This is a genomic window from Paracraurococcus lichenis, assembly GCF_030657435.1.
Taxonomy (GTDB): Bacteria; Pseudomonadota; Alphaproteobacteria; order Acetobacterales; family Acetobacteraceae; genus Paracraurococcus; species Paracraurococcus lichenis.
Window position 1 is genome coordinate 1 of the sequence record NZ_JAUTWS010000039.1, and the last position, 55,859, is coordinate 55,859.

The 55,859-nt window shown below is 71.7% G+C and carries 50 protein-coding genes (1 of these 50 running past the window's edge); 31 read left to right on the plus strand and 19 right to left on the minus strand.

The annotated features are described in order from the left end of the window. Window positions 1-106: 106 nt before the first annotated feature. On the minus strand, window positions 107-592 hold the full coding sequence (locus Q7A36_RS27070) for a VOC family protein (protein WP_305106890.1): 486 nt from the start codon (window positions 590-592) through the stop codon (window positions 107-109). Between the two features lie 181 nt (window positions 593-773). Between Q7A36_RS27070 and Q7A36_RS27075 the strand changes: the two genes are divergently transcribed. Next, window positions 774-1,715, plus strand: a complete 942-nt coding sequence (locus Q7A36_RS27075) for a Bug family tripartite tricarboxylate transporter substrate binding protein (protein WP_305106891.1) — start codon at window positions 774-776, stop codon at window positions 1,713-1,715. Between the two features lie 28 nt (window positions 1,716-1,743). Here Q7A36_RS27075 and Q7A36_RS27080 read toward each other — a convergent pair whose 3' ends face one another. The 7 genes from Q7A36_RS27080 to Q7A36_RS27110 form a co-directional block, all read right to left on the minus strand. Further along, entirely contained in the window at window positions 1,744-2,811 is a 1,068-nt protein-coding gene (locus Q7A36_RS27080; RefSeq protein WP_305106892.1) for a hypothetical protein, read from the minus strand. Window positions 2,812-2,888: 77 nt separating this feature from the next. Then, complete coding sequence (pepN, locus tag Q7A36_RS27085) at window positions 2,889-5,522, minus strand: aminopeptidase N (RefSeq protein WP_305106893.1); 2,634 nt, start codon at window positions 5,520-5,522, stop codon at window positions 2,889-2,891. A 102-nt stretch (window positions 5,523-5,624) separates the two neighbouring features. Continuing rightward, window positions 5,625-6,725: an alpha-hydroxy acid oxidase gene (locus Q7A36_RS27090; protein ID WP_305106894.1), complete on the minus strand. Its 1,101-nt coding sequence runs from the start codon at window positions 6,723-6,725 to the stop codon at window positions 5,625-5,627. A 22-nt stretch (window positions 6,726-6,747) separates the two neighbouring features. Then, window positions 6,748-7,620 carry an isocitrate lyase/PEP mutase family protein gene (locus Q7A36_RS27095; protein ID WP_305106895.1) on the minus strand — a complete coding sequence of 291 codons (873 nt, stop codon included), beginning with the start codon at window positions 7,618-7,620 and terminating at the stop codon, window positions 6,748-6,750. A gap of 67 nt (window positions 7,621-7,687) precedes the next feature. Beyond that, window positions 7,688-8,920: an amidohydrolase family protein gene (locus Q7A36_RS27100; RefSeq protein WP_305106896.1), complete on the minus strand. Its 1,233-nt coding sequence runs from the start codon at window positions 8,918-8,920 to the stop codon at window positions 7,688-7,690. Continuing rightward, window positions 8,920-10,233 carry a histidinol dehydrogenase gene (gene hisD / locus Q7A36_RS27105; RefSeq protein ID WP_305106897.1) on the minus strand — a complete coding sequence of 438 codons (1,314 nt, stop codon included), beginning with the start codon at window positions 10,231-10,233 and terminating at the stop codon, window positions 8,920-8,922. Before hisD ends, Q7A36_RS27100 begins: the two co-directional genes overlap by 1 nt. A gap of 199 nt (window positions 10,234-10,432) precedes the next feature. Beyond that, complete coding sequence (locus Q7A36_RS27110; RefSeq protein WP_305106898.1) at window positions 10,433-11,215, minus strand: SDR family NAD(P)-dependent oxidoreductase; 783 nt, start codon at window positions 11,213-11,215, stop codon at window positions 10,433-10,435. A 96-nt stretch (window positions 11,216-11,311) separates the two neighbouring features. Here Q7A36_RS27110 and Q7A36_RS27115 point away from each other — a divergent pair, with 96 nt between their 5' ends. From Q7A36_RS27115 to Q7A36_RS27125, 3 genes are all read left to right on the plus strand, one after another. Continuing rightward, window positions 11,312-12,289 carry a TRAP transporter substrate-binding protein gene (locus Q7A36_RS27115; protein WP_305106899.1) on the plus strand — a complete coding sequence of 326 codons (978 nt, stop codon included), beginning with the start codon at window positions 11,312-11,314 and terminating at the stop codon, window positions 12,287-12,289. A gap of 55 nt (window positions 12,290-12,344) precedes the next feature. Beyond that, window positions 12,345-13,088 (plus strand): SDR family NAD(P)-dependent oxidoreductase, encoded by a 744-nt coding sequence (locus Q7A36_RS27120; protein ID WP_305106900.1) that lies wholly within the window; start codon window positions 12,345-12,347, stop codon window positions 13,086-13,088. A gap of 163 nt (window positions 13,089-13,251) precedes the next feature. Then, window positions 13,252-14,436: a glycerophosphodiester phosphodiesterase family protein gene (locus Q7A36_RS27125; RefSeq protein ID WP_305106901.1), complete on the plus strand. Its 1,185-nt coding sequence runs from the start codon at window positions 13,252-13,254 to the stop codon at window positions 14,434-14,436. Window positions 14,437-14,579: 143 nt separating this feature from the next. Here Q7A36_RS27125 and Q7A36_RS27130 read toward each other — a convergent pair whose 3' ends face one another. Next, window positions 14,580-15,323, minus strand: a complete 744-nt coding sequence (locus tag Q7A36_RS27130; protein WP_305106902.1) for a tyrosine-protein phosphatase — start codon at window positions 15,321-15,323, stop codon at window positions 14,580-14,582. A 152-nt stretch (window positions 15,324-15,475) separates the two neighbouring features. On the opposite strand from Q7A36_RS27130, the gene Q7A36_RS27135 reads away from it, so the two are divergent. The 5 genes from Q7A36_RS27135 (at window position 15,476) to Q7A36_RS27155 (ending at window position 22,473) form a co-directional block, all read left to right on the plus strand. Continuing rightward, complete coding sequence (locus Q7A36_RS27135; protein ID WP_305106903.1) at window positions 15,476-16,267, plus strand: SDR family NAD(P)-dependent oxidoreductase; 792 nt, start codon at window positions 15,476-15,478, stop codon at window positions 16,265-16,267. A gap of 773 nt (window positions 16,268-17,040) precedes the next feature. Beyond that, window positions 17,041-18,987, plus strand: a complete 1,947-nt coding sequence (locus tag Q7A36_RS27140; RefSeq protein ID WP_305106904.1) for a PrkA family serine protein kinase — start codon at window positions 17,041-17,043, stop codon at window positions 18,985-18,987. A 27-nt stretch (window positions 18,988-19,014) separates the two neighbouring features. Beyond that, complete coding sequence (locus Q7A36_RS27145) at window positions 19,015-20,322, plus strand: YeaH/YhbH family protein (protein WP_305106905.1); 1,308 nt, start codon at window positions 19,015-19,017, stop codon at window positions 20,320-20,322. A 97-nt stretch (window positions 20,323-20,419) separates the two neighbouring features. Then, window positions 20,420-21,958, plus strand: coding sequence for a SpoVR family protein (locus Q7A36_RS27150; protein WP_305106906.1), 1,539 nt, complete (start codon window positions 20,420-20,422; stop codon window positions 21,956-21,958). A 68-nt stretch (window positions 21,959-22,026) separates the two neighbouring features. Next, window positions 22,027-22,473 carry a DoxX family protein gene (locus tag Q7A36_RS27155; protein ID WP_305106907.1) on the plus strand — a complete coding sequence of 149 codons (447 nt, stop codon included), beginning with the start codon at window positions 22,027-22,029 and terminating at the stop codon, window positions 22,471-22,473. 97 nt (window positions 22,474-22,570) lie between these two features. Here Q7A36_RS27155 and Q7A36_RS27160 read toward each other — a convergent pair whose 3' ends face one another. Continuing rightward, the gene (locus Q7A36_RS27160) at window positions 22,571-23,680 is read right to left on the minus strand and encodes a serine hydrolase domain-containing protein (RefSeq protein WP_305106908.1); all 1,110 of its coding nucleotides are present in this window, start codon (window positions 23,678-23,680) and stop codon (window positions 22,571-22,573) included. Window positions 23,681-23,812: 132 nt separating this feature from the next. Here Q7A36_RS27160 and Q7A36_RS27165 point away from each other — a divergent pair, with 132 nt between their 5' ends. Further along, on the plus strand, window positions 23,813-24,757 hold the full coding sequence (locus tag Q7A36_RS27165) for an FkbM family methyltransferase (protein ID WP_305106909.1): 945 nt from the start codon (window positions 23,813-23,815) through the stop codon (window positions 24,755-24,757). Window positions 24,758-24,952: 195 nt separating this feature from the next. On the opposite strand, the gene minE is transcribed toward Q7A36_RS27165, so the two are convergent. From minE to minC, 3 genes are read right to left on the minus strand one after another with little or no spacing between them, the layout of a single operon-like run. Continuing rightward, window positions 24,953-25,237, minus strand: coding sequence for a cell division topological specificity factor MinE (gene minE, locus Q7A36_RS27170; RefSeq protein ID WP_305106910.1), 285 nt, complete (start codon window positions 25,235-25,237; stop codon window positions 24,953-24,955). Window position 25,238: 1 nt separating this feature from the next. Continuing rightward, entirely contained in the window at window positions 25,239-26,060 is an 822-nt protein-coding gene (gene minD, locus Q7A36_RS27175) for a septum site-determining protein MinD (RefSeq protein ID WP_305106911.1), read from the minus strand. Window positions 26,061-26,102: 42 nt separating this feature from the next. Next, window positions 26,103-26,873 (minus strand): septum site-determining protein MinC, encoded by a 771-nt coding sequence (gene minC, locus Q7A36_RS27180; RefSeq protein WP_305106912.1) that lies wholly within the window; start codon window positions 26,871-26,873, stop codon window positions 26,103-26,105. Between the two features lie 159 nt (window positions 26,874-27,032). On the opposite strand from minC, the gene Q7A36_RS27185 reads away from it, so the two are divergent. From Q7A36_RS27185 to hpxZ, 11 genes are all read left to right on the plus strand, one after another. After that, window positions 27,033-27,956: an ABC transporter substrate-binding protein gene (locus tag Q7A36_RS27185; RefSeq protein ID WP_305106913.1), complete on the plus strand. Its 924-nt coding sequence runs from the start codon at window positions 27,033-27,035 to the stop codon at window positions 27,954-27,956. After that, a complete protein-coding gene (locus Q7A36_RS27190) occupies window positions 27,953-28,402 on the plus strand; it encodes an acyl-CoA thioesterase (RefSeq protein WP_305106914.1) in 450 nt (149 codons plus the stop codon). The genes Q7A36_RS27185 and Q7A36_RS27190 overlap by 4 nt, the downstream gene beginning before the upstream one ends. Further along, a complete protein-coding gene (locus Q7A36_RS27195) occupies window positions 28,402-30,222 on the plus strand; it encodes a heavy metal translocating P-type ATPase (protein WP_305106915.1) in 1,821 nt (606 codons plus the stop codon). Before Q7A36_RS27190 ends, Q7A36_RS27195 begins: the two co-directional genes overlap by 1 nt. Window positions 30,223-30,297: 75 nt before the next feature. Then, window positions 30,298-31,260 (plus strand): D-2-hydroxyacid dehydrogenase family protein, encoded by a 963-nt coding sequence (locus tag Q7A36_RS27200; protein WP_305106917.1) that lies wholly within the window; start codon window positions 30,298-30,300, stop codon window positions 31,258-31,260. 91 nt (window positions 31,261-31,351) lie between these two features. Then, the gene (locus tag Q7A36_RS27205; RefSeq protein ID WP_305106918.1) at window positions 31,352-32,299 is read left to right on the plus strand and encodes an ABC transporter substrate-binding protein; all 948 of its coding nucleotides are present in this window, start codon (window positions 31,352-31,354) and stop codon (window positions 32,297-32,299) included. After that, window positions 32,296-33,081 carry an ABC transporter permease gene (locus Q7A36_RS27210; RefSeq protein ID WP_305106919.1) on the plus strand — a complete coding sequence of 262 codons (786 nt, stop codon included), beginning with the start codon at window positions 32,296-32,298 and terminating at the stop codon, window positions 33,079-33,081. Before Q7A36_RS27205 ends, Q7A36_RS27210 begins: the two co-directional genes overlap by 4 nt. After that, window positions 33,074-33,868, plus strand: coding sequence for an ABC transporter ATP-binding protein (locus tag Q7A36_RS27215; RefSeq protein WP_305106920.1), 795 nt, complete (start codon window positions 33,074-33,076; stop codon window positions 33,866-33,868). Before Q7A36_RS27210 ends, Q7A36_RS27215 begins: the two co-directional genes overlap by 8 nt. A 94-nt stretch (window positions 33,869-33,962) precedes the next feature. Beyond that, on the plus strand, window positions 33,963-34,436 hold the full coding sequence (locus Q7A36_RS27220) for a GNAT family N-acetyltransferase (RefSeq protein WP_305106921.1): 474 nt from the start codon (window positions 33,963-33,965) through the stop codon (window positions 34,434-34,436). Continuing rightward, a complete protein-coding gene (locus Q7A36_RS27225; RefSeq protein ID WP_305106922.1) occupies window positions 34,433-35,272 on the plus strand; it encodes an alpha/beta hydrolase in 840 nt (279 codons plus the stop codon). The genes Q7A36_RS27220 and Q7A36_RS27225 overlap by 4 nt, the downstream gene beginning before the upstream one ends. Beyond that, on the plus strand, window positions 35,269-37,062 hold the full coding sequence (atzF, locus tag Q7A36_RS27230) for an allophanate hydrolase (protein WP_305106923.1): 1,794 nt from the start codon (window positions 35,269-35,271) through the stop codon (window positions 37,060-37,062). The genes Q7A36_RS27225 and atzF overlap by 4 nt, the downstream gene beginning before the upstream one ends. Continuing rightward, on the plus strand, window positions 37,062-37,448 hold the full coding sequence (gene hpxZ / locus Q7A36_RS27235) for an oxalurate catabolism protein HpxZ (RefSeq protein WP_305106924.1): 387 nt from the start codon (window positions 37,062-37,064) through the stop codon (window positions 37,446-37,448). Before atzF ends, hpxZ begins: the two co-directional genes overlap by 1 nt. Window positions 37,449-37,522: 74 nt before the next feature. Here the strand turns inward: hpxZ and Q7A36_RS27240 are convergent, their stop codons facing one another. Continuing rightward, window positions 37,523-38,725, minus strand: a complete 1,203-nt coding sequence (locus Q7A36_RS27240; RefSeq protein ID WP_305106925.1) for a Zn-dependent hydrolase — start codon at window positions 38,723-38,725, stop codon at window positions 37,523-37,525. A gap of 996 nt (window positions 38,726-39,721) precedes the next feature. Here Q7A36_RS27240 and Q7A36_RS27245 point away from each other — a divergent pair. After that, window positions 39,722-40,195: a MarR family winged helix-turn-helix transcriptional regulator gene (locus Q7A36_RS27245; protein ID WP_305106926.1), complete on the plus strand. Its 474-nt coding sequence runs from the start codon at window positions 39,722-39,724 to the stop codon at window positions 40,193-40,195. 69 nt (window positions 40,196-40,264) lie between these two features. On the opposite strand, the gene Q7A36_RS27250 is transcribed toward Q7A36_RS27245, so the two are convergent. Beyond that, complete coding sequence (locus tag Q7A36_RS27250) at window positions 40,265-41,053, minus strand: cyclase family protein (RefSeq protein WP_305106927.1); 789 nt, start codon at window positions 41,051-41,053, stop codon at window positions 40,265-40,267. 131 nt (window positions 41,054-41,184) lie between these two features. Then, complete coding sequence (locus Q7A36_RS27255) at window positions 41,185-41,970, minus strand: SDR family NAD(P)-dependent oxidoreductase (protein WP_305106928.1); 786 nt, start codon at window positions 41,968-41,970, stop codon at window positions 41,185-41,187. A 99-nt stretch (window positions 41,971-42,069) separates the two neighbouring features. Between Q7A36_RS27255 and Q7A36_RS27260 the strand changes: the two genes are divergently transcribed. Further along, entirely contained in the window at window positions 42,070-42,393 is a 324-nt protein-coding gene (locus tag Q7A36_RS27260; RefSeq protein WP_305106929.1) for a 2Fe-2S iron-sulfur cluster-binding protein, read from the plus strand. Next, window positions 42,390-44,234 (plus strand): NAD(P)-binding protein, encoded by a 1,845-nt coding sequence (locus tag Q7A36_RS27265; protein WP_305106930.1) that lies wholly within the window; start codon window positions 42,390-42,392, stop codon window positions 44,232-44,234. The genes Q7A36_RS27260 and Q7A36_RS27265 overlap by 4 nt, the downstream gene beginning before the upstream one ends. Window positions 44,235-44,369: 135 nt before the next feature. Here the strand turns inward: Q7A36_RS27265 and Q7A36_RS27270 are convergent, their stop codons facing one another. The 3 genes from Q7A36_RS27270 to Q7A36_RS27280 form a co-directional block, all read right to left on the minus strand. Next, the gene (locus tag Q7A36_RS27270) at window positions 44,370-45,686 is read right to left on the minus strand and encodes an MFS transporter (RefSeq protein ID WP_305106931.1); all 1,317 of its coding nucleotides are present in this window, start codon (window positions 45,684-45,686) and stop codon (window positions 44,370-44,372) included. A gap of 67 nt (window positions 45,687-45,753) precedes the next feature. Further along, window positions 45,754-47,079: a GDSL-type esterase/lipase family protein gene (locus Q7A36_RS27275; RefSeq protein WP_305106932.1), complete on the minus strand. Its 1,326-nt coding sequence runs from the start codon at window positions 47,077-47,079 to the stop codon at window positions 45,754-45,756. A gap of 29 nt (window positions 47,080-47,108) precedes the next feature. Then, window positions 47,109-47,618, minus strand: coding sequence for a cupin domain-containing protein (locus tag Q7A36_RS27280; RefSeq protein ID WP_305106933.1), 510 nt, complete (start codon window positions 47,616-47,618; stop codon window positions 47,109-47,111). Window positions 47,619-47,751: 133 nt separating this feature from the next. On the opposite strand from Q7A36_RS27280, the gene Q7A36_RS27285 reads away from it, so the two are divergent. The 7 genes from Q7A36_RS27285 to Q7A36_RS27315 all read left to right on the plus strand — a co-directional run. Then, window positions 47,752-48,729, plus strand: coding sequence for a TRAP transporter substrate-binding protein (locus Q7A36_RS27285; protein WP_305106934.1), 978 nt, complete (start codon window positions 47,752-47,754; stop codon window positions 48,727-48,729). A 72-nt stretch (window positions 48,730-48,801) separates the two neighbouring features. Then, entirely contained in the window at window positions 48,802-50,451 is a 1,650-nt protein-coding gene (locus tag Q7A36_RS27290; RefSeq protein ID WP_305106935.1) for an AMP-binding protein, read from the plus strand. Then, a complete protein-coding gene (locus Q7A36_RS27295; protein WP_305106936.1) occupies window positions 50,448-50,699 on the plus strand; it encodes an acyl carrier protein in 252 nt (83 codons plus the stop codon). Before Q7A36_RS27290 ends, Q7A36_RS27295 begins: the two co-directional genes overlap by 4 nt. 44 nt (window positions 50,700-50,743) lie before the next feature. Then, window positions 50,744-53,179 carry a methyl-accepting chemotaxis protein gene (locus tag Q7A36_RS27300; protein ID WP_305106937.1) on the plus strand — a complete coding sequence of 812 codons (2,436 nt, stop codon included), beginning with the start codon at window positions 50,744-50,746 and terminating at the stop codon, window positions 53,177-53,179. A gap of 139 nt (window positions 53,180-53,318) precedes the next feature. Next, window positions 53,319-53,621 carry a type II toxin-antitoxin system Phd/YefM family antitoxin gene (locus tag Q7A36_RS27305; RefSeq protein ID WP_305106938.1) on the plus strand — a complete coding sequence of 101 codons (303 nt, stop codon included), beginning with the start codon at window positions 53,319-53,321 and terminating at the stop codon, window positions 53,619-53,621. Window positions 53,622-53,654: 33 nt separating this feature from the next. After that, window positions 53,655-55,478, plus strand: coding sequence for an ABC-F family ATP-binding cassette domain-containing protein (locus tag Q7A36_RS27310; RefSeq protein ID WP_305106939.1), 1,824 nt, complete (start codon window positions 53,655-53,657; stop codon window positions 55,476-55,478). Window positions 55,479-55,519: 41 nt separating this feature from the next. Then, on the plus strand, window positions 55,520-55,859 hold the 5' portion of the coding sequence (locus Q7A36_RS27315; protein WP_305106940.1) for a Uma2 family endonuclease. Its footprint extends 215 nt past the window's final position; the window shows 340 of its 555 coding nt (coding positions 1-340); its start codon is at window positions 55,520-55,522; the stop codon falls past the right edge of the window.

Genomic DNA, 55,859 nt, shown 5'->3' on the forward strand with positions numbered 1-55,859 from the left:
TGCTCAGACTCAGACAGATGGTGCAGGGCCAGCGGTGTGGCGCCGAGTTGTCAAAGCCTGACGCTCGGTACCTGCGCCGTCGTCGGAGAAGGGCGGAAAGCAGCCCCTAACTGGTTGGATCAGTGGTCGCCGTCACCAGAGGCGGCTGCATGAACTCGATCGTCGCGCCGTCAGGACCAACGGCGTAGATCACCCGCGTTCCGGCCCGCGCGGCGCTCGCGATTGGCTGAGGTGTGCCTTGTGCCTTCCAGCCGTAGGCAGCGATCCGCGTGAGGAGCGCGTCGATATCATCGACCACGAGAGCGAGATGCGCGAAGCCCGGGTCGAACGGTTTGGCCGGCGCGCTCGGCCGATCCAGGCCTTGATATTCCAAGAGTTCGATCGTCTGATCCGCTAACGACACTATCGCCAAGCGCACCCGTGCCCCATGTGCCCCCGTCACTTGGCCGAGGAACTCGCCCCCCATCTCACCCGTCCGCACGAGCCGCGCGCCGAGCCCATCAACCCAGAATCGAAGGCTCTCATCGAGAGACGCAACCGCGAAGCCGACATGGTCGGCGCGTCGCACCTGGATGTTTGCGTGTCCCATCATGCGGGCCGTTCTACCGGCAAACGAGCCGGGTGTCTGCTTCGGCTCGGAAGCGGCGGCTCGCCGTTGGGTACCAAGCGTCAGGCTTTAACCACTAGCTCCGGGCAGCCTCCGATCGTGGCGGCATGTACCTTCTGATTGGTTCTGAGCACTAGGATGCACGCAACGACGTTGGAGGAAACCCATGCCGGGACGCCGCGCCCTGGTGGCCGGGCTGGCCACCGCTCCCCTGGCCGCCCAGGCGCAGGGCTGGACGCCGACGCGGGCGGTGCAGTGCATCATCGGCTTCGCGCCGGGCGGCGGCGCGGACCTGATCGCCCGCGCCGTCATCGAGGCGGCGCAGCCCCTGGTCCCGCAGCCCCTCGTGGTGGTGAACCGGCCGGGCGCCGGCGGCACCATCGCCGCCCAGCAGGTCGCGGGCCTGCCCGGCGACGGCCATGTGCTGCTGATGGGCGGCGGCAGCGAGAGCACCAGCATCCCGGCCTTCCGCGCCCTCCCCTACGACGCGCGCAGCAGCTTCCGCGCGGTGATCCGGCTGATGCGGCAGCAGATGTTCATCCTGGCCAGGGCCGACGGCCCCTGGCGCGACATGCGGGAGGCCATGGCCGCGGCCCGGGCGCGGCCGCAGGCGGTCAGCCACGGCTCCTCTGGCATGGGCTCCATCTACCATGCGGTCTTCGCCGTGCTGGAGAAACGGGCGGGTGTCGAGCTGCTGCACGTGCCCTTCACCGGCGGCGCGCCCGGGCTGCAGGCCGTCGCCGCCGGCCAGGTGGACCTGATGGTGGCAAGCCCGGAGGAGTTCCGCGGCCTCACCGATGCCGGGCTGCTGCGCGTGCTCGCCTGCTGCTCGGCCGAGCGGGCGGCGGCCTATCCGGAGGTGCCGACGCTGCGCGAGCTCGGCTGGGACATGGCGCTCGAGAACATGAAGGGCTGGGTGGTGCCTTCCGGCACGCCCGATGCCGCGGTCATCTATTGGCATGAGCGCTTCCGCGCGGCGATGGCGCGCCCCGCCTGGCAGGCCTTCCTCGAGCGCGCCGGCGAGCAGGACGGCTATCTCGATGGGCCGGGCTTCCAGGCGGCGATGAACGGCGTGCTGGATGCGGTCACCGGCGCGGTGAAGGGGTGAGCGGATCGCCTCCCCGCTCCGGCCCCGGTCAGCCGGCCGGGATGGTCAGCACCGGGGGCGCCGAGCCGCCCTGGCCCTCGGCGACCGATTTCAGCAGCTCGAGGATGGTGAAGGCGAGCTTCGACTCGTAATCCGCGTCATCCACCCAGTACCATGCATCGCCGACGCGCACCGCGGCGTAGCTGAGGGCGGGCTCGGCGGCGGCGGTGCGGACCTGGATCGCCGGGCGCGGATTGCCGGGCTCGCGCAGGGTCGGCGGGGCGCGGCGGGCGGCGATATCGGCCTCGGGCAGCTCGATCTCCGCCGCGATGGCATAGAGCACGTTGAGCAGCGAGCGGGTCAGGACCGGGATCTCCCGCGCGCGCGGCTGCGACTGCGCGACGCCATAGACCACCTCGACCTCCTGCAGCGCCGGATCGACGCTGAGCTGCCGGTAGACCTGCTGCGCCAGGCCGCGGAGCGCCGGCGCGTGGCGCGTGTCGAAGGCGAGGAAGACGCGGGTATGCGCATTCTCCCGCCGCACGCGCACCCGCAGCGCGCCGCCCTCCTGCAGGCGCAGCAGCAGGGCGAGCAGCGGCAGGAACTCCGACGAGCCGCTGCGGTTCGGCCCGCCCAGCGGATGGGTGTTCTGGATGGGGCCGACCGATTGCGCGATCAGGCGGAAGAGCAGGTCCACCGGGATGCCGCCCTGGATCAGCGGCAGGACATCCGCCGGCGCGAAGGGCCGCAGATAGGCCTGCACGAATTGCTCGCCCGTCACAGGGTTCAGGGTGAAGGTCGGCCGGTCCGTGAACTGCGCCGAACCGAGGAAGGAGCCGTAGTCGCTGGCGCGGGCCGTGGGATAGGCATTGAAGCCGGCCTGGAAGCTGCTCTGCAGCGTATAGCCGGAGACCACCTGGCTGACGGCGAGGAAGGCGGGCGGCTCGCCATAGCGCATGCGCACCAGGTTGAAGAGCGTCTGGCGCTTCCCCGACTCCGCCATCACCCGGGCATAGTCGAGCTGGTCCCGATCGAGCCTCCGGGGCCCGATCGAGGTGCAAGCCTGCAGCGGCGCCGCGGCGGCCCCGAGCAGGATCCTTCGTCGTCGCAGCGTCACGCCTCCGCCTCCTCGGGCGGAGACTAATCAGGCCGGCGGCGGTCGCCGCGACACCTTTTCGTTGGGACCCGCGATCGTCACAGCAGTGCCTTCGACGCCTTCTCGAAGGTGCCCTTGGACAGGGCCGGCGTGTCCAGCACGCGCTGCAATTCGCGCCGCATCAGCGCGCCGCGCGCGGCCGATTGCCGCCGCCACTGGCCAAGCGGGCCGACCAGCCGCGCCGCGATCGAGCCGTTGATCGGGTCGAGCGCGATGACGGCATCGGCGAGGAACCGGTAGCCCTCCCCCGAGGCATCGTGGAAGCGCGCCGGATTGCCGCTGGCAAAGGCTCCGATCAGGGAGCGCGCGCGGTTCGGGTTCTTCAGGTCGAAGTCGGGATGCGCGTAGAGCGCGCGCACCTGGTCGATGACGTCGTCCCGCGCCGCCATGGCCTGGATGGAGAACCACTTGTCCAGCACCAGGTCGTCGCCGCGCCAGCGCGCATGGAAGGCGGCGAGCGCCTGCTCGCGTTCCGGCCCGGTGGTGTCCGAGAGCAGCGAGAGGGCGGCGAGGCTGTCCGTCATGTTGGTCGCCGCGTCGAACTGCGCCTTGGCCAGCGCCGTTTCGCCGGCGGCGGCGAGATAGGCGAGGCAGGCATTGCGCAGCGCGCGGCGGCCGATGCTGCGGCCATCGATCCGGTAGGGGCCGGACTCCGCCAGCGCGTCATAGGTGGCGCGCAGCGCGGCGGCACAGCGGCGGCCGATCTCGGCCCGCAGGTGCCGGCGGACGACATGGATGGCGACGGGGTCGGCGATCTCCATCTGGTCGGCGAGGAAGCCCTCGCCCGGCAGCACCAGGGCCTCGGCGGCGAAGGCCGGGTCGGCCTCCGACGCGGCGAGGGTATTGGTCACCGCCTCGGCCAGTGCCGGATCGAAGCCCAGTGCCTCGCCGCGCTGCTGCGCCGCGACCATCTCCAGCATCACCGAGGCGGCGTATTGCTGGCCGCTCTCCCAGCGCACGAAGGGGTCGGTGTCGTGCACCGCGAGGAAGCGCAGGCGGTCGCGCGGCACGCCCTTCAGCCTCACGGGTGCCGAGAAGCCGCGCAGCAGGGAGGGCACGGGTGGCGCCGGCACCTCCTCGAAGGTGAAGGATTTTTCCGCGTTGTCGAGGATCAGGATGCGCGTGTCGGCCTGCGCGGCATTCTCGCCGGCGAGCCGCGTCGGCATCTCGGCCCCGTCGGGACCGAGCAGCCCCATGGCGAGCGGGATCGGCAGCGGCTTCTTCTCCGGCTGGCCCGGCGTCGGCGGCGTCTGCTGCCGCAGGGTCAGCACGTAGCGGCGCGCCTCGGGATCGTAGCGGCCCTCCGCCGTCACCTCCGGCGTGCCGGCCTGGTCATACCAGCCCATGAAGAAGGAGAGGTCCACGCCGGAGGCATCCTGCATGGCCGAGACGAAATCCTCGATGGTCACCGCCTGGTTGTCGTTGCGGGCGATGTAGAGGTCCATGCCGCGGCGGAAGGCGGCCGGGCCGATGCGGGTATGGATCAGCCGCACCACCTCGGCGCCCTTCTGGTAGACCGTGGGCGTGTAGAAATTGTCGATCTCGATGTAGCTGTCCGGCCGCACCGGATGCGCCATCGGCCCCGCATCCTCCGGGAATTGCGCCGCGCGCAGGCCGCGCACGTCGCGGATGCGCTTGACCGCGCGGCTGCCCATGTCCGCCGAGAATTCCTGGTCGCGGAAGACGGTCAGCCCTTCCTTGAGCGAGAGCTGGAACCAGTCCCGGCAGGTCACCCGGTTGCCGGTCCAGTTGTGGAAATACTCGTGCGCGATGACGGTCTCGATGCCCTGCCAGTCGCCGTCGGTCGCGCTCTCCGGGCTCGCCAGCACGTATTTCGTGTTGAAGACGTTGAGGCCCTTGTTCTCCATCGCGCCCATGTTGAAGTCGGAGACGGCGGCGATGTTGAAGACATCGAGGTCGTATTCGAGGCCGAAGACCTCCTCGTCCCAGGCCATGGAGCGCTTCAGGCTGTCCATGGCATGGCCGCAGCGATCCTCGTCGCCGCGGCGCACCCAGATATTGAGCGAGACGAGCCTGCCCGATTTCGTGACGAACTGGTCGTGGACATTGACCAGCTCGCCGGCGACGAGGGCAAATAGGTAGCTCGGCTTCGGATGCGGATCGACCCAGCGCACCCAGTGCGTATTGCCCTCGCCATGGCCCGAGCCGTCCGGATTGCCGTTGGACAGCATGACCGGGCAGAGCCCGCGGTCGGCGTGGATCGTCACGGTATAGCGCGACATCACGTCGGGCCGGTCGGGGAAGAAGGTGATGCGGCGGAAGCCCTCCGCCTCGCACTGCGTGTAGAAATTGCCGCCCGAGGTATAGAGGCCCGAGAGCGCCGTGTTCTTCTCCGGCGCGATGCGCACCGTGGTCTCCAGCAGCCCGGCGGCCGGCGGATCGGCGATGGTGAGCGACCCGTCGGGGCCGAATTGCAGCCGCCCGGCCGCCAGCACCGCACCGTCCAGCCGCGCCTCCAGCAGCGTCAACCCGTCCCCGTCCAGCAGCAGCGGCGCATCCGGCGCCGCGGCCGGGTTGCGCCGCAGCGCCAGCCGCGCCCGCACCTCCGTCGCCGCGGGATCGAGGTGGACATCGAGGTCGACCGTGTCCACCAGGAAGGCCGGCGGCGCATAGTCGCTGCGACGGATGGTGACGGGCATATCGGTGCGCATGCGGTCGGGCCCGGAGAAGGTTGAGAAGAAGCGCCGAAGATAGCCGATATCGGGATCGGGTCGTCCTTGCGTGAGAGCCTGCCGCGGAAGGTGATGCCGCCCTCAGCGGTAGCCCGGATCCGCAAGGTTGGTCAGCGGGAAGGCGCTGTGCACATGCGGCATGACCACGGGCGGCGCCGGGTGCAGGTAGCTGCCGTCGAGCTGGCCGAAGCCGGTGACGCCGAGCAGGCCCAGGACCTCGTGGCATTCGGCCTCGAGCAGCTCGAACATGCGCGTGACCCCTTCCTCGCCCGCCGCGGCCAGGGCGTAGCAATAGAGCCGGCCGAGCCCGACGAGTTCCGCGCCCATCGCCACGGCCTTGACGATGTCGGAGCCGCGGGAGAAGCCGCCATCGATCCAGACCCTGGCGCGGCCGGCCACCGCCCGCACCACCTCCGGCAGCACGTCCAGCGCGCCGCGGCCGTGGTCGAGCTGCCGGCCGCCATGGTTCGAGACATAGACGACCTCGACGCCATGCTCGCAGGCAATCGCCGCATCCTCGGCGGTGGCGATGCCCTTCAGCGCCAGCGGGAAGCGCGGGAAGCGCTCCTTCCAGCGGGCGACGTCGTTCCAGTTCAGCGCGGCCTGGAAATGCTGGCCCGTGGCGCGCTGCCGCCAGGGCTTGACGAAGCGCTTGGCGATGTCGCGCTCCCGCCGGCTGTAGATGGCGGTGTCCACCGTCATGCAGAAGGCATCGTAGCCGGCATCGAGCGCCTGGCTGGTGATGTCGCAGATCCAGTCGAAATCGCCGCGGACATAGAGCTGGAAGACCCGGGTGCCGCCCTGCGTCGCCTCCGCCATCGGCTTCAGGCCGGGCATGGAGACGGAGGAGACCATGATCGGCACGCCATAGGCCGCGGCGGCGCGGCCGGCCGGGGCGCCACCCTCGGGGTCGAAATTCTCGAGCCCGCCGACCGGCGCCAGCATGACCGGCAGCTTCACCGGCCGGCCGAGGAAGCGGCCGGAGAGGTCGATGGCGGAGACGTCCCGCAGCACGCGCGGCCGGAAGGCGACGCTGTCCAGCGCCATCCGGTTGCGCATCATGGTCGTCTCGGTCTCGGTGGCGCCGACCAGGTAGTCCCAGTTGCCCGGGCTCAGCCGGCCCTTCGCCTCCTTGACGAACTCATGCAGCGTCAGGAAGCCGCCCTCGGTCTGGCTTACCATGCTCGTCGTTTCCTCCTGTTCCTCAGGCCCCGCCCAGGAAATCCTTCGTCCAGCGCTTCCAGGCCGCATCGCGGGTGGCGCGCGCCATCAGGTCGCCCTGCGGCATGCCGGCAAGCTGCTTCGGCGGCGCGCCCTCGCGCAGCGCCTTCATCGTCTCGTAGACCGCGCGCTGCGCCGCCTGGATGGGCTGGTGGCCCTGCAGCGCGATCCGCACCCCGCGCGCGGCGAGGTAGTCGCGGTTGGTCAGCTCCGGCCCCTCGGCACCGCCCAGGATGATCGGCTTGGTGGCGACGGCGGCGATGGCGTCGAGCTCCGCGGCGCTGCCGATCCCGGTATAGAACAGCGCGTCGGCCTCGGTCGCCGTATAGGCCCTGGTCCGCTCCACCGCATCGGCAAGGCCGGTGACGGAGACGGCGCCGGTGCGCGCCACGATGCCGAAGGACGGGTCGTCCCGCGCCGCGAGCGCCGCGCGCAGCTTGCCCAGCCCTTCCGCCAGGCTGACCAGCGTGACCCTGCCGTCGCCATGCGGACGCGGCAGGACCGTGTCCTCCAGCGTCATCGCGGCGATGCCGGCGGTCTCCACCTCCTCCACCGTGCGCATGGCGTTCAGCGCATTGCCATAGCCATGGTCGGCATCGACCAGCACCGGCAGCCGCTTCACGGCGCGGCAGATGCGGCGGCACTGCGCGGCGAACTCGGTGAGCGTGATGGCGATGACATCCGGCGCGCCGAGGATGGTCAGGGAGGCGGTGGATCCCGCGAACATGCCGAGCTCGAAGCCGAGATCCTCGGCGATCCGCGCCGACATCGGGTCGTAGACCGAGGCGGGGTGGATGCAGGCGGTGCCGGCGAGGATGGCGCGGAAGGCGGCGCGGCGGTCTGTGACGGAGGACATGGCGTCAGTCCTTCCACTTCGGTCGCGAGCTGCAGCCACGGCGCATCCGCATGTCGTTTCCTCTCCCTCACTGCGGCCTGTGTAGCACCACCGGCTGGCGCGTGAAGCTCCGCCGTCCGCGCTTCCAGCCGGCCAGCACCGGCGCCACCTCGCGGATTGCCGCCACCGGGTCGGGCGCGTCCACCAGCACCAGGTCGGCAGGGTTACCGACCGCGACGCCGTAGTCGCCCCGCCGCATCAGCTTCGCCGATTGCGTCGTGAACATCGCCCAGGTGTCGCGCAGGTCGTCCGGCATGGCGTGCTGCACCACATTGGCGTAGAGGTTCGCCTGGCGGATGAGCTGCCCGTCGCCCATTGGGGTGAAGGCATTGAGGATGTTGTTCGACGAGATGGAGCAGGTGACGCCCAGCCGGTGCAGCCGGTTGGCATCGGCCACGCTGCGCTCGACCCGGTGATCCTTGTCCCGCCCGCCCAGATAGAGGTCGGTCGCGGGCAGCACGGTCAGCGCCACGCCGGCATCGGCCATCCGCTTGGCCATCTCGTCGAGCTCGGGCAGCGGCATGACCGAGAGCTTGGTCAGGTGCCCGCAGGCGACGCGGCCGCCCCAGCCATACTTCTCCGTCAGCTCGCAGACCAGGCGCGTGTCGAGCTGCGCGGCGGAGGAGCCGCTGTCCACATGCATGTCGATATCGGCGTCGAATTCCCGCGCCAGCTCGAAGACCCGGCGGATCTGCTCGGCCGGGTCGCTGTCATAGGTCGGCGCGGCGCCGACGACGCGGGCACCGTTCCGGAGCGCCGCGACCATCAGCTCGTCCGTGCCGGGATTGTTGAGCAATCCCTCCTGCGGCATGACGCAGATCTCGATGTCGATCGCCCACTTGTACTGCTCGACCAGCGCCTTCACGCCCTCGAAGCCGCGCAGCCCGACCTTGGGATCCACCTCGGCATGGGTGCGCATCAGCGTGGTGCCGTGCGAGATGCACTTCTCCAGCGTGCGCTGCGCGCGGCTGGTCACGTCCTCCACGGTGAAGCTGTGCTTGATGGCGCTGACCCGCTGCATGGCGCCGTGCGGGAAGCGCGTGGTCTCGCAGTCGCAGCGGTCGATGGTGCAGGTCTTGTCGAGATGGATATGGGTCTCGACGAAGCCGGGCGAGACCAGCCGCCCGGCGCAATCCACCACCTCCCCCGCCTCGCCCGCCAGGCCGGGCCCGATCGCGGCGATCCGGCCATCCCTGACGCCGATATCGACTGCGCTGCCATCCGGCAGCCGGGCATCACGCAGGAGGAGGTCGAATCCCATCAGATCTTCTCCGCAGCGGTCGCATAGGGGATGTTGCGGCCGCCATAGCGCCGCACCCGGATATTGGCCTGCTCGGCATGGCCGGCGAAGCCTTCGAGCATGCAGAGGCGCGAGCAGACCTCGCCGATGCGGGCGCTCGCCTCGTCCGTCAGCACGCGCTGGTAGGTGACGGTCTTGAGGAACTTGCCGACCCAGAGCCCGCCCGTGTAGCGCGCGGCCTTCTGCGTCGGCAGGGTGTGATTGGTGCCGATCACCTTGTCGCCGTAGGAGACATTGGTGCGCGGCCCGAGGAAAAGCGCGCCGTAGTTGGTCATGTTCTTCAGGAAGTGGTCGTCGTCCCGGGTCATGACCTGGACATGCTCGGAGGCGATGCGGTCGGCCTCCCGCACCATCTCCTCGAGGCCGTCGCAGACGATCACCTCGCCATAGTCGCGCCAGGACTGGCGGGCGATGGCCGCGGTCGGCAGGATGCCGAGCAGCCGCTCGACCTCCGCCAAGGTCTCGCGCGCGAGTTTTTCCGAGTCCGTCAGCAGGATGGCCGGGCTGGTCGGGCCATGCTCCGCCTGTCCCAGCAGGTCCGTCGCGCAGATCTCCGCATCCACCGTCTCGTCGGCGATGACCAGCGTCTCGGTCGGGCCGGCGAAGAGGTCGATGCCGACGCGGCCATAGAGCTGCCGCTTGGCCTCGGCGACGAAGGCATTGCCGGGACCGACCAGCATGTCCACGGGCGCGATGCTCTCGGTCCCCAGCGCCATGGCGCCCACCGCCTGCACGCCGCCGAGGCAGTAGATGACGTCGGCGCCCGCCAGGTGCTGCGCCGCGACGATGGCCGGCGCCGGCCTGCCCTCGAAGGGCGGCGCGCAGGTGATGATGCGCGGCACGCCGGCGACCTTGGCCGTCACGACCGACATATGGGCGGAGGCGAGCAGCGGGTACTTGCCGCCCGGCACGTAGCAGCCGACCGAGTTCACCGGGATGTTCTTGTGCCCCAGCACCACGCCGGGCTGGGTCTCGACCTCGATATCCCGCAGCGCGTCCTTCTGGGCCTGGGCGAAGTTCCGCACCTGCTCCTGCGCGAAGCGGATATCCTCGAGGTCCTGGCCGCGAAGCTGGCTCAGGCTGTCCTTTATCTCGGCATCGGTCAGCCGGTAGTCCTGGCGCTCCCACTTGTCGAACTTCACCGACATCTCGCGCACCGCGGCGTCGCCGCGCCGGGCGATATCGGCCAGCAGGCCCTCGACGGTGGCCCGCACCTTCGCATCCGCCTCGGCCTTGTCCTCGGCCGAGATGCTCGTCTTCAGCCAGCGTGCCATGTCTCTCTCCCTGGCCGGGCCGATCCACGGCGCCGGGCGACGCGCGCCCGCCGCCGATCGGGCCGGCAGCCTGTCCTTGGCCGGGCCGATTCACGGCGCCGGGCGACGCGCGCCCTTCGCCGATCGGGCCGGCAGCCTGTCCTTGGCCGGGCCGATTCACGGCCCCGGGCAACAGGCGCCCTTCGCCGATCGGGCCGGCTCATTCCGCCGTCCAGCCGCCATCCACCACCAGGGCGGAGCCGGTCATCAGCGCCGAGGCGTCGGAGGCCAGGAACACCACCGCCCCCATCAGGTCGGTCACCTGCCCCAGCCGCCCCAGCTTGATCTTGGACAGCACCCAGTCCTTGAACGCCGCATTCTCGAAGAAGGGTTTCGTCAGCGGCGTCTCGATGAAGGTCGGCCCGATCGTGTTGGCGCGGATGCCGAAGGGCGCGAGGTCGATCGCCATCGCCTTGGTCCAGCCCTCCATCGCCCATTTGGACGCGCAATAGACCCCGCGGTTCGGCCCGCCGACATGCCCCATCTGGGAGGAGATGTTGATGATGGAGCCCCGGACCCCCTCCGCCATCATCCTCTGCGCCACCGCCTGCGCCGCGAAGAAACAGCCCCGGGTGTTCAGCGCCATGACGGCGTCGAAATCCTCGACCGTCACCTGGTCGAAGCGCGCGGGTCGGTTGGTGCCGGCATTGTTGACGAAGGCATGGAAGGCCGGCCGGGCGGCGATCGCCGCCTGCAGCGCCGGCACATCGGCCACGTCCAGCACCAGCGCCTCGGCCTCACCGCCCGCCCCGCGGATCGCCGCCGCCGCGGCCTCGATCTCGTCGCGGCTGCGCGCCGCGAGCGTCACCGCGGCCCCCGCCCCGGCCAGCGCCGCGGCCGCCGCGAGGCCAATGCCCCGCCCGGCCCCCGTCACCAGGGCGCGGCGGCCCTCCAGGCGGAAGCTCGGCGTCTCGGGCAGGGCAGGCAAGGCGGGCATGGTCATGGGCGAAGGCTACACGGCCGGGCGGCGGGGTCCAGGGCTTGCCGCCGCTTCCGTCCTCTCCGACACTCGCCGCAACGATCATCCCGGGAGGATTCGATGTTCCGCCTCGTCGCGGCCGCCGTGCTGGCGGCCTGCTTCGCGCTGCCCGCCGCGGCGCAGACCCGCTGGGTCATGGCGACCCCCTATGCCGAGACCAACTTCCACACCCGCAACGTCCGCGCCTTCCTCCAGGACATCGAGCAGGCGACCGGCGGCAAGCTGGCGGTCCAGGCGCATCACAACGGCACGCTGCTGCCCATGCCGCAGATCAAGCGCGGCGTGCAGACCGGGCAGGTGCAGCTCGGCGAGATCCTGCTCTCGGTCTATGGCAACGAGGACCCCTTCTTCGAGGTGGACAGCGTCCCCTTCCTCGCCGACACTTGGCCCGCCTCCGATGCGCTGCACCGGGCGACGGAGCCCTTCATCCGGGCGCGGTTCGAGCGGCAGGGGCTGACCCTGCTCTACATGGTCCATTGGAACAGCCAGGGCTTCTATACCAGGGCGCCGCTGACGAGCCTCGAGGAGCTGCGCGGCACGCGGCTCAGGGCCTTCAACAACCTGACCTTCCGCTTCGCCGAGCTGCTCGGCGCCCAGCCCGTCACGGTGCAGGTGCCGGAGATCCCGCAGGCTTTCGCCACCAACCTGGTGAACGTGCTCTTCACCTCGGCCCAGACCGGCGTCGATGCCAGCGCCTGGGACTTCGCCCGGCACTTCACCGATGTCGGCGGCATGCGGCCGCGCAACGCCATCTTCGCCAATACCCGCGCGCTCGCCGCGCTCGACCCGGCGCTGCGGCAGGCGGTGCTGGACGCCGCGGCCCGGGCCGAGGCGCGCGGGCGGGAGATGTCCCGCGCTGCCGAAAACGAGATGCTGGAGAAGCTCCGCAGCCAGGGCATGCAGGTGGCCGAGGCGCCGCCGGCCATGCAGGCCGCGCTGCGCGAGGTCGGGGCGAAGCAGACCCAGGAATGGCTGCAGCGCGCCGGTCCGGATGGCGGCCAGATGCTGGAACGCTACCGCGCCCTGCTCCCCCGCTGACAGGCGCCGCCGCCTCGCCCCATACTGCGCCGCAGCAGAAAGAGAGGGGGCGGCGATGGTGGAGAAGGTCGTGCTGGTCACCGGCGCGCAGCAGGGAATCGGGGCGGCCTGCGCCCTCGCCTTCGCCGCGGCCGGCCATGACGTCGCGGTCAACTGGCTGGACGACCGCGCGGCGGCCGAGGTGGTGGCAGCCGGCATCCGCGCCGCGGGCCGCCGCGCCGCGCTGATCGAAGGCGATGTCGGCAGCGTCGCGGGCTGCCAGGCCATGGTGCAGGCGACCCTCGAGGCGCTCGGCCGCATCGACGTGCTGGTCAACAATGCCGGCATCTTCCCGCGCGTCCCCTTCCTCGACATGACGGAGGCGGAATGGGACCGCGTGCTCGGCGTGAACCTGAAGGGCAGCGCATTCTGCGCCCAGGCCGCGGCGCGCGCGATGGTGGCGGCCGGGCATGGCGGGGCGATCGTCAACCTCGCCTCCTCGGCCGTGCGCGGCACGCCGGTCGGCGTGCATTACAGCGCCACCAAGAACGGCGTGGTCGGCATCACCCGCTCCATGGCGCTCGCCCTCGCCCCGCAGGGCATCCGGGTGAACGCCATCGCCCCCGGCACCACCGACACCGCCCAGCCGCGCTACGGCAATACGGAGGCGGAGTTGCAGGAGATGGCGCGCGCCCTGCCGCTCGGCCGCATGGGAAAGCCGGAGGAGATCGCGGATCTCGCGGTCTACCTCGCCTCGGAGAAGGCGGGTTGGGTGACCGGGCAGGTCTGGCACATCAATGGCGGCGGCTACATGCCCTGACGATCCGTGGGTGGATCGTATACGAATTTTCAGAGCGCTGTCACAGGACCGCCGCCCGGGCGTAACCCGGGCGCCCCAGCCTCCCCCTGCGGGGCGGGGGCCGTCCGCGGGCGGCCGCCGGTCCCCGCGCGCCCCTGCCCATGGCCGGCAGAGGGAGAAGACCATGGACGGATTTGCCACGCTCGACGGGGAGGCGCCGCTCGTCATCGCCCATCGCGGCGCCAGCGGCCTCAGGCCCGAGCACACGCTGGAAGCCTACAAGCTTGCCATCCAGCTCGGTGCCGATTTCATCGAGCCGGACCTGGTGACGACCAGGGACGGCGTGCTGATCGATCGGCACGAGCCCGAACTCGGCGGCACCACGGATGTGGCCAGCCACCCGGAATTCGCCGACCGCTATACCACCAAGATGCTGGACGGCGCGCCGGTCAGCGGCTGGTTCGCCGAGGACTTCACCCTCGCCGAGATCAAGACCCTGCGCGCGGTCGAGCGCATCCCGGACATTCGTCCCGGCAACACCCAGTACAACGGCCTCTACGAGATCCCGACCCTCGACGAGGTCATCGCCCTGGTGAAGCAGGTGGAGGCCGAGACGGGCAGGCAGATCGGCATCATCCCCGAGACCAAGCACCCCACCTACTTCGCCGAGGAAGGCACCCGCCTCGACGGCGCGCCGATCCATACCGACACCAGCCAGTTGCTGATCGACACGCTGGTCAGGGACGGCTTCACCGATCCGGACCGCGTCACCATCCAGTCCTTCGAGACGGAGAACCTGATCCGGCTGCAGACGCAGATCATGCCGAAGGCCGGCATCGACATCCCGCTCATCCAGTTGATGAACGAGGGCGGCTACGACATCACCTTCAACTTCGACCCGTCGAAGGCGGCGCTCGGCGCGGACCCCTCGGTCTATGCGGAGTTCCACTTCCCGCTCTCGGCGGACAGCCCGACCAATGGCGACCTCTACACGCCCGAGGCGCTGCAGGCGATGCACGACCTCTATGCCGAGCTGATCGGGCCCTACAAGGACGACATCCTGCCCACCATCACGCTGGACGAGCCGGTCGGCGGTATCACCCGGCAATTGACGGGCGAGAAGACCTCGCTGGTGGACGACGCGCATGCGGCGGGGCTGAAGGTCATCCTCTACACGCTGCGCGACGACCTGCCCTTCGCCTCGCTCTACCCGGACGGCACGCCGCGGCCCTACGACCAGGAGTACCGCGACTTCATCGCCACCGGCGTGGACGGCTTCTTCACCGATTTCGCCGGGACCGGGCGAACGGTGGTGGATGCGGTGGCGCGGGAGATCAGCCTGGCGCCGCAGCACGACTACGCGTTCTGAATGAGAAGAAAGATTGGGGAGGAAAGCATTTCCTCCCCAAACCCCACCTTTGTTTTTCGGAGTCGGCAGGTGCCGCGCGACGGATCCCGACTCAGAGAAATAGAGGTGGGGCTCGGGGAGGATACTTCCTCCCCGTCTCTTGCCTACTCCAGGTACATCTCGCGCAGCGCCGCCAGCCGCGCCGCATCCAGGCCGAGGCCGCGTTCCAGCAGCAGCGGCAGCCCGCCATGCGCGGTGATGGCCGCGTCCAGCGCCTCCTCCAGCAACTCGGGATGCGTTGCCAGCAGCGCATCGCCCAGCGGCTTCGGCGTGCCCGGCGGCAGCGGGTGGTCGCGCCGCCAGAGCCGGTCGGTCGCCACATAATCCTCGACCACCGTCCGCCGCGTCGCGCCGAGCGCCGTCAGGACCAGCGCGGCGCCCATCCCCGTGCGGTCCTTGCCGGCGGAGCAGTGGAACATCAGCGCCGTCCGCCCCGGCTCCAGCAGCAGGGCGAGCATCCGCCGGTACAGGCCGAGGAAGCGGCCGGAATAGTCGAGATAGGCCTGCCGCAGCAGCGCCACCACATCCTCGCCTGTCGCCTCCTCCCGCTGCGCCAGGTCGCGCAGCGAGGCGCCGACCGCGGGCTCGATCGAGAGCGGGATGCGCTCGGCAGAAGGCGGCAGGCGGGAGGGACGCGCCGCGGCCTCCCGCTCGCCGCGCAGGTCGCAGACGGTGCGGATGCCGAGTCCCGCGATGCGCGCCTGGTCGGCCCCGGTCAGCCCGTCCAGCGTCGCCGAGCGATAGATCAGCCCCCGCCGCACCCGCCGCCCATCCGCCACCGGCCAGCCGCCGAGGTCGCGGAGGTTCGACGCACCCTCGAGCGGCACGGCATGCGGCAGGTCGGTCACGGGCAGTCTCCCCTCGGTCGCCGCCGCTTGTAGGGCGGATCGGCGACAGGCGGAAACCGCCGGCGGCCCGGCGCGAGGCGGCCGGGGCGGGTTGACGCGACGCGAGGCGGATGGGGAGACTCCCCCCGACACAACCAAGGAGGAAGCGGGCCATGACGGGCTCATCCCTGTTCGACCTCTCCGGCAAGGTCGCCATCGTCACCGGTGGCAGCCGCGGCATCGGCCGCGCCATCGCCGAGCGCATGGCGGAGCACGGCGCGAAGGTCGTTGTCTCCTCCCGCAAGCTCGATGCCTGCCAGGCGGTGGTGGACGGCATCGCGGCGAAGGGCGGCGAGGCCTTCGCCTTCGCCTGCAACATCGGCCGCAAGCCGGAACTGCAGGCGCTGGCCGATGCGGCCGTCGCGCGCTGGGGCGGGGTCGACATCCTGGTCTGCAATGCCGCCATCAACCCGCATTTCGGGCCGGCGATCGGCATCCCAGACGAGGTCTTCGACAAGATGATGGCGACCAACGTGAAGTCGAACATGTGGCTGAGCCACATGTGCATTCCCTCCATGGAGGCGCGCGGCGGCGGCGCGATCGTGATCGTGTCCTCGATCGGCGGCTATCGCGGCAGCACCAATCTCGGCGCCTATGCCATCACCAAGGCGGCCGACCTGCAGCTTGCCCGCAACCTCGCCTGCGAATGGGGGCCGAAGAACATCCGGGTGAACTGCATCGCCCCGGGCCTGATCCGCACCGACTTCGCCCGCGCCCTCTGGGAGGACCCGGTGAACTACAAGAAGCGGACGCGCGACACGCCGCTGAAGCGGATCGGCGAGCCGGACGAGATCGCCGGGGCCGCCGTCTTCCTGGCAAGCCCGGCCGGCAGCTTCATGACCGGGCAGAGCATCGTCATCGATGGCGGCGTGCTGGCCGGCAGCCCGCCGCAGGCCGAGGACTAGGCAAGCCCCTCGGGGCCTGCGCCGCAACAACATCCCGAGCAGGCCTTCATCTCGGAGGCTTGGGCCGCACGAGTTGCGGCCCAAGCCGCGAGAGCCTGGCGAGACCCGGCCAGGCTTTCGCGGTGCGGCCCGGAAAGGCAGCGGGCCGGGCCCGCGCCCCGGCAGGGCGCGGCCGGCCGGCATCCCGGGGGCGTGCGGCGGGCCGCCCCCTTTGCAGGCCGCGATATCTGCCTATTTCCTGTGCATGAAGACGCACCGCCTCGGGATGGATGCCACCGGACCGCAGCAGGACCCGGCCCTCGCCCTGCCGCTGGGTCGCCGTGGTGCCCGGTCCTGCTGCATCGCCGGCCGGTGATGCGCTGCATTCGGCACGGAATTCCGCCCAATAGCGCGAGTCGCGCGCCAGCGCACCTCTCGCCTCCGTTGCCCGGACTGCGCCACGGCCGTGTCTTGTAACAGGCTCACCAGACGCCGCAGAGACAGGCAGGCCTTGCCCGAAACATGGACAAGTCAAGTTCTCACGTCCCGATGAAGCAATTGGTAACCGATCACGGGGGCGTACTGGCAGCATGCCCCAACACCATTGGTCATGATTTGGCAAGCATGGCGGAAGGGGCGGCCCTGCGCGGTCGCGCGGGCCGCCTCCCCCTGGCGTGATTTGCATTCTACAGGCCCGAATTGGGTCACAGCAATAAAAGTTTACCGCAATCGGCCATGGCAAAGCCCATGCTAGCGGCGTTGCGCATTCGTGGCAGCGCTAGCAGGGGCCGCCGATGGACACCATGCAGGACATCTTCGCCGATTACGCCCGGGCCTATGAGGCCCGGCGGGAATCGGACATGTCGATTTCCGAATTCCTCGAGGCCTGCAAATCCGACCCGGGCTGCTATGCCTCCGCCCCCGAACGCATCCTGAAAGCGATCGGCGAGCCGGAGGTGGTGGACACCGCGAAGGACGCGCGCCTTGGAAGGATCTTCCTGAACCGGACGATCCGAATCTACCCCGCCTTCTCCGAGTTCTTCGGCATGGAGGACACGATCGAGCGGATCGTGGGCTTCTTCCGCCATGCCGCCCAGGGGCTCGAGGAACGCAAGCAGATCCTCTACCTCCTCGGCCCCGTCGGCGGCGGCAAGTCCTCGCTCGCCGAGCGGCTGAAGGCGTTGATGGAGCAGGAGCCGGTCTATGTGCTGAAGGCCGGCGACCAGATGAGCCCGGTCTTCGAGAGCCCGCTCGGCCTCTTCGATCCCGAGCGCATGGGGCCGATGCTGGAGGACCGCTACGGCATCCCGCGCCGGCGCCTGAGCGGGCTGATGAGCCCCTGGGCGCTCAAGCGGCTCGACGAGTTTGGCGGCGACATCACCAAGTTCCGGGTGGTGAAGGTCCGTCCCTCCCGCCTCAGGCAGATCGCGGTCGCCAAGACCGAGCCGGGCGACGAGAACAACCAGGACATCTCCTCGCTGGTCGGCAAGGTCGACATCCGCAAGCTCGAGATGTACGGCCAGAACGATCCGGACGCCTACAGCTTCTCCGGCGGCCTCAACCGCGCCAACCAGGGCATCCTCGAATTCGTCGAGATGTTCAAGGCGCCGATCAAGATGCTGCACCCCCTGCTGACCGCGACGCAGGAGGGCAACTACATCGGCACGGAGAATATCGGCGCCATCCCTTTCCAGGGGATCATCATGGCGCACAGCAACGAGGCGGAATGGCAGAGCTTCAAGAACAACAAGAACAACGAAGCCTTCATCGACCGCATCTACGTCATCAAGGTCCCCTACTGCCTCCGGGTGACCGAGGAGCAGAAGATCTACGAGAAGCTGGTCCGCAGCTCGGAGCTCGCTGCTTCCCCCTGCGCCCCGGCGACGCTCGAGATGCTGGCCCGCTTCAGCGTGCTCAGCCGCCTGCGCAAGCACGAGAACTCCAACATCTACGCCAAGATGCGGGTCTATGACGGCGAGAGCCTGAAGGAGACCGACCCGCGGGCGAAGAACATGCAGGAGTACCGCGACGCCGCCGGCCCGGACGAGGGCATGGACGGCGCCTCCACCCGCTTCGCCTTCAAGATCCTGGCGGCGACCTTCAACTACGACACGACCGAGATCGCCGCCGACCCGGTCCACCTGATGTATGTCCTGGAGCAGTCGATCCGGCGGGAACAGCTCCCCGACGAGACCGAGAAGCGCTACCTCGAGTTCATCAAGGGCGAGCTGGCCCCACGCTATGCCGAGTTCATCGGCAACGAGATCCAGAAGGCCTATCTGGAGAGCTACAACGACTACGGCCAGAACCTCTTCGACCGTTACGTCGCCTATGCCGATGCCTGGGTCGAGGACATGGACTTCAAGGACCCCGACACCGGCCAGATGATGAACCGGGAGCTGCTGAACCAGGAGCTCACCAAGATCGAGAAGCCGGCCGGCATCGCCAACCCGAAGGACTTCCGCAACGAGGTCGTGAAGTTCGCGCTGCGGGCCCGGGCCAACCGGGGCGGCAAGAACCCCTCCTGGACCTCCTACGAGAAGATCCGGGAGGTGATCGAGCGGCGCATGTTCAGCCAGGTAGAGGATCTGCTGCCGGTCATCAGCTTCGGCTCGAAGAAGGACAGCGATACCGAGAAGAAGCACGGTGAATTCGTGGCCCGCATGACCGCGCGGGGCTATACTGAACGCCAAGTGCGCCGGCTCGTCGAATGGTACATGCGCGTCAAGCAGGCCGGCTAGCCACAGAACCTGAAGGCACGCCGCTGCATGCAGATCCTGGATCGCCGCCTCAATCCCAGCGGCAGAAGCCTTCCCAACCGGCAGCGCTTCCTGCGCCGGGCGAAAGCCCTGGTGCAGGAGGCGGTGCGGGACGCCTCCGCCAAGCGCGACATCCGTTCCGCCGATGAGGGGGGCGAGGTCTCGATCCCCCTGCACGGCATCAAGGAGCCGAGCTTCCATCTCGGCTCCGGCGGCATCCGCGACCATGTCCTGCCGGGCAACAAGGAATACCGGGAGGGGGACGAGATCCCCCGCCCGCCCGGCGGCGGCGGGGGCGGCGGCGGCTCGGAAGGCTCGCCGGATGGCGGGGGCGAGGACGCCTTCCGCTTCGTCCTGACGCGGGAGGAATTCCTCTCCCTCTTCCTCGACGACCTCGAACTGCCTGATATGGCCAAGCGCCGGCTGGTCGATGGCGCCGACCCGGCCTGGAACCGGGCGGGCTACTCCGTCTCCGGCTCGCCGGCCAACCTCTCGCTGCCCCGCACCATGCGGAACAGCCTCTCGCGGCGGATCGCCCTCCGGCGGCCGAAGCCGGAGGAGGTGCAGGCGCTCGAGGAGGAGATCGCCCTGCTCGAGGGCAAGCCCGAGCATGCCGAGCGCGTGCTCGAGCTGCGGGCGGAGCTGGAGCGGCAGCTGCTCCGCACCCGCCGCATCCCCTATATCGACCCGATCGACGTCCGCTACCGGCGCTTCGAGCCGGTGCCGAAGCCCGTCGCCCAGGCCGTCATGTTCTGCCTCATGGACGTCTCGGGATCCATGACCGAGGACATGAAGGACCTGGCCAAGCGCTTCTACACGCTGCTCTACATATTCCTGCAGCGCCGCTACAAGCATGTGGAGATCGTCTTCATCCGCCACACGCACGAGGCGTCCGAGGTGGACGAGGAGACCTTCTTCCACAGCCGGGAGACCGGCGGCACGCTGGTCTCGACGGCGCTCGAGGAAATGCGCAAGGTCGTCGCCGACCGCTACCCACCCTCCGAATGGAACATCTACGCCGCCCAGGCCTCGGACGGCGACAACGCGGCGGGCGACAGCCAGAAGACGGCGCGGCTGCTGGTCGACACCATCCTGCCGGCCTGCCAGTACTACGCCTATATCGAGGTGGGCCGGGAGGGCGAGCACGGCATCCCCGGCTTCCCGCGCGGGCCGACCGACCTCTGGCGGACCTACGAGGCGCTGGTCAATGCCGGCGCGCCGCTCGCCATGAAGAAGGTGCGCCACCGGCGGGAGATCTTCCCGGTCTTCCGCGAACTCTTCGCCAAGCGCGGCGTCACCGAGGGCGCCCAGGCGTGAGGTCCCGCACCACAGGCGCCGCGGCGCCGTCCCACAGCACCCCCATTCCGGCCCTCCCCCGCCTCGCGGGGGAGCGCGCCGCCCGCGGGAGCCAGGCATGAACGTCATCCTCCCCCCCAAGGACCGGCTGCTCTACGACGGCGCCGACTGGGATTTCGACACGCTGATGCGGGTCCACGACGCCTGCGCCGAGATCGCCGGCGGGGAGATGGGCCTCGACTGGTATCCCAACCGCATCGAGGTCATCAGCGCCGAGCAGATGCTCGACGCCTATGCCAGCACCGGCCTGCCGCTCTTCTACCGGCACTGGTCCTTCGGCAAGCATTTCGCGCAGCACGAGGCGCTGTACCGCAAGGGCCTGCGCGGCCTGGCCTATGAGATCGTCATCAACTCGGACCCCTGCGTCTCCTACGTCATGGAGGAGAACACGGCGACGATGCAGGCGCTGGTCATCGCCCACGCCGCCTTCGGCCACAACCACTTCTTCAAGAACAACGAGCTCTTCAAGCAGTGGACGGATGCCAAGGGCATCCTCGACTACCTCGAATTCGCCAAGGGCTACGTCCAGTCGTGCGAGGAGCAGCACGGCGAGATGGCGGTCGAGCGGGTGCTCGATTCCGCGCATGCCCTGATGAACTACGGCGTGCACCGCCACCGCCGCCGCGCCCCCGACCTGCTCTCCGAGCAGAAGCGCGAGCGCGAGCGGCGCGAGCATGACGAGCGGATGTTCAACGTCCTTTGGTCCACCCTGCCGGAGAAGGCGGCGCAGCCCGCCGCCCGCGGCGACGAGGAGCGGCGCCGCGCCCTGCTGCAATTGCCGCAGGAGAACGTCCTCTACTTCCTCGAGAAGTCGGCGCCGCGCCTGGCCCCCTGGCAGCGCGAGATCCTCCGCATCGTCCGCAACGTGGCGCAGTATTTCTACCCGCAGCGCCAGACCAAGATGATGAACGAGGGCTGCGCCACCTACACCCACCACCGCATCCTGAACCGCCTGCACGAACAGGGCCGGATCAGCGACGGCGCCATGCTGGAATGGCTGCACAGCCACTCCTCCGTCGTCATGCAGCCGGATTTCGACGACCAGCGCTATTCGGGGATGAACCCCTATGCGCTGGGCTTCGCCATGATGGAGGATATCGAGCGCATCTGCCGCGAGCCGACGGAGGAGGACCGCGAATGGTTCCCCGACTTCGCCGGCTGCGGCGACCCGATGCCGGTCCTGCGCTATGGCTGGTCGGAATTCCGTGACGAGAGCTTCATCCTGCAATTCCTCAGCCCGCACCTGATGCGCAAGCTGAAGCTCTTCCACATCGTGGACGACAGCGCCCAGCCGGTGCTGCGCGTCGATTCGATGCATGACGAGCGCGGCTACCGCCGCCTGCGCCGGGCGCTAGCGAAGCAGTACGACCCGGCCTGGTCGGACCCGGACATCCAGGTGGTGGACGTGGACCTCGCCGGCGACCGCAAGCTGATCCTCGAGCACCGCGTCGCCTCCGGCCGCCTGCTGGAGGAGCAGGAGGCGCGGCAGGTGCTGCGGCACCTCGCCAGCCTCTGGTCCTATGACGTGCTGCTGCGCGAGGTCGATCCGGTGAGCGGCGCCAGCCTGCGAGAGCACGCGGTCAGCCCGCCGCGCTGAGGCAGGCTCCGTTGCCGGGCCGGGCGGCTGCCGTCTAGGCTGCCGCCATCCCTGCAACGGAGACCGCCATGCCATCCGACATCGCCGCCCGTCCGGCCGCCGCGCCGGCGAGCCAGGATCTCGGCCTGCTCGTCGCCCGCGTCATGCTCAGCGCCCTGTTCCTCTATTCCGGCTGGGCGAAATTCTCGGCGCCCGACCGCACCGCCGGCTATTTCGGCAGCCTCGGCCTGCCGATGCCGGGCGTCATGGTCTGGGTGGCCATCGCCGCCGAGCTCGTGCTGCCCATCCTGCTGCTCATCGGCATCCGCGCCCGCTGGGTCGCCTTCGCGCTCTGCGTCTTCACCCTCGTCACGGCGCTCACCGGGCACAAGTTCTGGACCTTCGACGCGGCGACGCAGGCGCAGCAGGCCAGTGCCCAGCTCACGCAGTTCCTGAAGAACCTCGGCATCGCCGGCGGCTTCCTCGTGCTCGGCCTGACCGGGCCGGGCCGCTATGCGGCGGACCGCCGGGGCTGACCGCCGCCCGGCGCGGCGCCAGGGCATTCCCAGGCTGACCGTGCAGCGTGGGAATGGCCCAAGCTTCTGATCTGAAGAGCAGATGCGGCGATCCGCTCTAGCGGATCGCCGCGTCGACCCGCGCCATGACGCCGTCGAGCCGCGTCGCATCCACCCAGCGCAGCACGGCGACGAGCCCCGCCGCCGGGTCCACCCAGGTGACGTTCCCGCCGGCGCCGGAGAAGCAGAAGCTCTCCGCGCTGGCGGAGGGCCACCGGCTCCGCCCCGTGTTCAGCCACCAGAGCAGCCCGTAATGCGGGTTGAGGGCCGAGGCCGTGCGGCACTGCGCCACCCATCCCTCCGGCAGCAGCCGCCGTCCCGCCCAGACGCCGTCCTGCAGGACGAGCTGTCCGATGCGGGCCTGGTCCTCCGCATGGATGAAGACGCCGCCGCCCCAGTGGCCGCCGCCCGAGACGCTCTGCAGGTGCCGGCCGCCGACCTCCACCCAGCTCGTCTCGTAGCCATGCCACTCCCACTCGGCGGAGGCGCCGATCGGGCCCATGATCCGCTCGGCGAAGACCTCCGGCAGCGGCCGGCCGAAGCGCCGCAGCAGGGCGAGCGAGAGGCGGTTCACCCGCACGTCGTTGTATTCCCAGTACCGCCCCGGCGGGTGCAGCGGCCGCGGCAGTCCCTTCCGCCCCTGACCTTCCACCTGCAGGTTGCGGCCGCGGTCGATGAGATCGCTCTTGCCGAAGAGCGTCCCCTCCCATTCCGAGGTGTTCTGCAGCAATTGCCGCCAGGTCACCGTGGCGTTCTGCGGCCCCTCGAAGCCGCCATCCTGCACCAGGTCGCGCACCGGCGCGTCGAGGTCCGGGATGAGCCCGTCCCCCACCGCGATGCCGGCCAGGATCGCCAGGTAGGACTTCGCCACGCTGAAGGTCATGTCCACCTGCCGCGTGTCGCCCCAGCGCGCGGCCAGGCGGCCATGCCGCAGCACCAGCCCGTTCGGCCCGCCGCGCGGCCGCACCGGCCCGAGGATGGCATTGTCCGGCGGCCCCTCGAAGAAGCCGGCCTCCAGATGCGCGCGGATGTCGCGCGGCCAGGGCGATTCGTGGCCCAGCGCGAAATCCACCGCGGCGGAGAGCGCGGCGGGGTCGAGGCCCAGCGCCTCGGGTGGGGCGGCAGGCAGCGGCGCCGGATGCGGCGGGAGCGGGAGATGGGCTGACATGGCGGCAGCCTAACCGGTCCCGGCCTGGATCGCGAGAGGCCCGCCGGGGGACATTCCACCCCCGCGCGATCTGTCCTAGAAGGCCCCCACCCCATTACGGGGCCGTGATTCCAGCCGGAGCGATTTCATCCCATGCCGCAGGGCAGCAGCACCTCAGCGCCGCGATCCCGCACCGGCCTCCGCGCGCGTCTTGCGGCGCTGACGCGCCCGCGGCCGCCGGGCCTCCGCCTGCTGCCCGTCGCGCGCCTCGCCACCGGAGCGCGCGTGCCGACCGAGGCGGCGATCCGCGCCATGGCCGGCGCGACGCCGGTGGCCGGCAACCTGCTGCTCTGCCGGGTGCTTGGGCGGTACAAGATGCTGGCCGAGGCCGGCGACCTCACCCTCGCGCCGCACCTCGCGCTCGACGGCTTCTGGGAATGGTGGACGACCAGCTTCCTCGCCCGCACCCTGCGGCCCGGCGAGAGCGTGGTCGATGCCGGCGCCTGCACCGGTTATTTCACCCTGCTCGCGGCCGAACTGGTCGGGCCAGCCGGGCGGGTGCTGGCGCTGGAGCCGAACCCGCAGAGCGCCGCGCTGCTGCGGCGGAACGTCGCGCTGAACGGCTTCGCCGACCGGGTGACGGTCGAGGAGGCAGCGCTGGCGCCCTCCGGCGGGCGGCTGCTCCGGCTGGTGGTGCCGCCGAACAGCCCGATGGACGCGCAGCTCCTGAAGCAGGACTTGGCGCCCGGCGCCGGCCCGCGGCCCCTGGACGGGAGGGCGACGCTGCTGGTGCGCGGCCGCACGCTCGATGAGCTGCCCGGCCTGCAGCCCGACCTGGTGCGGCTCGATGTCGGGGAGGCGCTGGAAGCGGCCTGGGACGGCATGCAGCGCCTGCTCGAGGAGCGGCCGGCGATGCGGCTGCTGGTGGTCTTCGATCCGGCACGGGTGGCGCAGCCCGCCGCCTTCCTCGACCGCGTCGCCGCCCGCTTCCCGCTGCGTCGCCTGGATCCGGAGGGGCGGCCGCGCGACTGCGCGCCGGCCGAGCTGCTCGCCGGCGGGACCACGACGCTCTGGCTGGCGCGCGACCGCGCGGGCTGAGCCCAACCTGCGAAGGCCGCGGCGGAAGTCAGGCGGCGGAGCTGTCATTCCCGGCAGGGTTGCATTGGCCCCGTGACGCCGCAGGCCGGCCGCACCGCCGATGCAGGTCGCATCGGCGGGCCGGACCGCTCCGAAACCCTTCGCAGCGCGACTCCAGGCAGGCTTTCGTTGCAGCGCAAACCCCGAGGGATTTGCTTAGGCCCTGACGGCCGTCTGCTGGATCGCGCCTGGCAATTCCACCTCGATCGCCAGGGTGGAGATGTCGCCGCCCCGCTCCAGCGCGACATTCACCTTGGCCGGATCGATGGCCACGTAGCGCGCCACCACCGCGACGAGATCCTGCTGCAGCCGCGGGAGGAAATCCTCCCGCGTCCGGCCGATCCGCTCATGCGCCAGCACGATCTGCAGCCGTTCCTTCGCCGTGGTGGCGCTGTCCGGCTCGGGGGCACGGTTGGCGCGGAAGAAGTCGAGCCAGCTCATCTCAGGCAGCCCTCCCTCCGAACAGGCGACGCAGCAGGCCGGGCTTGCGCTCCGGCTCCAGGAAGCGGTGCGGCAGTTCCTGGCCAAGGAAGCGGTTGACCGCATCCTTGTAGGCCTGGCCCGCGATGCTCTCGCCATCCAGGATCACCGGCATACCGGTATTGGACGCACGGAGCACGCTTTCGTTCTCCGGGATCACGCCGAGCAGCGGGATCGCCAGGATCTCCCGGATGTCCTCGAGCTTGAGCATCTCCCCCCGCTCGACCCGGTTCGGGTCGTAGCGGGTGACGAGGAGATGCTCCTTCACCTTGCCCCGCTTCTCCTCCGCCCGGCGGGAGCGCGACTGCAGCACGCCGAGGATCCGGTCGGAGTCGCGGACCGAGGAGACCTCCGGGTTGGTCACGACCACGGCCTCGTCGGCGAAGTAGAGCGCGAGCAGCGCGCCCTTCTCGATGCCGGCCGGGCTGTCGCAGAGGATGTAGTCGCAATCCTTCGAGAGTTCCTCAATGATCTCGCCCACGCCCTCCCGCGTCAGCGCGTCCTTGTCGCGGGTCTGGGAGGCCGGGAGGATCGAGAGATTCTCCACCCGCTTGTCGCGGATCAGGGCCTGGTTCAGCCGCGCCTCGCCCTGGATGACGTTGACGATGTCGAAGACGACCCGCCGCTCGACCCCCATGATGAGGTCGAGGTTGCGGAGCCCGACATCGAAATCGATCACCACCGTCCGCTTGCCGGCCAGGGCCAGGCCGGTGGCGAAGGCGGCACTCGTTGTGGTCTTGCCCACGCCGCCCTTGCCAGAGGTCACGACGATCACCTGCGCCATTGACGCATTCCCCCTGCTGCACCCCGTTGCCGGCCCATCCGGCTAGCCGAGCGGGCCGAACCGCATCTCCTCGCCCTCCAGCCGGACCTGCACGGGCCGGCCGATCGGCGCCTCCCCCAGCCCCTCGCGCACGGCGTAGTAGCCGGCGATTGCGATCAGCTCGGGGTCGAAATTCAGCGCGAAGATCCGCGCCTCGGCATCGTTGCGAGCCCCGGCGATCGCCCGGCCCCGCAGCGCGCCATAGACATGCACATGCCCGTCGGCGATCACCTCGCCCCCCGGGTTGACCGTCGCGGTCACGATGATGTCGGCGCCCTCGGCATAGATCCGCTGGCCGGCCCGCACGGGCTCCGTCACGACCAGCGCGCTCCGCCCACCCGTCACGGCGGCCGGGGCTGCGGCGGGCGGCGCCGGCACCGGGGGCTCGGGCGCCGCGGAGGCGGCCGGCGACGGTGCGGCCAGCGGCACGTCCTGCTCCGCCTCCCGCCCGCCGGCCGCGCGCAGCGGCGGCAGGCCGGCCGCCGTCGCGGCCTGGCGCATCGGCGGGCTGCCGCCGGTGGTGCCGACCGGCACGATCTCCAGCGCGCGCAGCCCCTCGATCAGGCCGCGGAAATCCACCTCCTCCGGCGCCGCCATCAGGTCACCGAGACCGATGACGATCGGCGCGAAGCGGAGGAAGCCGGGGGCTCGGCGGAACTGGTCGCCGAGGACGGGCAGCACCACCTCCGGCCGTGGATCGAGCAGCCGCAGCACCAGCAGGTTGAAGTTGCCGGCGCGGAGCCTGAAGGTTTCCGGGAGGGTCTGGCTGCTCAAAACGGTCTCTGCTCGGCCATCGCTGTGCGGCGCCGCGCGGGGGCGCGGCCTGATCCCGGTGCATAGCAGCGGCGCCGCGACCGGCGAAGCCCGGAATGCATACCGTTCCCGAGTCGCGGCCGGGGGACTCGCGGAATGACGGCGTCCGGGGATAATGCCGTGCGAGAGAGGAAGCCCGCCTTGCACCAGATGACGCTGCTGGAGCCCTTCCGGGCCCTGTTCTACGCCCCCTTCTACCTCGCCGAGTCGCTCGGCGCCTTCGCCCGCCAGGGCGTCGCGGTGCGGCTGGAGACGGCGGGCACCACGGATGCCGCCTGCGCGAAGCTGCTGGCGGGCGAGGCCGACCTCGCCTGGAGCGGGCCGATGCGGCCGCTGCTGCTGCGCGCGACGACGCCGGACTGCACTCTGAAGAGCTTCTGCGCGGTGGTCATGCGCGACCCCTTCCTGCTGATGGGCGGCGCGCCGCGGCCGGGCTTCCGGCTGGAGGACCTGCCCGGCCTCCGCCTCGGCCTGGTCTCGGAGGTGCCGACGCCGGTCTGGTGCCTGCGCGGCGACCTCGCCGCGCGCGGCATGGACTGGTCGGCGCTGACGACGGCAACCGATGGCAGCATGGCCGAGAATGCCGAGCGCGTCGCCGAGGGCGCACTCGACCTCGCCCAGGTCTTCGAGCCCTTCGCCTGCCGCGTCGAGGATGCCGGCGGCGCCGTCTGGCACGCTCAGGCCAGCCGCGGCCACACCGCCTATACCGCCTTCTACGCCACCGAGGCCGGCATCGCCGCCAAGCGCGCGCCGCTCATGGCCATGATCCGCGCCATGGCCGAGGCGCTGGACGTCATCCGCACCGCGCCGGCCGGCGAGGTCGCCGAGCGCATCGCGCCGCGCTTCCCGGACGTTCCCTCCTCCCACCGCGTGCGCGCCATCGCGCGCTACCAGGCGCTCGGCCTCTGGGATGCCGGGCCGGCCTTCCCGCAGGAGGCCTTCGACCGCCTCGGCGCCGCGATGCTGGCCAGCGGCGTCATCCCGCATGTCCCGCCCTTCGAGGACTGCGTGGACAACACCATCGTGCAGGACGCGATCGCATGAGCGGCAAGGCACCCATCGGCACCCGCGCCGACTATCGCTGGTTCACCGAGATCCCGACGCGCTGGATGGACAACGACGTCTATGGCCACGTCAACAACGTCACCTACTATTCCTGGATCGACACCGCGGTGGCGCAGTTCCTGATCGCCAACGAGGTCCTCGACCTCGGCAGCAGCACCGAGGTCGGGCTGGTGGTCGAGACGCAGTGCCGCTACTTCGCGCCCATCGCCTTCCCCGACATCGTCACCCTCGGCGTGCGCTGCGGCCGGCTCGGCACCTCCTCCATCCGCTACGAACTCGGCATCTTCCGCAATACGGAGGAGCGGGCGAGCGCCGAGGGGCATTTCATCCATGTCTATGTCGCCCGCGACGAGCAGACGCGCACCGTGCCGCTCCCGGCGCGGCTGCGGGAGGCCGCGACGCGGCTGCTGCTGCCGCCGCCCTGATGCGGCTCGACGCGCACCGGCTGCGCCTGCTGCTCCTGGCCTGGCCGGCGGCGGGGCTCGTGATCGGCCTCCTGCTGTCCTGGCTGGCGCCGGAGGCCGCGCCGGTCGTCCTCGCCCTGGCGACGCTGCCCGTGCTGCTGGTCCTGCTGCGCGACATCGCGCAGGGCCTGCTGCGCGGCAATGCCGGGCTCGACCTCCTGGCGGCGCTGTCCATGGCCGGCGCGCTGGCGATGGGCGAGGAGCTCGCCGGTGCCGTGGTCGCGCTGATGTTCGCCGGCGGCCGCTTCCTCGAGGACCATGCGCGGGAGCGGGCGCGGCGGGAGATGACCGCGCTGCTGGCCCGCCAGCCCCGGCATGCCGCCCGCCACGGCCCAGAGGGGATCGAGGAGGTGCCGGTCGCGGCGCTGCGGCCCGGCGACCGCGTGCTGGTCCGCCAGGGCGAGGTGGTGCCGGTGGATGGCCGCGCCCTCGGCCCCGCCGTGCTCGACACCGCGGCGCTGACCGGCGAGCCGATCCCGATCACCCTTGCGGCCGGCGACCCGGTGCTGTCCGGCGCGACCAATGCCGGCGAGGCCTTCACGCTGGAGGCCGAGCGCGAGGCCGCCGAGAGCACGCTGGCCGGCATCATCCGCCTGGTCGAGCAGGCCCAGGCCAGCCGCCCGCCCATGGCGCGGCTGGCGGATCGCTGGGCGCTCGGCTTCCTCGCCGTCACGCTGCTGCTCGCGGGCCTCGCCTGGCTGGAGGCGGAGGACCCGCGCCGGGCGCTGGCGGTGCTGGTGGTGGCGACGCCCTGCCCGCTGATCCTCGCCGTGCCGGTCGCGCTCATCGCCGGCCTCTCGCGCGCCGCGCGCGCCGGCGTGCTGGTGAAGAGCGGCGCGGCGCTCGAGACCCTGGCGCGGGTGCGCGTGCTGCTGCTGGACAAGACCGGGACGCTGACCGAGGGGCGCGTGCGGCTGCTGGAGACGCGGCCCGCCGCGGCGACGCCGCCCGAGGAATTGCTCCGCCTCGCCGCCTCGCTCGACCAGGCGAGCGGCCATCCGGTGGCGCAGGGGCTGGTGGAGGCGGCACGCGCCCGCGGCCTCCCGCTCTCCCTGCCGGAGGCGGTGCAGGAGGAGGCGGGCGCCGGCATCGCCGGCCGCGTCGAGGGCCGGGCGGTGGCGCTGGGGGGCCCCGGCTTCGTCGCCGCGCATGGCTGGACGGAGGCGGCGGGCGCGGACGGGCATCCGCCCGGCTCGCTCCGGGTCTGCGTGGTGGTGGACGGCGCGCCGGCCGGGCTGCTGGTGCTGGCCGATCCGCTGCGCGGCGATGCCGAGGCCATGCTGGCGACGGCGCGCGCGGCCGGCATAAGGCGCATCGTGCTGCTCTCGGGCGACCGGGCGCCGGTGGCGGAGGCGGTCGGCAGCGCGCTCGGCATCGACACCGTGCTGGCGGAGCGCAGCCCCGCCGAGAAGGTGGCGGCGGTGCTGCGGGAGAAGCCGGCGGGGCCGGTGCTGATGCTGGGCGACGGGGTGAACGACGCGCCGGCGCTGGCGGCGGCGGATATCGGCGTCGCCATGGGCGCCCGTGGCGCGGCGGCGAGCGCCGAGGCGGCGGATGCGGTGGTGCTGGTGGACCGCATCGACCGGCTGGCCGAGGCGATGCGCATCGCCCGCCGCGCGCGAGGCATCGCGCTGCAGAGCGTCGCGGCCGGGATCGGGCTGTCGGTGCTCGGCATGCTGGCGGCGGCGGCCGGCCACCTGACGCCGGTGCAGGGCGCGGTGCTGCAGGAGGCGATCGACGTCGCGGTGATCCTGAACGCGCTGCGGGCGCTGCGCGGATAGCCCGGGCGGGCCTTTCCCCGGCTTGCTGGCGGCGCCCGGCGCGGCCATGACGGGAGGGAGACCGGAGGAACCGCCATGCCCGAACTCAAGCGCCTCGCCATCCTCGACGACTACCAGGGCGCCACCCTGCGCCTCGGCCCCTGGGACCGCCTGCCCGCCGGCCTGCAGATCGAGCAGTACCGCGACACCGTGACCGGCCCCGCCCTGCTCGAGCGCCTCCGGCCCTGCGACGCGATCCTGGCGATGCGGGAACGCACGCCCTTCCCGCGCGCGCTCATCGAGCAATTGCCGAACCTCCGGCTCCTCGTCACCACCGGCGCGCGCAACCGCGCCATCGACCTCGCCGCCTGCGCCGAGCGCGGCATCACGGTCTGCGGCACGCCCTCCGTCGGGCATCCGACGGTGGACCTGACCTGGGGCCTCATCCTCTCCCTAATGCGCCGCATCCCGGAGCAGCAGGCGGCGCTGCGGGAGGGCCGCTGGCAGGTCGCGCTCGGCCAGGGGCTGGAGGGCAAGGTGCTGGGCTGCGTCGGACTCGGCAATCTCGGTAGCCGGGTGGCGAAGGTGGGGGCCGCCTTCGGCATGAAGGTCATCGCCTGGAGCCAGAACCTGACGCCGGAGAAGGCCGCCGAGGCCGGCGCGACCGCCGTGCCGAAGGAGCAATTGCTGGCCGAGGCCGATGTGGTGACGCTGCACCTCATCCTGTCGGACCGCTCCCGCGGCATCATCGGTGCCGGCGACCTCGCGCGCATGAAGCCCGGCGCCGTCATCGTCAATACCAGCCGCGGGCCGCTGATCGACCAGGCGGCGCTGGTCGCGGCGCTGCAGGAGCGGCGGATCGCCGGCGCCGGCCTCGATGTCTACGACCAGGAGCCGCTGCCGCCCGACCACCCGCTGCTCGCCGCGCCGAACACCGTGCTGACGCCGCATCTCGGCTATGTCACGGAGGAGAATTACCGCGCCTATTTTGCCGGCGCGGTTGAGGCGATCGAGGGCTATCTGGCGGGCAGGCCCGTCCGGGAATTGCGCGCGGGTTAGGCAGTCACCGCCCCGGCGGCGCCGGGGCCGGCGGCATGGCCGTTGCATCCCGAGTGCGATCCAGAAGATCCGCCCGAGAGAGTCCAGCCCCATGGTCCTGCACCGTCGCACCCTTCTCGCCGCCGGCGCGGCGACCCTCGCTGCGCCCGCCCTCCGCGCCCAGGGCGTGACGGTGAAGATGGGCGCGCTGCGCCTCATCCACTCCATCGCGCCCTATATGTACGAACGCTTCCAGCCCGCGGGCATGAAGATCGAGGTGGTGGTCTTCGAGAGCCCGACCGAGTGCAAGAACGCTGTCGTGACCAAGTCGGTCGAGTTCGGCGCCTTCGGCGTCGCCGCCGGCATCCTCGGCGCCGCGGCGCGCGAGCCGGTGGTGGTGGTCGGCTCCTGCTGCGACCGCGGCATGGCTGTCGTGGCCAAGAAGGATGCCGGCATCGAGACGCTGAAGGACCTCAAGGGCCGGAAGGTCGGCATCTGGCCCGGCTCGACGCAGGAGGTCTTCATCCTCGAGCGGCTGCGGATGGAAGGGATGACCGTCCGCGACCTGCAATCGGTCCGCGTCTCCTTCTCGGAGATGCCGATCGCCCTCGCCCGCGGCGACATCGAGGCCTATGTCGGCGCCGAGCCGGGCCCGGGCATCTCCGTCTCCGCCGGCATCGGGAAGATCGTGGAGTATCCTTATTCCACGCCGATGGGCTCGCTGAACATGGTCTTCGCCACCCATGCGGAGATCGCGGCGCAGCGGCCCGACCTGGTGCGGCAGATGCTGAAGGTCCATCGCCAGGCCAGCGAGTTCGGCATGGCCAACCGCGACGTGACCATCGAGACCGCCGTGGCCAGGCTCGGCATGAAGCGGGAGGCGCTGGAGGTCAGCATCCCGAATGTCGAGCTGAACTGGCAGATGACGCCGGAGATGGTGCAGCGCTCCAAGACCTATGCCGAGCACATGCTGAGCCTGAAGCAGATCCGCGCCCTGCCCGACTTCTCGACCTTCTTCGACACGAAATTCTCCGACGAGCTGGCCAAGGCGGCGGCATGACCGCCGCCTCGGCGCGCCAGGTCGGCCTCGCCGTCGCGGCGCCGGTGCTGGGCATCCTCGCCTGGCACCTCGCGACCAGCGGCCGTGCCTTCAGCCTGATCCCGCCGCCGCTCGAGGTGGCGACGCAGTGGTGGGACCTCGCCTTCGGCGGGATCTGGGACGACCTCTATTCCGAGACGCTGCTGTCCCATACCCTGGCGAGCCTGAGCCGTGTCTATGGCGGCTTCGCGCTGGCGGCCGTCGTGGCGCTGCCGCTCGGCATGCTGATCGGCCGCGTCGCCGTCATCCGCGACCTGCTCGACCCGACGCTGCAGATCCTGCGGCCGATCCCGGTCACCGCCTGGCTGCCGCTCGCCATGATCGTCTTCGGCATCGGGCCGCGCAGCGCCTTCTTCCTGGTCTTCCTCGGCGCCTTCTACCCGATCCTGCTGAACACCATCTTCGGCGTGCGCAGCGTGGAGGGGCGGCTGTTCGAGGCGGCGGCGATGCTCGGCGTCTCGCGGCAGGCGATCTTCTGGAAGGTGGTGCTGCCGGCCTCGCTGCCCTCCATCTTCACCGGGCTGCGCCTCGGCCTCGGCTTCGCCTGGGTGGTGATCGTGGTCGGCGAGATGACCGGCGTGCAGACCGGGCTCGGCGCCATCATCATGGAGGCGCGGCAGCTCTCCCGCACTGAGATCGTGATCAGCGGCATGGTCACCATCGGCGTGCTCGGCTTCCTCTCCGACCAGGTCGTGCAGGCGCTCGGCCGCCGCCTGCTGCGCTGGAGCCCGCAACATGGATAGCGTGATGCCGGCGCCGGCCGCGGAAGCGAAGCCGGCGCTCCCGATCCTCGACATCCAGCACGTGACCAAGCGCTTCGCCTTCGGGGCGGAGACGATCATGGCGCTGTCGGATGCCAATCTCCGCATCGAGAAGGGCGAGTTCCTCTGCCTCATCGGCCCCTCGGGCTGCGGCAAGTCCACCCTGCTCCGCATGGTCGGCGGCTTCGAGACGCCGTCCGAGGGCACGCTGCTGATGTGGGGCAAGCATGTCGCCGCGCCGGGCCCCGACCGCGGCATGGTCTTCCAGGATTACGGCCTCTTCCCCTGGCTGACCGTCACCCAGAATGTCGGCTTCGGCCCCGCCGCGCGCGGCCGGCCGAAGGCGGAGGTCGCGGCGACCGCGAAGCGCTTCGTCGACATGGTCGGCCTGACCCGCTTCGCCGATGCCTTCCCGCACCAGCTCTCCGGCGGGATGAAGCAGCGCGTCGCCATCGCCCGCGTGCTGGCGAACGATGCCGAGGTGGTGCTGATGGACGAGCCCTTCGGCGCCCTCGACGCCTTCACGCGCGAGCGGCTGCAGGAGGAATTGCTGGAGATCTGGGCCCGCACCAAGCTGACAGTCCTCTTCGTCACCCATGCGATCGAGGAGGCGATCATCCTCGCCGACCGCGTGGTGGTGATGTCGCCCGGCCCCGGGCGGATCGTGGCCGACGAGCGGATCGACCTGCCGCGGCCACGCGACCCGACCTCGCCCGAGTTCAACGCGCTGCGCCGGCACCTCTCGGCGCTGCTTGGCGGGCATCACTGATGCAACGCCGGCGGTGGCGGGCCGGCCGCGACGCCCCCTCCCGGCCCGGCGACATCGGGTGCTAGCCTCCGCATCCTTCGCGGAGGTCAGGTCGATGCAGCGCAGGATCACCGCCGTCTCGCAGCAGCCGGACCTCGCGCCGTTGGTCGCGGGCTGGCTGCACGCCGCCTTCGGCCATCCGGACGGGCGCACGGCGAAGCAACTGACCGACCTCATCCTTGCGCCGCCGATCGGGCCGGAGGAAACATTCGTCGCCTTCGAGGACGACATCCCCGTCGGCACGGCCAGCCTGGCGCATCAGGACCTCGACAGCCGCCGCGACCTGACGCCCTGGCTCGCCGGCGTCGTGGTCCAGCCGCCCTTTCGCGGCCGCGGCCATGCCGCCGCCCTGGTCCGCCAGGTCGAGGGCTTCGCCCGCGCCGCGGGGATCGGCAGGCTCTGGCTCTATACCTGGAGCGCGGCCGGCCTCTACGCCAGGCTCGGCTGGCAGGAGGCCGGCCGCGAGATCGAGATGAAGCGGAACCAGGAGGTCATCCTGATGCGCCGCGACCTGACGGAGACCGCATGACCCCCCTCCCGCCCTTCTGGGCCGGCGCGACGCAGGACGAGCGCGACGCGGCCTATGACAATACCCGGGCCGTCGCCGACAGCGCCGCCCTGATCGCCGCGCGCAACGCGGCCTCGGCGGCCTTCCGCGCCGCGCATGCCGGGCATCTCGACCTGGCCTATGGCGAGGCGGAGCGCACGCGCTGGGACCTCTTCCCCGCCGCCGAGCCCGGCGCGCCCTGCCTGGTCTTCGTCCATGGCGGCTACTGGCAGCGCAACCGGCGCGAGGACTTTTCCATTCTGGCCGAAGGCGCGATGGCGCGGGGCTGGTCCGTCGCCATGCCCGGCTATCCCCTCGCGCCCGAGGCCTCGCTGACCCGCATCGTCGCCGAGATCCACGCCGCGCTGGACTGGCTGCAGGCGAAGGGCCCGGCGCATGGCATCGCCGGCAGGATCGTCCTCTCCGGCTGGTCGGCCGGCGGCCATCTCGTCGGCGCCTGCGTCGGCCATCCCGCGGTCGCGGCCGGCCTCGCCATCTCCGGCATCTTCGAACTGGCGCCGATCCGCGACACTTACCTCAACGACAAGCTGCGGCTGACCGAAGCGGAGATCGAGGCGCTCTCGCCGCTCCGCCGGCCGATGGTGAGGAAGCCCATGGCCGTTGCCTATGGCAGCGCGGAACTGCCCGAGCTTCGCCGCCAGTCCCGCCACTTCCACGGCGCGCGGGCGGAGGCGCATATCCCTGGCCCGCTCATCCCCGTGGCCGGTGCCGACCATTTCCGCATCCTCGAGGCGCTGCGCGCCAGGGACGGCGAGTTGCTGCGCGCCGCCGAGGACCTGCTGAGGCACGCCGCATGACCGCGCCCGAGGTCTTCACCCTGCCCGCGCTCGCCGCCTTCCATGCCGCGGGCGGCAGCCCCGTCGCGGTCGCCGATGCCGCGCTGGCGCGCATCGCCGCCTGGGACGATCCCGCGCTCTTCCTCGCCCGCGTGCCGCCCAATGCCGTGCGCGCCCGCGCCGCGACGCTCGCCGCGGAGGGACCGCGGGGCCGCCCGCTCTACGGCGTGCCCTTCGTGGTCAAGGACAATATCGACGCGGCCGGGCTGCCGACCACGGCGGCCTGCCCGGACTATGCCTATGCGCCCACCGAGGATGCGCCCGCCGTCGCGCGGCTGCTCGCCGCCGGCGCCATCCTGCTGGGCAAGGTCAACCTCGACCAGTTCGCGACGGGGCTGAACGGCACGCGCAGCCCCTATGGCACGCCGCGCAACCCGCTGGTGCCGGACTGCATCCCCGGCGGCTCCTCCTCCGGCTCGGCCACCGCCGTCGCCGCCGGGATCGCCGGCTTCTCGCTCGGCACGGATACGGCGGGCTCCGGCCGCGTGCCGGCGATGGTCAATGGCATCGTCGGCCTGAAGCCGAGCCTCGGCCTGGTGCCGACCCAGGGCGTGGTGCCGGCCTGCCGCTCGCTCGACTGCGTCTCGGTCTTCGCGCTGACCGTCGAGGATGCCTGCGCGGTGCTCGAGGCGATCGCCGGCGTCGCGCCGGCCGACCGCTATGCCCGCCCGGCACCGGCGGGCTGGCGCGCCGCGCCCGCGCCGCAGCCGCACTGGCGCCTCGCCGCGCCGCACCCCGACCAGCTCGTCTTCGACACGCCGGAGGACGCGGCGCTCTACGATGCGGCGCTGGCCCGCGCCGAGGCGCTGGGCGGCACGGTCACGCGCGTCGACATCGCGCCCTTCCTCTCGATCGCCCGGCGCCTCTATGACGGCGCCTGGGTCGCCGAGCGCACCGCCGCGCTGCGCGAGATGGTCGAGGGCCGGCCCGACAGCCTGCATCCGGTGACGCGCGGCATCCTCGCCGCCGGGCTCGACAAGCGCACCGTCGAGGCCTGGGACGACTTCCACGAGGCGGCCGAGGCGCGGCGCCTGGCGCGCGCGCTCTTCGCCGCGCAGGACCTGCTGCTGCTGCCGACCGCGCCGGGCACGCCGACCTTGGCGGACCTCGCGGCCGCGCCGGTCGCGGCCAACAGCCGCCTCGGCACCTACACCAACTTCGTCAATATCTGCGACCTCTCGGCCCTCGCGGTGCCCGCGGGCTTCCGCGCCGATGGCCGGCCCGCGGGCGTGACGCTGGTCGGCCCCGCCTTCGCCGAGGCGCGGCTGGCCGGCCTCGGCGCCGCGCTGCATGCGGCGGCCGGCGTGACGCTGGGCGCGACCGGGGCGCCGGTGCCGCCGCCGCCCGCTCCGCCGACCCTCGCGGCCGACGAGGTGCCGCTGCTGGCCATCGGCGCGCATATGGCCGGGCTGCCGCTGAACCCGCAGCTTCGCCGCCATGGCGGGCGCTTCCTGCATGCCGCGCGCACGGCGCCGCTCTACCGGCTCTACGACCTCGGCAACCGCCCCGGCCTGCTGCGGGTGGCGGAGGGCGGCGTCGCCGTCGCGAGCGAGGTCTGGGCCCTGCCCGCCGCCGGGATCGGCCCCTTCCTCGCGGAGATCCCGCCGCCGCTCGGCTTCGGGCGGGTGACGCTGGAAGACGGCGCGACGCCGCTCGGCTTCCTCGCGGAGGCAGCGGGCGTCGCCGGCGCCCCCGACATCTCGGCGACGGGCGGCTGGCGCGCGCATCTGAAGGCGAAGGAGCAGGGCTGATGCAGGTGGACATCCCGGAGGTGCTGGCCGAGGTCAAGGCCGCCTTCGCCGAGTACGAGCGCGCGCTGGTCACCAACGACGTCGCGGTGCTGCAGGACCTCTTCCGCAAGGACCCCCGCACCCTGCGCTACGGCCCGGCCGAGAACCTCTATGGCTGGGAGCAGATCGCCGCCTTCCGCGCCGCCCGCCCGGCGGTCGGGCTGGAGCGGACGCTGGCGAACACGGTGATCACCACCTATGGCCGGCACTTCGCCACGGCCAATACCGAGTTCCTCCGCGGCGGGCGGCGCGGCCGGCAGAGCCAGACCTGGGTCCGCTTCCCCGAGGGCTGGCGCGTGGTCGCGGCGCATGTCTCGCTGATGCCGCTGCCGGACCAGGCGCCCTGAGCAAACCCCTCGGGGTTTGCGCCGCCAAAAAATCCTGACGGGGTCGTCCGGCGCGCGCCGGACGGCCCGGGGCGTCAGGCCCGCAGGAAGCGCTCCGCCGCATCGCCCAGGATGCGCATGCAGAGCGCCAGGTCCTCCTCCTTCGTGTCCTCCGCCCAGTGGTGGCTGATGCCGCCGATGGAGGGCGTGAAGAGCATCGCCACCGGCATCACCCGCGCGATGTACTGCGCGTCATGGCCGGCGCCGCTCGGCATGCGCTGCCAGCCGCCGGGCGCGATCGCCTCGGCCGCCGCATCCAGCGCCGCCATCATCGCGGGATCGCAAGGCGCGGGCAGCGACTTGCTGACATTGATCAACGTCGCCCTGGTGCGCTCGCGCCGGTTGCTCTCCTGCACGCAGGCGCGCAGGCACCGCTCCATCCGCTCCAGCACCGCGACGTCGATGTCGCGGAACTGGAAGAGGATGTCGGCCTGGCCGGGGATGATGCTGGGCGCGCCGGGGTCGAGCGCGATGCGCCCCGTCGTCCAGGTGCTGCGCCCGCCGCAGGCCTTGGGCATCTCCTGGTCGATCATGGTCAGCAGCCGCACCGCGGCGAGGCCTGCATCGCGGCGTTCCGCCATGGTGGTGCCGCCGGCATGGTCCTGCATGCCCTCGATCAGGATGCGCCACTGCCAGATCGCGACGATGCCGGTGACCACGCCGGCGCGCAGCCCCGCGCCCTCGAGCTGCGTGCCCTGCTCGATATGCATCTCGAAGAAACCCTTGTGCCGGCCGGGCTCGAGCTGCATGCGCGGCTTGCCGGCGAGGCCGGCGGCGGCGAGCGCCTCGCGCAGCGGCGTGCCGTCCGTGCGGTTGCGGCTGCGGTCGATCTCCTCCTCGGTCAGGTTGCCGATGATGGAGCGGCTGCCGAGGAAGCCGCCCTCGAAATGCCCTTCCTCATCGGCGAAGGCGACGACATCCACCGGCAGGCCGGCGCGCGCCAGGGCGAGTCCGGCGACGACGCCGAGCGCGCCGTCGAGCCAGCCGGCGTAGTTCTGCGTCTCGATATGGCTGCCGGCGAGCAGGTGCGGCCCGGCGCCGGCGTGGCGGCCATAGACATTGCCGATGCCGTCGATCGAGGGTTCGAGACCGATCTCCGCCATCCGCTGCATCAGCCAGCGGCGGCTCTCCATGTCCTGCGGCGAATAGGTCGGCCGGTGCACGCCGGTGCGGTAGGCGCCGATCTGCCGCAGGTCGTTGAGGTCGCGGAGGAATCGTTCGGCATCGATCTGCGGCATGGCACAAGCCCTTGTTGCGGTGCGGCATGCTGCCGCGCGCGGCTGCCGAGGACCAGCCCTCGAGGCCGCGCCGCGCGCCCCACCCGGCCGGGCCCAGCCGGCGGCGTGCGTGAACGTCACCTCTGACCTGTCGCCCGGTCCGGCGCTGGCCATGTCGCACTGCCGGCACGCATCGGTTCGGCTCGGCATGACAGGACCCGGTTCGCGTCGGGTTGCCGTGCCGCCGCCTGCATCGACAGGATGACGGCGCCATTGCTGCCGAGGTGAGAGCCGTCGCCGGACTCCGGCTGCAGGTACTCGTTCCAGGCGGCGACGATCCGCAGGAACGCATCCGGCGGCAGGCCGAGCTCATCCCGCCGATGGCCGGCCCCGGTCGCAGCACGTCATCGGTCGACAGCCGGTCAGTCAGGCACCCCGGATCGTTGCGACAGTGCGCTGGCCCCGCCGAGGTCGGGTCGCGCGACCATCGCAATGCCATTGACCCGCCTGCGGCACGCCGCCTCGCCATGCCGTTCGTGACTCGGCCTGTTGCAGGCCCGGCGGCGTCTCGGACCGGTCAGGCCGATTCGATGCGCCGAAATCCACTCCTCCGGGCATGGGGCAAGCCCGCAGGCATCGCCCTGAGGGTATTCTTTAGATATCCAATCGTCACAATACCGTGAAAATTCGGGTCGCTGACCAGGTCTTCAGGAAGCTGCAATAGCCAGTTACATGCATTGGCATCTTCCAGGTTTCACAGATAGCAAATCCGTGAATCACCGGAATTTTGGCGGAAATCTGCCGAGTCCATCGCAGTCGCGTGCTCCCGCTCGTCCCCTGAATTGTCGGATTATTCGTAATCTGAGCAGGAATGGTTTAAAGTTTCTTGTTTTTAATGGAACCTCATGTTGCTCCGATGGCGTTTCGGTTTCGCTTGAAGACCATCGTGTGGGATTGGATATGCTACACGCCATGCAACTCAAACAGGTCCAAGGCGCTGGACAGATCGCGCCGCCGATGCAGATCCTCCCCGCCAGCGTGGCTCTTGCCGAGCCGCAATCGCGCGAGGAACTCCCGCCCGCCCTCCTGGCCATGATGATGACGGCGAACCGCATCATGGCGATGGAAGCGGTCCGCGCCGTGCCGGATGGCCGGCTGACCCCGCCGCAGTTCCGGATCCTCAACTATCTCTTCGTCGCACCGGGTGCCTCGCTCTCCGAGGTCGCCAACTACCTCGGCGTCCGCCTCCCCACCGCGTCCGTCATGCTCGTCAAGCTCGCCGCCGAAGGCTACGTCCTCCGCAGCCGCCACCCCAGCTCCCGCCGCCGCATGCAGCTCGTCCTGACCGACCGCGGCCAGTCCGTCACCGCCTCGGTCCGCGCCGCGCTCTTCGGCCGGCTGCGCACCGGCCTCGACCGGCTCGAGGAGGCAGAGCGCGACGCGCTCCAGCGCGCCATGCCCGCCCTCCGCCACCTCTTCGCCCAGGTCTGACCCGCAACCGCGCCAACAGCGACGCGCACGACACGCCACGGCCCACCGGCCGGAAACCAGAAGGGGGGATCAGTCCTCGATGATCGCCACCGCCCGGGTCCAGCCGGCCGAGCCCCGATGCACCTTCACGGGGAAGCAGACCACCTGGAACCCGTCCGGCGGCAGCACCTCGAGGTTGTGCAGCTTCTCGAGATGCGAATACCCGATCTCGCGGCCGGCCCGATGGCCTTCCCAGATCAGGGAGGCATCGCCCGTCGCCTGCACCTTGCGCCGCGTATGGCTGAAGGGGGCGTCCCAGGACCAGCCATCGGTGCCCACCAGGCGGACGCCGCGCTCGAGCAGCCAGAGCGTGGCCGCCTTGCCCATCCCGCAGCCGCAATCGATGTAGTCGTCCTCCCCGTAGCGGGACCCGGCGCGGGTATTCACCACCACGATCTCCAGCGGCTTCAGCGCATGGCCGATCCGCTTCAGCTCCGCTTCCACATCGGCGGGCTGCACCACGTAGCCGTCCTCGAAATGCCGGAAGTCGAGCTTCACGCCGGGCTGGTGGCACCATTCCAGCGGCACCTCGTCGATCCGCCAGGACGCCTCCCCGCCCGGCTTCAGCCGCTCGTTCATGCGGGAGAAGTAGTGGTAGGGCGCGTCGAGATGCGTGCCGTTGTGGGTGCTGATATTCGCCCGCTCCACCGCGGCATATTCGCCCTCCGGCAGGGCGGAGACGGGCACGCCCATGTATTCCGCCATGCGCGGCGCGGTCATGTGGTGGTCGTGGTACTCGATTTCCGGCTCCATCCCCGGCGGGTCCGACCTGATCCCCGCCTTGAGCGGCACCGAGATGTCGATGAAGCGTCGCGCCATGGGCGTCTCCTCCTGCGGCTCGTCAGCGGGCGCCGGCCGGGCCGGCGCCGCGGCCGGGAGGGTGGACCGGCGGCCGGGACCGGTCCAGCGCGGCCCGCCCCGGCTCCCGACCCGCGCGATGCGCCGCGGCCTCAGTACAGGGCGTAGCCGCCATCGATCACCAGCGTGTCGCCGGTATGGAAGCCCGCGGCGCTGCTCATCAGGTAGACCGCGATACCGCCGAAATCCTCGCCCGTGCCCCAGCGCCGCATGGGCACCCGCGGCAGGACATTGCCGGCGAATTTCGGGTCGTTGGTGGCGCGGGCGGTCATCTCCGTCTCGATCCAGCCGGGCAGGATGGCATTGGCGCGCACGCCATGGCGGGCCAGTTCCACCGCCAGCGCCCGGATCATCGCGACCATGCCGCCCTTGGAGGCGCCATAATGCTCGTTGCGCGCCGCGCCCTCGATGGCGGCCAGCGAGGCGGTGCCGACCAGCACGCCGCCCTTGTCGCCCGCCTCGGCGCGTTCCTTCATATGCCGCGCCGCGGCGCGGAAGGTGAGGAAGGCACCGCGCAGGTTCACCCCCAGCACGCGGTCCCATTCCGCCGCGGTGCGGTCGACGAAGGGCCCGCTGCGGCCGCCGGAGATGCCGGCATTGGCGAAGCAGCCATCGACCCGGCCCAGCACGCGCAAGGTCTCGGCGAAACCGGCCTCGACCTCCGCCTCCTCGGCGACGTTGCAGCGGAGCGCGAGGACGCGGCGGCCGGTGGCTTTGAGCTGCGCCTTCGCCGCGTCGTTCTTGCTCTCGTTCGTGCCCCAGATGGCGATATCGGCCCCGGCCTCCGCCATGGCCTGCGCCATGCCGAGGCCGATGCCGCCATTGCCGCCGGTCACCAGCGCGACCTTCCCGGTCAGGTCGAAGGGCTTGTAGGGCATGGGCGTTCCTCCCGAATCAGGCGGCGCAGCCTGCCCCGGCCCGGCTTGCGCCGGAAGCCCGGCCGGGCGAGACCCGCGGCAAAGCCAGGGGAGCCCGGGATGGCGCGCATCACCTTCATCCAGCCGGACGGCACGCGGCAGGCCTTCGAGTCCGGCGAGGACGAGACGGTCATGCTGGTCGGCGTGCGGCACAATGTCCCGAGGCTGCCGGCCGATTGCGGCGGGCAGCTCGCCTGCGCTTCCTGCATGGTCGATGTGCCGGAGCCCTGGCGGGAGCGCGTGGGCGGCCCGGGCCTCGACGAGGGCGACATGATCGAGGATGCGCTCGGCGCGCGGCCGGTGGGGCGCCGCCTCTCCTGCCAGATCCGCATCACCGACGCGCTCGACGGGCTGGAGGTGGCGCTGCCGGAGGCGCAGGGGTGAGCACCGACCGCGTCCTGGGCATGGACCGGCCGATCCCCCGCCGGGACCTGCTGCAGGGCGCGGCCGGTTTCACCCTCACGGCCGGCGCGGCCCGGGCGGAGGCGCCCTACCCGCCCCTGCTGCAGGGCTTGCGCGGCAGCCAGCCCGGCAGCTTCGAGGCGGCGCATGCCCGCGCCGCCGGCGCGCCGGTGCCGGCGCCGCAGGACGACCCAGAGCGGTGGGACCTCGTCGTCATCGGCGCCGGCATCAGCGGGCTTGCCGCGGCGGTCTTCTGGCGGGAGGCGCGGCCAGGCGCGCGCGTCCTGATCCTCGACGCGCATGACGATGTCGGCGGCCATGCGCGTCGGAACGAGTACCGGCACGGCCGCCGCACCCTGCTGATGAATGGCGGGACGATGCTGATCGACAGCCCGCGGCCCTATTCCGCCGTGGCGGACGGGCTGCTGCGGCGGCTCGGCGTCGATCCGGTGCGGCTGTCGAAGCGCCACGCCGATCCGGGCTTCTGGCAGCGACAGGGGCTGGGCCGCGGCGTCTTCCTGGACCGCGAGAGTTTCGGCGCGGATTGCCTGCTGCGCGGCGTCGGGCGGCGGCCCTGGGCCGACCTGCTGCGCGGCTCCCCGCTGCCGGCCCGGGCACAGGCCGACATCGCCCGGCTCTTCGAGGCGGAGATCGACTACCTGCCAGGGAAGACCTCGGCGGAGAAGAAGGCGCTGCTGGTCCGCACCAGCTACCGCGACTACCTCGCCCGCATCGCCCGCATCGACCCCGCCGCCCTGCCCTTCTTCCAGACCATGAGCCATGGCGAATGGGGCGTCGGCGCCGATGCGGTCAGCGCCCTCGATGTCTGGGCCCTCGACTTCCCGGGCTTCAAGGGCCTGAAGCTCGCGCCCGGCGCGGCGCCCGGCATGGGCTACACCGCGGCCGGCTATGCCGATGGCGGCAGCTATAGCTTCCACTTCCCCGACGGCAATGCCTCCATCGCACGGCTGCTGCTGCGGCGGCTGATCCCTGCGGCGTTGCCGGGGCGCGATGCCGAGGACGTGGTCCTGGCCCGCGCCGACTACGCCGCGCTGGACCGCGAGGGCGCGCCGGTGCGCCTGCGGCTCGAGAGCACCGCGCTGCGCGTGACGAATGCCGCGCCGGGCGTCGAAGTCACCTATGTCTGTCGCGGCGAGGCGAGGCGCGTCGTGGCCGGCGCCTGCGTGCTGGCCTGCTGGGGCGTCATGATCCCGCACCTCTGCCCGGACCTGCCGCCGCCGCAGGCCGAGGCGCTGCGCAGCCAGGTCAAGGTGCCGCTGGTCTATGCCTCCGTCCTGCTGCGCAACTGGCAGGCCTTCCGCCGCCTCGGCCTGTATGAGATCGAGGCACCGGGCAGCACCTGGACCGGGCTGCGGCTGGACTGGAAGACGCGCATCGGCGGCTATGACAGCATCCGCGGGCCGGAGGAGCCGGTGCTGCTCTTCCTCTCCCGCGTCCCCACCGCGCCCGGCCTCGACGAGCGGTCGCAACACCGCATCGGCCGCGCGGAGCTGCTGGCGACCAGCTTCGAGGCCTACGAGCGCAGCCTGCGCGACCAGTTGCAGCGCATGCTCGGCGCCGGCGGGTTCGAGGCGGCGCGCGACATCCTCGGCATCACCGTGAACCGCTGGCCGCATGGCTATGCCTATGAGTACAACCCGCTCTTCGATCCGGATTACCCGCCCGGCGAGGCGCCGCACGAGATCGGCCGGCGGCGGGTCGGGCGCATCGCCATCGCCAATTCCGATGCCGGCGCCGCGGCTTATACAGACAGCGCCATCGACCAGGCCTGGCGGGCGGTGGGCGAACTGATGGGAGTTTGAAAAAGATTGGGGAGGAAAAGGCATTTCCTCCCCAAACCCCACCATTGCCTTCTATGAGTCGAGTGCCGCCGCGCGACGGATGCAAGACTCACAGAAATAGAGGTGGGGTTCGGGGAGGATACTTCCTCCCAGACCTTACTCCGCCGGCGCCACCACCCCCGCCGGATCCAGCTCCGCCGCCGGGATCGGATCGCGGATGATGGTGGCATAGGCGACCGCGCAGACAATGCAGAGGACGGCACCGACCAGCAGGGCCGGCGTGAAGCTGCCGCTCGCCTCGGCGATGAAGCCGGTGACCGCCGGCGCCAGTGCGCCGCCGAGATAGCCGCCGAAATTCTGCATCGCCCCCAGGGACGCCGTGCAATTGGCCGGCGCCGCGACCGAGACCAGCGCCCAGCCCGTCGCGGTCGAGACATAGCAGAGGAACATGGCGACCGAGATGCAGCCGATCGCCACCGCATCGCTCGGCATCCAGGCAGCCAGCGCGGTGAAGACGCCCGTGCCCGCCAGGGAGATCGCCATCGGCCACTTCCGGCTGTCGATCGGCCGCATGCCCCGCCGCGCCAGCACGTCGGTGATCCGCCCGCCGAGCAGGCTGCCGAGCACGCCGAAGACGAAGGGGATGGCGGCCACCCAGCCGGTCCGGGCGATGCTCATGTGCCGCTCCATCTGCAGATAGGCCGGCAGCCAGGAGGCATATATCCAGAGGATGTAGATCGCCCCGAAGAAGCCCAGCAGCATCCCCCAGGTGGTGCGGTAGGCGAAGAGCCGCCGCCACTCCGCGAGCGTCAGGTGCGAGGTCTCGCCGGTAGTATCGCCCTCCGTCAGGTGCGCGCGCTCCTCGCGCGTCAGCGCGACCTCCGACGGGTTGCGGTAGACCACATAGGCCAGTGCCGCGACGGCGATGCCGAGCACCCCCATGACGATGAACATCCAGCGCCAGCCGACCCAGAGCATCAGGAAGGTCAGCAGCGGCACGGAGATGGCGGTGCCGAGCGTCGAGGAGCAGTTCCAGATCCCGGTCGCGGTGCCGCGGTCGCGCGGGTTGAACCAGTCCCGGCTGACCCGGGCGGCGGTCGGGAATTGCGGCGCCTCGCCGATGCCGAGCACCACGCGCGCCGCGAAGAACTGCGCGAAGCTGGTCACGAAGCCGCCGGCCGCCTGCGCCAGCGACCAGAGGCCGAGCCCCGCCGCGAGCATCTTCCGCGGCCCCAGCCGGTCCACCAGCGCGCCGACGGGAAGCTGCGAGAAGGCATAGGCCCAGAGGAAGGCGGAGAGCAGCAGGCCCATGTCGCCGACCGAAAGGCCCAGTTCCTCCCGGATCAGCGGATTGGCGACGGCGAGCGTCGCGCGGTCGATGTAGTTGACGACGCCGCTCAGCACGAGCAGCGCGAGCGCGATGCGCTGCGTGCGGACGATGCGCGGCGTCCTGCCGTGAAGCTCCACGGCCATCCTCCCCTTGCGAGTGATCCCGGCGGGGGGGCGAACGCGCTCGCGTTGCGGCGGTTCGGGCGGCGCGTCAGCGCAAGCCCGGCACCACCGCGCCGAGGTCGAGGCTCATCCCCATCGCCAGGTAGCCCGCGCGGTTCGGGTGCAGCCGGTCGCCCGGCCCGCCTGTCGTACTCTCCGGCACCATCTCCGCCTTCAGGCCGCCACTCGCGGCATCGAGCGTCGCCTGGTCGAACTCGGCCACCGCGTCGAAGAGGCCGCCCTGGCTGATGAAGGCATTGAGCGCCTGCCGCTTGCGGTCCTGCTCCTCGAAGCCATGCGCCGGGCTGGTGCTGCCGAGCGCGCTGGTCACCGTCGCGCCGATCAGCCGCGCGCCGGGGAATTTCGCCCGCATTCGGGCGACGCCGTCGCGCATCGCCGCCTGCACCGCCTCGACGCTCGCATTGCCGTTGCGGCTGAAGTCGTTGGTGCCCTCGAGCCAGATGAATGTGCTGACGCCCGAGAGGCTCAGCACGTCCCGCTCCAGCCGCGCGCCGGCGGAAGGCCCGCCGGGGAATGGTTTCTCCGGGCCGTACTCCGCCGGGCCCGCCACCTGGTTGCCGCCGATGCCGGCATTGACCACCGCGACGCGGTTGCCGAATCGCTCGAACAGGCGGCGCTGCAGCACGTCCGGCCAGCGGTCGTCGCCATTCATGGTGGAGGCCGTGCCGTCCGTGATGGAGTCGCCGAAGGCGACCACGACGGGCGTGCCCGCCGGCGCCGTCATGTCGAGCGCGTCGAGGAAGAACCAGGAGGCCGTGCTGAAGGGGAAGCTCGCCTCGCCCTCCTCATGCCCGTGCGCGCCGCCGCCCGGCGCGGTGCCGTAGGAGGTCTGCAGCGCCTTGGCGTGCCAGGTCATCGGCCCGCTCTCGCCCGCGACATGCAGGCTGACGGCGAGCTTGCGGCCCTGTAGCAACCCGCCCTGGCCCTCCGGCACGAAGGGCAGCGCGACCGGGTCGCTCCAGGCCATGCCGCCGGGCGGGATGGTCACGCCCTCCTTGCCGCCGAAGCGCAGGGGCTGGTTGCTGCCCGGCACCACCGCCGCGCCGCCGAGCTGCAGGCCGAGATGCACGCCGTCGAGCACCAGTGGCTTTGTCCCGAAGGCGTTGGAGAAGCGCAGCCGCGCCTGCCGCCCCCAGTAGCTCGGCTTCACCACCAGCCGCAGCGTCTGGTCGCGCGCGCCCTGCGCCGGATCGGGGAAGAGGAAGCGCTGGTCCGGCTGCGCCGAGGGGTTGCCCACGGGATAGGGCCCCTGGACGGAGGCGGCCCAGCTCGTCACCCAACCCTCCGGCGGCTGCGCCATCGCCGGCGCCGCGAGCATCGTCACGGCCAGCAGCAGGCCGAGCATGGTCCTCATCCGCGTCTCCCCCCCCTGGTCTTCCCGCGTCAGCCCTTCTGCGGCAGCGTGCCGAAGACGGTCTCCGCCTCGATCTGCTGGACGTTCTCCGGCCGCGGGAAGGGCGCGGGCGGCGCCTCGCCCTCGGCGCGCGGGCGGCCGATGCGGGCGAAGAAGGTCTCGAGCCCGCCGGGCATGATGCACCAGACGAAGGTCAGCGGCCCCGTGCCGGTATTGTGGAAGGAATGCGCCCGGTTGCGCGGGAAGAAGAAGCAGGAATTCGGCTTCATCGGATGCACCTGCCCCTCGATATGCGCCTCGCCCTGCCCCTCGATGACGAAGATGATCTCCTCGTTCGCGTCGTGCAGGTGCTCCCGCACATGGCAGCCGGGATCGACGGTCTGCGTGCCGAAGGCGAAGGGCGTCTCGGCGCCCGTGCCCGCGCTGTCGAGCAGGCAGCGCACGAAGCCATTGGCCGGCACCGGCTGCCAGAAGCTGCGGGCCTCCTCCGGCTGCTGGATGACGAGGCGGGCGGGGCTGGGTGGCATGGTGTCGGGCATGGTGATCCTCCGGCGCGGCGGCGGATCATCGGGCCGGGCCGCCGCCCGCGGCAAGCCTTGCCGGACCGTGCCGGCCGTGGAACCCTTTCACCCGGGGAAGCGCCGCGCGGCCCAATGCCGGGAGACGATACCGATGCCTCGCTGGACCGCCTGGGCCATGGCCCTGGGCCTGATGCTCGCCGCCCTGCCTGCAGCGGCGCAGACGCGCTGGGTCATGGCCACGCCCTATGCCGAGAATTTCCACACCCTCAACATCCGCCAGTTCATCGCCGACCTGGAGAAGGCGACCGAGGGCCGGCTGGCCATCCAGCTCCACAACAATGCCTCGCTGCTGCCGATGGGCCAGATCAAGCGCGGCGTGCAGACCGGCCAGGTGCACTTAGGAGAAATCCTGCTCAGCGCCTATGCCAACGAGGATCCCTTCTTCGAGGTGGACGGCGTCCCCTTCCTCGCCTGGACCTGGCCGCAGGCCGAGGCGCTGAACGCCGCGACCGAGCCCTATATCCGCGCCCGGCTGGAGCGGCAGGGGCTGACGCTGCTCTACATCGTCCACTGGGACGCGCAGGGCTTCTATACCAAGTCCGAGCTGCGGAGCGTGCAGGACCTGAAGGGTACGCGCTTCCGCGCCTACAACAACGTCACCGCGCGCATGGCGGAGCTGATGGGCGCGACGCCGGTCACGGTGCAGCTCGCCGAGGTCAGCCAAGCCTTCGCCACCAACGTCATCACCAGCATGTTCACCTCGGCGCAGAGCGGCGTGAACGTCACGGCCTGGGACTTCACGAAGTACTGGTACAATGTCGGCGGCATGCGCACCCGCAACGCGGTCTTCGCCAATACCCGCGCCCTGCAGGCGCTGGACGCGCCGACCCGCGCCGCCGTCATGACGGCCGCCGGCGCCGCGGCCGAACGCGGGAAGGCGATGGCGAAGCAGGCGGAGGTGGTGCAGGCCGAGCGGCTGCGCACCCAGGGCATGCAGCTCCCGCCGCCCTCCGAGCAGATGATGACGGAGCTGAAGGCGATCGGCGAGACCTTGACCGGCGAATGGGTCCAGCGCGCCGGGCCCGAGGGCGCGCAGATGCTCGAGACCTACCGCGCCGCGCTGCGGTAGCGCCGCCCTCCCGGCAGGCGCGGGCCGGGGCGGCAAGATTCCGGTCACCCTCCGCCGCTTCCCTGGCCCGGCATGCGCGCGCCCTCCCTGCTCGACGCGCTCCGGCGCCGCCTGGCGGAGGCGCCGGAGGCGCCCTTCGCCCATCTCGTCCAGGGCGACAGGACCGAGACGCTGACCATCGCCGGCTTGGCCGAGGCGGCCGCCCGCTGGGCCGGGCTGCTGGCGGCGCAGGGCTGCCGGCCCGGCGAGACGGTGCTGATCATCCTCCGGCACGGTCCGGCGCCCTATGCCGCCTTCCTCGGCGCCATGATGGCGGGCGCCGTGCCCGCCTTCCTGCCCTTCGCCACGCCGAAGCAGGACCCGCGCCTTTACTGGCAGGCGCATGACGCGCTGCTGCGCCGCATCGGCCCGGCCCGCATCGTCACCTGGCCGGAGAATGCCGCCGCGCTCCGTGCCCATCTCGCGCTCGATTCGCACCGGCTGCACCTCCTCGGCGAGGAGGCGGGTGCCGCGCCGCTCAGGGACTGGCGGGACGGCGGCGGCGGCGAAATCGCGCTGCTGCAGCACAGCTCCGGCACCACCGGCCTGAAGAAGGGCGTGGCGCTGAGCCATGCCGCCATCCTGGCGCAGCTCGACGCCTATGCCGAGGCCATCGGCTTCGCGCCGGGCGACGTCGTCGCGAGCTGGCTGCCGCTCTATCACGACATGGGCCTCGTCGCCTGCTTCCTGCTGCCGCTGGTCAAGGGCGGCGCGGTCGCCTCGCTCGACGCCTTCGACTGGGTCGCGCGCCCGGCGACACTGCCCGCGGCGATCGCCGCGCATCGCGCCCGCTGGTGCTGGCTACCCAATTTCGCCTTCGAGCACCTGGTCCGCACCCGCCGCCCCGGCGAGCACCACGACCTCTCCTCGCTCCGCGCCCTGATCGACTGCTCCGAGGTCTGCCGGGCGGAGACGCTGGACCGCTTCGCCACCGCCTTCGCCGATTGCGGCATCACGCAGGCACATCTCCAGTGCTGCTACGCCATGGCGGAGACGGTCTTCGCCGTCACCCAGACGCCGCCGGGCCGGCCGGCACCGCGGCTGCTTCTCTCGGCGGAGGCCCTGGCGCAGGGCCGCGCCGTCCCGCCCGCCCCGGGCGAGCGCGCGGCGACCCTGCCCTCGGTCGGGCGGCCGATCGCCGGCCTCGCGCTCCGCATCCTCGACGAGGCCGGAGGGCCGCTGCCGGAGGGCCGGGTCGGCGAGGTCGCGCTGCGCGGCGACTGCCTCTTCCAGGGCTGGCATGCCGATCCGGCAGCGAGCGCCGCCGCCTTCACGGCGGGCTGGTACCGCACCGGCGACCTCGGCGCGCTGGTCGGCGGGGAGCTGGTGATCACCGGCCGGCGCAAGGAGGTCATCAAGCTGAACGGCCGCAGCGTCCATGCCCCGGACCTCGAGGCCCTGGCGCATGGCATCCCCGGCCTGCATCCCGGCCGCGCCGTCGCCCTCGGCCTGCCCGACGCCGCCTCGGGCAGCGAGGCGCTGGTGCTGGTCGCCGAGACCACCCTGACCGAGGAGCCGGCGCGCCGCGACCTGCAGCGCGCCCTCCGCGCCACCATCGAGGCCGCGACCGGCCTCGCCGGCGCCGGCATCGCGCTGCGCCCGCCGGGCTGGCTGGTGAAGACCACCAGCGGCAAGCTCAGCCGGGCGGAGAACCTCGCCAAATACCTGTCGGAGGCGGCATGACGGAGGAGGAGGCGCTGGCGCGCCTGACCGAGGTGTTCCGCGCGGTGTTCCGCCGCCCCGGGCTGGTGCTCGACCCCGCCTGGACCGCCGCCGACCTCGATGGCTGGGACAGCCTGCGGCATGTGGAGCTGGTGCTCGCCACCGAGGCGCGCTTCGACGTGCGGCTGGAGGCCGAGGCGCTGGCCGGGCTCGGCAGCGTCGGCGACCTGCTCGCGGCGGTGCGGGCCGCGGGGTCAAGGGAGCGGTAACAGCCACCTGCACAGGTGCGACCGGTCACCCCGGAACGCCGTCCATGCGACTGCCATCGCTCACCATCCGCACCCGCATCGTCCTGCTGCTGCTCGCCTTCGGCCTCGCCCCGGCCCTGCTCATGGCCAGCGCCTTCGTCGCCGAGCGCCGGGAATTGCGGCGGGCGGCCATGGACCGGGTCGCGGACGCCGCGGCGGCGCTGGCCGACAGCATCGACCGCAACCTCTTCGAGCGCTACGGCGACGTGCAGGCCTTCGCGCTGAACCCGGCGGCGCATGACCCGCGCCACTGGAAGCGGCCGGGCGCGGACAATCCGCTGGTGCGCGCCATGGACGAATACGTCGCGCTCTACGGGGTCTACAAGCTGGCGGTGCTGGTGGACCCGCAGGGCAGCGTGCTGGCGGTGAACGACCGCGACGCGGCCGGCAAGCCCATCGCCAGCGCCGGGCTGCTGGGCCGCTCCTTCGCCGGCGCGCCCTGGCTGGGCAAGGCGCTGCGCGGCGAGTTCCTGAGGGGGCCGGCGGGGTTGACGGGCACCGTCGTGGAGCCGCCGGCGCGGGCGCCGGAGGTGGCGACGGCCTATCCGGGGGAGGATGGCTACGGCATCGTCTTCGCCGCGCCGGTGAAGGACGTGGCGGGCAAGGTCCTCGGGGTCTGGGCGAATTTCGCCGATTTCGGCCTGGTCGAGCAGATCGTGGCCGATTTCAATGCCAGGCTGGCCCGCAGTGGCCTGGCCGAGGCAGAACTCACCGTGCTCGACCCCGCGGGACGGGTGATCATGGACCATGATCCGGCCGCGCGCCCCGGCCCCTACCGGCGGGACTTCGCGGTCATCGGCCAACTCAACCTGGCCGAGCGCGGGGTCGTCGCCGCCCAGGCCGCGCTGCGCGGCGAGAGCGGCGCGATCGTCGCCCGGCATGCCCGCAAGGGGATCGACCAGGCGGCGGGCCATGCGCATAGCCAGGGCGCGATGGGCTTCCCCGGGCTCGGCTGGTCCGTGCTCGTGCGGGTACCGGTGGTGCAGGCCTTCGCCTCGCTCGACCGGGTGGAGGGCTTCGGGCTCAAGGTGCTCGGCCTCACGGTCCTCGTCACCCTCGGCCTCGGCCTCTGGATCGGCTCTGGCTTCGCGCGGCCGCTCTCCGCCCTCGCCGGCAGCATGCGCCGCCTCGCGGCAGGGGAGGCGCTGCCGCAGGTGCCCGGCGCCGGCCGCGGCGACGAGGTCGGCGCGATGGCCGCGGCCGTCGTCGTCTTCCGCGACGGCATGGCCGAGGCTGCCTCCCTGCGCGCACGGCAGGAGGCGGATCGCGCCCGCGGCGAGGAGGCCAAGCGCCTGGCGCTGCAGGGCATGGCGGAGCGGGTGGAGGAGGCGGTGGGCGCCGCGGCCGACCATATCGGCAGCCGCGCCATCGCCATGGCCGAGGATGCCGACGGCACCGCCCGGATCGCGGAGACGATCGCTGCGCGCAGCGCGACGGTCGCCGCCGCCGCCGAGCAGGCGCTGCGCAATGCCGAGACGGTGGCGGCGGCGACCGAGGAGCTCTCCGTCAGCGTGCGGGAGATCTCGGTCCAGGTCGCCGCCGCCACGACCACCACGCGGCAGGCGGCGGAGAAGGGCATGGCGAGCCAGGCGGTGATCCATGGCCTCTCGGACAGCGCGGCGCGGGTCGGCGAGGTCGTCCGGATGATCGCCGAGGTCGCGGCCAAGACGAACCTGCTGGCGCTGAACGCGACCATCGAGGCGGCGCGGGCCGGCGAGGCCGGCAAGGGCTTCGCCGTGGTGGCCGGGGAGGTGAAGCAGCTAGCCGCCCAGACCGCCCAGGCGACCGACGAGATCACCCACCTGGTGGATGCCATCACCGAGGCCACGGCGGGCGCGGTGGCCTCGGTGCGCGAGATCGCGACGGCCGTGACGCAGATCGACCAGAGCTCGGCCGCGATCGCCACGGCGGTGGAGCAGCAGGCCTCCGCCACCCAGGACATCGCCAGGACGGTCGTCGAGGCCGCGGCGGCAGCCCGCGAGGTCGCCGCGCGGATCGGCGAGGTCTCCTCCGCCTCGGCCGAGGCCGGCGGCCGCGCCGCCCAGGTCCGCAGCGGCGCGGCCGAGGCGCGGACGGCGATCGCCGAATTGCGCGGGACGCTGGTGCAGGTGGTGCGCACCGCGACGCCGGAGGTGAACCGGCGCGGGGCGCCGCGGCTCAGCCTGACGCGCGGCGTCACGCTGCACCTGGCCGACGGGACGTCGCAGGAGGCACGGCTGGTGGATATCTCGTCCGGCGGCGCGAAGCTGGCCGGGGCCGTGCTGCCGCCGGAGGCGAGCGGCAGGCTGGAGGTGCCGGGACTGCCGCAGCCCATCCCCTTCACGCTGCTGCGCGACGACGGGCCGGGCGGCCAGCGGCTGCGCTTCACGCTGGACCCGGCGGGGGAGGCCGCGCTCGAGCGCTCCCTCGCCTCGCTCGGCCCCATTGCCGCGGCGGCCTGAGCGGCCTGCCCGAGATCAAAGCCAGCCCCCTCCCGGGATTTGACCGGCGAGGCACGGCGCGGTCCCTGCCGCGGCGCGGCAATCTGCTATACCGGCCGGGTGTCCGCGCGGGCGACGCCGCCGGACCCGGATCCCGGGGGTGGCATCGCGCATGGCCGGCTGGCGGCAGGAGGAGGACGAGCCGATCGGCTCGGGCCAGGTGGAGAACCCGGCGCCCGGGCTGGAAGGCTTCCCCCGCCTCGACATGGCGGTGATCGAGGAGGCCATGCCCAAGCTCGTCGACCGTGCCGTCGGCGGCCCGGTCGTGATGACGCGGCATGGCGAGGAATCCTTCGTCCTCCTGCCGCTCGATATCTGGCGGCGCCTCTGGCTGGCCATCGCCCGCCCGCCGGTGCTCGACATGGACCCGCCCGCCGCGCCGGGGACCGAGCCGGAGGCTTGACGCGCGGGGCCGGGCACCCCCCTCTCCCGCCCCATGGCCCCGCCCCTCCTCATCCTCCAGGACATCCACCTGCATCTCGGCACCACGCCGCTGCTGACCGGCGCGACGCTCTCGGTCGGCGCCGGGGAGAGGCTGGCGCTGGTCGGCCGCAACGGCTCGGGCAAGTCCACCCTGCTGCGCGTCGCCGCCGGGGAGGTGCAGCCGGAGCGCGGCACCCGCTTCCTCCAGCCCGGCGCGACGCTCCGCAGCCTGCCGCAGGAGCCCGGCTTCGGCGGCGCCCGCACGGTCTGGGAGCATGTCGAGGCCGGCCTCGGCCCGGCGGACGACCCGCACCGGGCCCGCTGGCTGCTCGAGCAGCTCGGCCTGAGCGGGGAGGAGGCGCCCGACCGCCTCTCGGGCGGCGAGGCGCGGCGGGCGGCCCTCGCCCGGGCCCTCGCCCCCTCCCCCGACATCCTGCTGCTGGACGAGCCGACCAACCACCTCGACCTGCCGGCCATCGCCTGGCTGGAGGAGGAGTTGTCCGGATTCCGCGGCGCGCTGGTGGTGATCAGCCATGACCGCCGCTTCCTCGGCCGGCTGTCGCGCGCCATGGTCTGGCTCGACCGCGGCACCACCCGCCGGCTGGACCGCAGCTTCTCCGAGTTCGAGGCCTGGCGCGACCAGGTGCTCGAGGAGGAGGAGAAGGAAGCCCACAAGCTCGACCGCAGGATCGTGCGGGAGGAGCACTGGATGCGCTACGGCGTCACCGCCCGCCGCAAGCGCAACATGCGCCGGGTCGGCGAGCTGGCGGCGCTGCGCCAGCGCCGGCGGGAGGCGCTGAAGGCGACCGGCAGCGTCCGCATGGCCGCCAGCGAGGCCGATGGCAGCGGCACGGTGGTGGCGCAGGCCGAGCAGGTGACCAAGGGCTATGGCGGCGCGCCGGTCGTGCGCGGCTTCTCGACGCGCATCCTGCGCCGCGACCGGGTCGGCATCGTCGGCCCGAACGGCGCCGGCAAGACCACGCTGCTCAACCTGCTGACCGGCGCGCTGGCGCCGGATGCGGGCACGGTCCGCCTCGGCACCGGGCTGCAGATGGTCACGCTGGACCAGAAGCGCGAGAGCCTGGACCCGGGGACCAGCCTGCAGGCGGCGCTCGTCGGCGGCCCCGGCGACCAGGTGGAGGTCGGCGGCCAAAAGCGGCACGTCATCGGATACATGAAGGACTTCCTCTTCATCCCCGACCAGGCCCGGACCGCGGTCGGTGTGCTGAGCGGCGGCGAGCGCGGCCGGCTGATGCTGGCGCGGGCGCTCGCCAGGCCCTCCAACCTGCTGGTGCTGGACGAGCCGACCAACGACCTCGACCTCGAGACGCTGGACCTGCTCGAGGAATTGCTGGCGGACTACCAGGGCACGGTGCTGGTGGTCAGCCACGACCGCGACTTCCTCGACCGCGTCTGCACCAGCGTGATCGTCGCCGAGGGCGAGGGGCGCTGGCAGGAATATGCCGGCGGCTATACCGACATGGTGGCGCAGCGCGGGCGCGGGGTGGAGGCGCCGGCACCGCCGCCGCCGGCCCGGGCGGCCGAGGCGCCGAAGCCGGCCGCGGCGAAGCCTGCCGCGCCGGCCGCCGCGCCGAAGCGGAAGCTCAGCTTCCACCAGCGGCACGCGCTGGAGACCCTGCCGGCGCGGATGGCGGCGCTGGAGAAGGAGATCGGGGCGCTGCGGACGGCGCTCGCCGCGCCCGACCTCTACGGCCGCGACCGCGCGCGCTTCGACCGCTTCACCGCCGCGCTGGCCGAGAAGGAGGCGGCGCTCGCCGCCGCCGAGGAGGAGTGGCTGGAACTCGAACTGCTGCGGGAGGAGAGCGAGGCGGGGTGACGGCTCTTCATGCCGCCCTCGCAACCCGCCATATTGGGCGCATGAGCGCTGCCCTGGCCGCCGCCCCGCCCCCGACGCTCGCGGAGTTCCTGGACTGGGAACCCCGCCAGGACGCGCATTTCGAGTGGGACGGCATCCAGCCGCTGGCCATGGTCGGCAGGACCTTCCTGCACACGGAACTGGCGAGCCGCGTCTTTGACGCCCTGCGGGCGGCGCTCCGTGGCACGCCCTGCAGCGTGATCCGGGCCGACCTGCGGGTCATGACGGCGAATGCGAGCCGGGTCCGCTATCCCGACCTGGCGGTGACCTGCAGCCCCATCGGTCCCGCGGACCGGGTGGTCCCGGCGCCGGTCTTCCTGCCGGAAGTCCTGTCGGAGACGA

What these genes read in the sequence shown, in the direction of transcription:
- Q7A36_RS27290 (WP_305106935.1), top strand. Translation starts at nt 48,802, where the DNA reads ATGCGCGCGCCCTCCCTGCTCGACGCGCTCCGGCGCCGCCTGGCGGAG.
- Q7A36_RS27220 (WP_305106921.1), top strand. Translation starts at nt 33,963, where the DNA reads ATGCAGCGCAGGATCACCGCCGTCTCGCAGCAGCCGGACCTCGCGCCG.
- Q7A36_RS27215 (WP_305106920.1), top strand. Translation starts at nt 33,074, where the DNA reads ATGGATAGCGTGATGCCGGCGCCGGCCGCGGAAGCGAAGCCGGCGCTC.
- Q7A36_RS27260 (WP_305106929.1), top strand. Translation starts at nt 42,070, where the DNA reads ATGGCGCGCATCACCTTCATCCAGCCGGACGGCACGCGGCAGGCCTTC.
- Q7A36_RS27145 (WP_305106905.1), top strand. Translation starts at nt 19,015, where the DNA reads ATGCAGATCCTGGATCGCCGCCTCAATCCCAGCGGCAGAAGCCTTCCC.
- Q7A36_RS27095 (WP_305106895.1), bottom strand. Translation starts at nt 7,620, where the DNA reads ATGTCCTCCGTCACAGACCGCCGCGCCGCCTTCCGCGCCATCCTCGCC.
- pepN (WP_305106893.1), bottom strand. Translation starts at nt 5,522, where the DNA reads ATGCGCACCGATATGCCCGTCACCATCCGTCGCAGCGACTATGCGCCG.
- hpxZ (WP_305106924.1), top strand. Translation starts at nt 37,062, where the DNA reads ATGCAGGTGGACATCCCGGAGGTGCTGGCCGAGGTCAAGGCCGCCTTC.
- atzF (WP_305106923.1), top strand. Translation starts at nt 35,269, where the DNA reads ATGACCGCGCCCGAGGTCTTCACCCTGCCCGCGCTCGCCGCCTTCCAT.
- Q7A36_RS27270 (WP_305106931.1), bottom strand. Translation starts at nt 45,686, where the DNA reads ATGGCCGTGGAGCTTCACGGCAGGACGCCGCGCATCGTCCGCACGCAG.
- Q7A36_RS27160 (WP_305106908.1), bottom strand. Translation starts at nt 23,680, where the DNA reads ATGTCAGCCCATCTCCCGCTCCCGCCGCATCCGGCGCCGCTGCCTGCC.
- Q7A36_RS27070 (WP_305106890.1), bottom strand. Translation starts at nt 592, where the DNA reads ATGATGGGACACGCAAACATCCAGGTGCGACGCGCCGACCATGTCGGC.
- Q7A36_RS27255 (WP_305106928.1), bottom strand. Translation starts at nt 41,970, where the DNA reads ATGCCCTACAAGCCCTTCGACCTGACCGGGAAGGTCGCGCTGGTGACC.
- Q7A36_RS27310 (WP_305106939.1), top strand. Translation starts at nt 53,655, where the DNA reads ATGGCCCCGCCCCTCCTCATCCTCCAGGACATCCACCTGCATCTCGGC.
- Q7A36_RS27140 (WP_305106904.1), top strand. Translation starts at nt 17,041, where the DNA reads ATGGACACCATGCAGGACATCTTCGCCGATTACGCCCGGGCCTATGAG.
- Q7A36_RS27275 (WP_305106932.1), bottom strand. Translation starts at nt 47,079, where the DNA reads ATGAGGACCATGCTCGGCCTGCTGCTGGCCGTGACGATGCTCGCGGCG.
- Q7A36_RS27110 (WP_305106898.1), bottom strand. Translation starts at nt 11,215, where the DNA reads ATGACCATGCCCGCCTTGCCTGCCCTGCCCGAGACGCCGAGCTTCCGC.
- Q7A36_RS27250 (WP_305106927.1), bottom strand. Translation starts at nt 41,053, where the DNA reads ATGGCGCGACGCTTCATCGACATCTCGGTGCCGCTCAAGGCGGGGATC.
- Q7A36_RS27280 (WP_305106933.1), bottom strand. Translation starts at nt 47,618, where the DNA reads ATGCCCGACACCATGCCACCCAGCCCCGCCCGCCTCGTCATCCAGCAG.
- Q7A36_RS27115 (WP_305106899.1), top strand. Translation starts at nt 11,312, where the DNA reads ATGTTCCGCCTCGTCGCGGCCGCCGTGCTGGCGGCCTGCTTCGCGCTG.
- minD (WP_305106911.1), bottom strand. Translation starts at nt 26,060, where the DNA reads ATGGCGCAGGTGATCGTCGTGACCTCTGGCAAGGGCGGCGTGGGCAAG.
- Q7A36_RS27205 (WP_305106918.1), top strand. Translation starts at nt 31,352, where the DNA reads ATGGTCCTGCACCGTCGCACCCTTCTCGCCGCCGGCGCGGCGACCCTC.
- Q7A36_RS27285 (WP_305106934.1), top strand. Translation starts at nt 47,752, where the DNA reads ATGCCTCGCTGGACCGCCTGGGCCATGGCCCTGGGCCTGATGCTCGCC.
- Q7A36_RS27195 (WP_305106915.1), top strand. Translation starts at nt 28,402, where the DNA reads ATGCGGCTCGACGCGCACCGGCTGCGCCTGCTGCTCCTGGCCTGGCCG.
- Q7A36_RS27165 (WP_305106909.1), top strand. Translation starts at nt 23,813, where the DNA reads ATGCCGCAGGGCAGCAGCACCTCAGCGCCGCGATCCCGCACCGGCCTC.
- Q7A36_RS27240 (WP_305106925.1), bottom strand. Translation starts at nt 38,725, where the DNA reads ATGCCGCAGATCGATGCCGAACGATTCCTCCGCGACCTCAACGACCTG.
- Q7A36_RS27125 (WP_305106901.1), top strand. Translation starts at nt 13,252, where the DNA reads ATGGACGGATTTGCCACGCTCGACGGGGAGGCGCCGCTCGTCATCGCC.
- Q7A36_RS27135 (WP_305106903.1), top strand. Translation starts at nt 15,476, where the DNA reads ATGACGGGCTCATCCCTGTTCGACCTCTCCGGCAAGGTCGCCATCGTC.
- Q7A36_RS27155 (WP_305106907.1), top strand. Translation starts at nt 22,027, where the DNA reads ATGCCATCCGACATCGCCGCCCGTCCGGCCGCCGCGCCGGCGAGCCAG.
- Q7A36_RS27120 (WP_305106900.1), top strand. Translation starts at nt 12,345, where the DNA reads ATGGTGGAGAAGGTCGTGCTGGTCACCGGCGCGCAGCAGGGAATCGGG.
- Q7A36_RS27150 (WP_305106906.1), top strand. Translation starts at nt 20,420, where the DNA reads ATGAACGTCATCCTCCCCCCCAAGGACCGGCTGCTCTACGACGGCGCC.
- Q7A36_RS27075 (WP_305106891.1), top strand. Translation starts at nt 774, where the DNA reads ATGCCGGGACGCCGCGCCCTGGTGGCCGGGCTGGCCACCGCTCCCCTG.
- Q7A36_RS27245 (WP_305106926.1), top strand. Translation starts at nt 39,722, where the DNA reads ATGCAGATCCTCCCCGCCAGCGTGGCTCTTGCCGAGCCGCAATCGCGC.
- Q7A36_RS27100 (WP_305106896.1), bottom strand. Translation starts at nt 8,920, where the DNA reads ATGGGATTCGACCTCCTCCTGCGTGATGCCCGGCTGCCGGATGGCAGC.
- minE (WP_305106910.1), bottom strand. Translation starts at nt 25,237, where the DNA reads ATGAGCTGGCTCGACTTCTTCCGCGCCAACCGTGCCCCCGAGCCGGAC.
- Q7A36_RS27295 (WP_305106936.1), top strand. Translation starts at nt 50,448, where the DNA reads ATGACGGAGGAGGAGGCGCTGGCGCGCCTGACCGAGGTGTTCCGCGCG.
- Q7A36_RS27210 (WP_305106919.1), top strand. Translation starts at nt 32,296, where the DNA reads ATGACCGCCGCCTCGGCGCGCCAGGTCGGCCTCGCCGTCGCGGCGCCG.
- hisD (WP_305106897.1), bottom strand. Translation starts at nt 10,233, where the DNA reads ATGGCACGCTGGCTGAAGACGAGCATCTCGGCCGAGGACAAGGCCGAG.
- Q7A36_RS27090 (WP_305106894.1), bottom strand. Translation starts at nt 6,725, where the DNA reads ATGGTAAGCCAGACCGAGGGCGGCTTCCTGACGCTGCATGAGTTCGTC.
- Q7A36_RS27300 (WP_305106937.1), top strand. Translation starts at nt 50,744, where the DNA reads ATGCGACTGCCATCGCTCACCATCCGCACCCGCATCGTCCTGCTGCTG.
- Q7A36_RS27190 (WP_305106914.1), top strand. Translation starts at nt 27,953, where the DNA reads ATGAGCGGCAAGGCACCCATCGGCACCCGCGCCGACTATCGCTGGTTC.
- Q7A36_RS27200 (WP_305106917.1), top strand. Translation starts at nt 30,298, where the DNA reads ATGCCCGAACTCAAGCGCCTCGCCATCCTCGACGACTACCAGGGCGCC.
- Q7A36_RS27225 (WP_305106922.1), top strand. Translation starts at nt 34,433, where the DNA reads ATGACCCCCCTCCCGCCCTTCTGGGCCGGCGCGACGCAGGACGAGCGC.